Origin of the sequence: Akkermansia muciniphila (genome assembly GCF_900184965.1) — a bacterium.
Taxonomy (GTDB): Bacteria; Verrucomicrobiota; Verrucomicrobiia; order Verrucomicrobiales; family Akkermansiaceae; genus Akkermansia; species Akkermansia muciniphila_A.
In genome coordinates, this window is record NZ_FXYA01000214.1 from 1 (window position 1) to 57,671 (window position 57,671).

General features: G+C 57.2%; 47 protein-coding genes and 2 tRNA genes (1 of these 49 running past the window's edge). 21 read left to right on the plus strand and 28 right to left on the minus strand.

Annotated elements, in window-relative coordinates:
- The coding region (locus tag CI070_RS09890; protein WP_143245528.1) for a hypothetical protein at window positions 1-241 on the plus strand (241 nt) is incomplete at its 5' end.
- Window positions 242-525: 284 nt separating this feature from the next.
- Here the strand turns inward: CI070_RS09890 and CI070_RS09895 are convergent.
- The 15 genes from CI070_RS09895 to CI070_RS09965 form a co-directional block, all read right to left on the minus strand.
- On the minus strand, window positions 526-2,088 hold the full coding sequence (locus CI070_RS09895; protein WP_094135589.1) for a sodium:solute symporter: 1,563 nt from the start codon (window positions 2,086-2,088) through the stop codon (window positions 526-528).
- 66 nt (window positions 2,089-2,154) lie between these two features.
- Window positions 2,155-3,762, minus strand: coding sequence for a CTP synthase (locus tag CI070_RS09900; protein WP_094135591.1), 1,608 nt, complete (start codon window positions 3,760-3,762; stop codon window positions 2,155-2,157).
- Window positions 3,763-3,772: 10 nt separating this feature from the next.
- Window positions 3,773-4,522, minus strand: a complete 750-nt coding sequence (kdsB, locus tag CI070_RS09905) for a 3-deoxy-manno-octulosonate cytidylyltransferase (RefSeq protein ID WP_094135593.1) — start codon at window positions 4,520-4,522, stop codon at window positions 3,773-3,775.
- Between the two features lie 98 nt (window positions 4,523-4,620).
- Complete coding sequence (locus CI070_RS09910; RefSeq protein ID WP_094135595.1) at window positions 4,621-6,168, minus strand: O-antigen ligase family protein; 1,548 nt, start codon at window positions 6,166-6,168, stop codon at window positions 4,621-4,623.
- 52 nt (window positions 6,169-6,220) lie between these two features.
- Window positions 6,221-6,296 (minus strand) — tRNA-Ala (locus tag CI070_RS09915).
- 233 nt (window positions 6,297-6,529) lie between these two features.
- Window positions 6,530-7,603, minus strand: a complete 1,074-nt coding sequence (locus CI070_RS09920; protein WP_094135597.1) for a peptidylprolyl isomerase — start codon at window positions 7,601-7,603, stop codon at window positions 6,530-6,532.
- A 24-nt stretch (window positions 7,604-7,627) separates the two neighbouring features.
- Entirely contained in the window at window positions 7,628-8,722 is a 1,095-nt protein-coding gene (locus CI070_RS09925; RefSeq protein ID WP_094135599.1) for a type IV pilus twitching motility protein PilT, read from the minus strand.
- 25 nt (window positions 8,723-8,747) lie between these two features.
- Complete coding sequence (locus tag CI070_RS09930; RefSeq protein ID WP_012419224.1) at window positions 8,748-9,830, minus strand: type IV pilus twitching motility protein PilT; 1,083 nt, start codon at window positions 9,828-9,830, stop codon at window positions 8,748-8,750.
- Between the two features lie 382 nt (window positions 9,831-10,212).
- A complete protein-coding gene (locus CI070_RS09935; RefSeq protein WP_143245529.1) occupies window positions 10,213-10,599 on the minus strand; it encodes a hypothetical protein in 387 nt (128 codons plus the stop codon).
- Entirely contained in the window at window positions 10,560-11,006 is a 447-nt protein-coding gene (locus tag CI070_RS09940) for a phage holin family protein (RefSeq protein WP_094135602.1), read from the minus strand. Before CI070_RS09940 ends, CI070_RS09935 begins: the two co-directional genes overlap by 40 nt.
- Window positions 11,007-11,072: 66 nt before the next feature.
- Window positions 11,073-11,399 (minus strand): DUF883 family protein, encoded by a 327-nt coding sequence (locus CI070_RS09945; protein WP_012419221.1) that lies wholly within the window; start codon window positions 11,397-11,399, stop codon window positions 11,073-11,075.
- A 143-nt stretch (window positions 11,400-11,542) separates the two neighbouring features.
- Window positions 11,543-12,547, minus strand: a complete 1,005-nt coding sequence (locus CI070_RS09950; RefSeq protein WP_094135604.1) for an MlaD family protein — start codon at window positions 12,545-12,547, stop codon at window positions 11,543-11,545.
- An 18-nt stretch (window positions 12,548-12,565) separates the two neighbouring features.
- Window positions 12,566-13,384 carry an ABC transporter ATP-binding protein gene (locus CI070_RS09955; protein WP_094135606.1) on the minus strand — a complete coding sequence of 273 codons (819 nt, stop codon included), beginning with the start codon at window positions 13,382-13,384 and terminating at the stop codon, window positions 12,566-12,568.
- Window positions 13,385-13,399: 15 nt separating this feature from the next.
- Complete coding sequence (locus CI070_RS09960; RefSeq protein ID WP_094135608.1) at window positions 13,400-14,200, minus strand: MlaE family ABC transporter permease; 801 nt, start codon at window positions 14,198-14,200, stop codon at window positions 13,400-13,402.
- Window positions 14,201-14,275: 75 nt separating this feature from the next.
- Window positions 14,276-15,682 (minus strand): hypothetical protein, encoded by a 1,407-nt coding sequence (locus CI070_RS09965; protein WP_094135610.1) that lies wholly within the window; start codon window positions 15,680-15,682, stop codon window positions 14,276-14,278.
- Between the two features lie 177 nt (window positions 15,683-15,859).
- On the opposite strand from CI070_RS09965, the gene CI070_RS09970 reads away from it, so the two are divergent.
- The 8 genes from CI070_RS09970 to CI070_RS10005 all read left to right on the plus strand — a co-directional run bounded on the left by CI070_RS09970 (window position 15,860) and on the right by CI070_RS10005 (window position 27,024).
- A complete protein-coding gene (locus tag CI070_RS09970) occupies window positions 15,860-17,710 on the plus strand; it encodes an ABC transporter ATP-binding protein (RefSeq protein WP_179218311.1) in 1,851 nt (616 codons plus the stop codon).
- Window positions 17,704-19,488 carry an ABC transporter ATP-binding protein gene (locus tag CI070_RS09975; protein WP_094135614.1) on the plus strand — a complete coding sequence of 595 codons (1,785 nt, stop codon included), beginning with the start codon at window positions 17,704-17,706 and terminating at the stop codon, window positions 19,486-19,488. The genes CI070_RS09970 and CI070_RS09975 overlap by 7 nt, the downstream gene beginning before the upstream one ends.
- Before the next feature lie 124 nt (window positions 19,489-19,612).
- A complete protein-coding gene (locus CI070_RS09980; protein ID WP_256943704.1) occupies window positions 19,613-21,553 on the plus strand; it encodes a phospho-sugar mutase in 1,941 nt (646 codons plus the stop codon).
- A 127-nt stretch (window positions 21,554-21,680) separates the two neighbouring features.
- Complete coding sequence (locus CI070_RS09985) at window positions 21,681-22,193, plus strand: hypothetical protein (RefSeq protein WP_046436133.1); 513 nt, start codon at window positions 21,681-21,683, stop codon at window positions 22,191-22,193.
- A gap of 115 nt (window positions 22,194-22,308) precedes the next feature.
- Entirely contained in the window at window positions 22,309-23,520 is a 1,212-nt protein-coding gene (gene ftsA, locus CI070_RS09990) for a cell division protein FtsA (RefSeq protein WP_128154263.1), read from the plus strand.
- Window positions 23,521-23,545: 25 nt separating this feature from the next.
- Window positions 23,546-24,991 (plus strand): cell division protein FtsZ, encoded by a 1,446-nt coding sequence (locus tag CI070_RS09995; protein WP_179218312.1) that lies wholly within the window; start codon window positions 23,546-23,548, stop codon window positions 24,989-24,991.
- The gene (locus CI070_RS10000) at window positions 24,991-26,379 is read left to right on the plus strand and encodes a DUF6056 family protein (protein ID WP_143245530.1); all 1,389 of its coding nucleotides are present in this window, start codon (window positions 24,991-24,993) and stop codon (window positions 26,377-26,379) included. Before CI070_RS09995 ends, CI070_RS10000 begins: the two co-directional genes overlap by 1 nt.
- A 270-nt stretch (window positions 26,380-26,649) precedes the next feature.
- Complete coding sequence (locus CI070_RS10005) at window positions 26,650-27,024, plus strand: hypothetical protein (RefSeq protein ID WP_094153293.1); 375 nt, start codon at window positions 26,650-26,652, stop codon at window positions 27,022-27,024.
- 126 nt (window positions 27,025-27,150) lie between these two features.
- On the opposite strand, the gene CI070_RS10010 is transcribed toward CI070_RS10005, so the two are convergent.
- Window positions 27,151-28,134, minus strand: coding sequence for a metallophosphoesterase family protein (locus CI070_RS10010; protein ID WP_094135628.1), 984 nt, complete (start codon window positions 28,132-28,134; stop codon window positions 27,151-27,153).
- A gap of 206 nt (window positions 28,135-28,340) precedes the next feature.
- The gene (locus CI070_RS10015; RefSeq protein WP_094135630.1) at window positions 28,341-29,570 is read right to left on the minus strand and encodes a saccharopine dehydrogenase family protein; all 1,230 of its coding nucleotides are present in this window, start codon (window positions 29,568-29,570) and stop codon (window positions 28,341-28,343) included.
- A 210-nt stretch (window positions 29,571-29,780) separates the two neighbouring features.
- Here CI070_RS10015 and CI070_RS10020 point away from each other — a divergent pair, with 210 nt between their 5' ends.
- Entirely contained in the window at window positions 29,781-30,746 is a 966-nt protein-coding gene (locus CI070_RS10020) for a thioredoxin family protein (protein ID WP_179218314.1), read from the plus strand.
- A 326-nt stretch (window positions 30,747-31,072) separates the two neighbouring features.
- Here CI070_RS10020 and CI070_RS10030 read toward each other — a convergent pair whose 3' ends face one another.
- Window positions 31,073-33,208, minus strand: a complete 2,136-nt coding sequence (locus CI070_RS10030) for an alpha-L-fucosidase (protein WP_094135636.1) — start codon at window positions 33,206-33,208, stop codon at window positions 31,073-31,075.
- Between the two features lie 285 nt (window positions 33,209-33,493).
- Between CI070_RS10030 and CI070_RS10035 the strand changes: the two genes are divergently transcribed.
- From CI070_RS10035 to CI070_RS10070, 7 genes are all read left to right on the plus strand, one after another.
- Window positions 33,494-35,353, plus strand: coding sequence for a peptide ABC transporter substrate-binding protein (locus tag CI070_RS10035; RefSeq protein WP_094135638.1), 1,860 nt, complete (start codon window positions 33,494-33,496; stop codon window positions 35,351-35,353).
- A gap of 5 nt (window positions 35,354-35,358) precedes the next feature.
- Window positions 35,359-36,273, plus strand: coding sequence for an ABC transporter permease (locus tag CI070_RS10040; protein ID WP_094135640.1), 915 nt, complete (start codon window positions 35,359-35,361; stop codon window positions 36,271-36,273).
- The gene (locus CI070_RS10045) at window positions 36,270-37,226 is read left to right on the plus strand and encodes an ABC transporter permease (protein ID WP_094135641.1); all 957 of its coding nucleotides are present in this window, start codon (window positions 36,270-36,272) and stop codon (window positions 37,224-37,226) included. Before CI070_RS10040 ends, CI070_RS10045 begins: the two co-directional genes overlap by 4 nt.
- A 15-nt stretch (window positions 37,227-37,241) precedes the next feature.
- Window positions 37,242-37,607: a DMT family protein gene (locus CI070_RS10050; RefSeq protein ID WP_164917489.1), complete on the plus strand. Its 366-nt coding sequence runs from the start codon at window positions 37,242-37,244 to the stop codon at window positions 37,605-37,607.
- Between the two features lie 59 nt (window positions 37,608-37,666).
- Window positions 37,667-37,891 carry a hypothetical protein gene (locus CI070_RS10055; RefSeq protein ID WP_128804681.1) on the plus strand — a complete coding sequence of 75 codons (225 nt, stop codon included), beginning with the start codon at window positions 37,667-37,669 and terminating at the stop codon, window positions 37,889-37,891.
- A 264-nt stretch (window positions 37,892-38,155) separates the two neighbouring features.
- Window positions 38,156-39,337, plus strand: coding sequence for a tyrosine--tRNA ligase (tyrS, locus tag CI070_RS10065; RefSeq protein ID WP_094135647.1), 1,182 nt, complete (start codon window positions 38,156-38,158; stop codon window positions 39,335-39,337).
- Window positions 39,338-39,373: 36 nt separating this feature from the next.
- Complete coding sequence (locus CI070_RS10070; RefSeq protein ID WP_094135649.1) at window positions 39,374-40,354, plus strand: bile acid:sodium symporter family protein; 981 nt, start codon at window positions 39,374-39,376, stop codon at window positions 40,352-40,354.
- A 24-nt stretch (window positions 40,355-40,378) separates the two neighbouring features.
- Here the strand turns inward: CI070_RS10070 and CI070_RS10075 are convergent, their stop codons facing one another.
- Entirely contained in the window at window positions 40,379-40,735 is a 357-nt protein-coding gene (locus CI070_RS10075) for a hypothetical protein (protein WP_094135651.1), read from the minus strand.
- A gap of 187 nt (window positions 40,736-40,922) precedes the next feature.
- Between CI070_RS10075 and CI070_RS10080 the strand changes: the two genes are divergently transcribed.
- A complete protein-coding gene (locus tag CI070_RS10080; RefSeq protein WP_143245531.1) occupies window positions 40,923-42,137 on the plus strand; it encodes a hypothetical protein in 1,215 nt (404 codons plus the stop codon).
- A 50-nt stretch (window positions 42,138-42,187) separates the two neighbouring features.
- Here CI070_RS10080 and CI070_RS10085 read toward each other — a convergent pair whose 3' ends face one another.
- The 4 genes from CI070_RS10085 to CI070_RS10100 are packed head-to-tail and all read right to left on the minus strand — an operon-like array spanning window position 42,188 to window position 48,253.
- On the minus strand, window positions 42,188-44,386 hold the full coding sequence (locus CI070_RS10085; protein ID WP_094135655.1) for a hypothetical protein: 2,199 nt from the start codon (window positions 44,384-44,386) through the stop codon (window positions 42,188-42,190).
- A complete protein-coding gene (locus tag CI070_RS10090; protein WP_094135657.1) occupies window positions 44,383-46,365 on the minus strand; it encodes a vWA domain-containing protein in 1,983 nt (660 codons plus the stop codon). Before CI070_RS10090 ends, CI070_RS10085 begins: the two co-directional genes overlap by 4 nt.
- A gap of 38 nt (window positions 46,366-46,403) precedes the next feature.
- Complete coding sequence (locus tag CI070_RS10095) at window positions 46,404-47,348, minus strand: M28 family peptidase (protein WP_094135659.1); 945 nt, start codon at window positions 47,346-47,348, stop codon at window positions 46,404-46,406.
- A 20-nt stretch (window positions 47,349-47,368) separates the two neighbouring features.
- Window positions 47,369-48,253: a ParB/RepB/Spo0J family partition protein gene (locus tag CI070_RS10100; RefSeq protein WP_094135660.1), complete on the minus strand. Its 885-nt coding sequence runs from the start codon at window positions 48,251-48,253 to the stop codon at window positions 47,369-47,371.
- A 345-nt stretch (window positions 48,254-48,598) separates the two neighbouring features.
- On the opposite strand from CI070_RS10100, the gene CI070_RS10110 reads away from it, so the two are divergent.
- Together CI070_RS10110 and CI070_RS10115 are read left to right on the plus strand one after the other, a co-directional pair.
- Window positions 48,599-48,925: a hypothetical protein gene (locus tag CI070_RS10110; RefSeq protein ID WP_094135663.1), complete on the plus strand. Its 327-nt coding sequence runs from the start codon at window positions 48,599-48,601 to the stop codon at window positions 48,923-48,925.
- 115 nt (window positions 48,926-49,040) lie between these two features.
- A complete protein-coding gene (locus tag CI070_RS10115) occupies window positions 49,041-49,424 on the plus strand; it encodes a hypothetical protein (protein WP_094135665.1) in 384 nt (127 codons plus the stop codon).
- 141 nt (window positions 49,425-49,565) lie between these two features.
- Here CI070_RS10115 and CI070_RS10120 read toward each other — a convergent pair whose 3' ends face one another.
- The 4 genes from CI070_RS10120 to CI070_RS10135 form a co-directional block, all read right to left on the minus strand.
- A complete protein-coding gene (locus tag CI070_RS10120; protein WP_256943519.1) occupies window positions 49,566-50,147 on the minus strand; it encodes a putative peptidoglycan-binding domain-containing protein in 582 nt (193 codons plus the stop codon).
- Window positions 50,148-50,487: 340 nt separating this feature from the next.
- Window positions 50,488-50,562 (minus strand) — tRNA-Thr (locus CI070_RS10125).
- A gap of 101 nt (window positions 50,563-50,663) precedes the next feature.
- On the minus strand, window positions 50,664-52,799 hold the full coding sequence (locus tag CI070_RS10130; RefSeq protein ID WP_256943520.1) for a DNA gyrase/topoisomerase IV subunit A: 2,136 nt from the start codon (window positions 52,797-52,799) through the stop codon (window positions 50,664-50,666).
- A 118-nt stretch (window positions 52,800-52,917) separates the two neighbouring features.
- On the minus strand, window positions 52,918-53,298 hold the full coding sequence (locus CI070_RS10135) for a hypothetical protein (RefSeq protein ID WP_094135669.1): 381 nt from the start codon (window positions 53,296-53,298) through the stop codon (window positions 52,918-52,920).
- 368 nt (window positions 53,299-53,666) lie between these two features.
- Here CI070_RS10135 and CI070_RS10140 point away from each other — a divergent pair, with 368 nt between their 5' ends.
- Window positions 53,667-55,979 (plus strand): hypothetical protein, encoded by a 2,313-nt coding sequence (locus CI070_RS10140; protein WP_143245532.1) that lies wholly within the window; start codon window positions 53,667-53,669, stop codon window positions 55,977-55,979.
- A gap of 481 nt (window positions 55,980-56,460) precedes the next feature.
- Here CI070_RS10140 and CI070_RS10145 read toward each other — a convergent pair whose 3' ends face one another.
- Window positions 56,461-57,671 carry the 3' portion of a ferrous iron transporter B gene (locus CI070_RS10145; protein ID WP_094135673.1) on the minus strand. Its footprint extends 40 nt past the window's final position, so 1,211 of the gene's 1,251 nt are visible here — the last part of the coding sequence; its start codon lies beyond the right edge, outside the window — the gene reads right to left on this strand; its stop codon occupies window positions 56,461-56,463.

The window sequence follows — 57,671 nt, forward strand, 5'->3', positions numbered from 1 at the left end:
GCGCGCCTACGGGGAGCTGACCAACCGCGAAGGGGTGGTGCTGTCGCGCGCGTGGTGCGAAGCGGTGGTGCAGAGGGGGATCAACTACGTGGATCCGGTGAACAGCCCGGAAACTCCTGCCCGGAAGGTCAACATGAAGAGCGGAGCGCTGGAGGATACGGAGCTGAGCGCCGTGAACAAGGCGTTTGGAAGAAAGTTCAATATCGTCTCCTTCCGCTGGCTGTCCCCGGAAGAAGTGTAGCAAAGGGAGCGCGTTCCCATTCCGTTTCACGCCGCTTTTCCTTTCCCGGGAAAGCGGCGCTTTTGCGTCCGGAGAGCGGGGGAAGATATCAGGGCTGGATGAACGAAAGACGATTTTTCTCTGTTCCGGGGATAGTGGAGATACTCCCGTTTAACAAAGATGCCTCCTTAGGGATTTTTATCTCCGACTTCCCTGTTTTTCGCTTGCTCCTTCACTTCCTTTCACAGGAGGTTTGAAGGGAAACTGCGGCTTATAAATCAGGCGGGGCGACGGCAGTCCCCCGTTCAGCGCACGGAGAGGCGGCGATTCCTGAAACAGAACCCGACGATAAAAGTAACCAGCGTTCCGATGGTCACGCGCCACGGAAAGGCTATTTCCGGGATATATTGTTGCCAGCCTGAGGGCAGGGGGATGAGTCCCGTCAGTAAAGCGATGACAAGACATCCTGCCGCCATGGCAATGATGTTTCCCGAATCGTTTCCTCTGGTGCGGGTCAGCATTCCCAACAGGAAGATGCCAAGCAGGGAGCCATAGGTGTAGCCGAAGATGCCCAGGGCTATTTGGATGATGCGGATTTCCGGGTGATGAACCACATACCATGCCGTGACGGAGCCCACGAGGATGAGCAGCAGGGAGAACCCGGCCGTCCCCCAGCGCACGCACCGGAGCAGCTGCCGTTCCGTGGCTTCCGGTTTGAATATTCCCTGGTACCAGTCCCTGGTGGCGGTAGTAGCCAGGGAGTTTAGAGCCGTGGAAAGGGACCCCATGGCCGTAGCCAGCAGGCCGGCGATCAGCAGCCCGCGGATGCCGTTGGGCAGTTCATGGATGATGAAGTAGGGGAACACATGCAGCTGCGGCGTGTCTGCGGGGAGGTTTGACGGGTTGTATTGGTAGAAGACATAGAGAAGAATGCCCGTGAAGAGGAAAACGATGACGATGGGGAAGTCCAGCAAGCCGGATACGATGACTGCACGCGTTCCCGCCCTGCTGTTTTTTGCCGCCAGCATGCGCTGCACCATGTCCTGGTCCGTGCCGTGCGTAGCCATGGTGATGAAGGTTGCTCCCAGGAAGGCTGCCCACACCGTGTATTCCTGGCCCAGCACGTGGGCGCATTGCTGGAGGAAGTCCAGCCCTTCTCCGGTTCCCCAGGAGAAGAATTTCCAGTCGTCCCCACCATTCATGGCGGCGGAGATGGAGCTCCACCCTCCGGGGATATGGGAAAACAGTACCCACAGGGCGGAGAGCATGGAGACTCCCAGCACGACGGCCTGAAGGACGTCCGTCCAGACGACGGCTTTCAATCCGCCGATCGCGGTGTAAATGGTCGTGGCGATGGAGATGGCAACCAGGGCGGCAATGTAGAGCAGGACAGTCTGGCTGGCGTCCGCCGTGGCGCCTGTCAGGAACTGGTAGGCGATGACCAGCAGAATGCCCGCGAAATAGAGCCTGGTTCCGCTGGCGAGCACCCGGCTGACCAGGAAGACCATGGAGGCCGTCCGCCGCGTCAGGAGCCCGAATCTTTTTTCCAGGTATTCATAGATGGAAACGACCTTGTAGTCATAGTAGGGCTTGAGAAAGAGCCTGCCGACGATGATGCGGCCCAGGATGGTGCCGATGCAGAGCTGGGCGTACGTGAAGTTGCGGGTATGGTATCCTTCCCCGGGAGCTCCCAGGAAGGTGGCCGCGCTGATTTCCGCCGCCAGGATAGAGGCCAGAATAGCCCACCAGGGCAGGGAACGGTTGCCCAGGGCATAGTCTGTCAGGGAGTTTTGCCTTCGTCCCGCATAGATGCCTATGCAGAAGATAGCCAGAAAGTAGATGACGATGACGAAAAGGTCCGTGAGCATGCCTGGAAAGAGAAGGCCTTTTCCGGAATGGAGATTCCGGAAAAGGCCCCGGGCTTGATGAAGGGATCAAGAGTGGCTCTTGTGTTCCAGCGCGGCTGAAACCAGACCGGAAAAGAGCGGGTGGGCCCGGTTGGGAGCAGACTGGAATTCCGGATGATACTGGCAGGCGATGAAGAAGGGATGTTCGGGAAGTTCCACGACTTCCACCAGTCCGTGTTCGTCATTGACGGCGCTGATGACCAGCCCTGCGTTTTCCAGTTCGTCGCGGTAGGCCGGGTTGAATTCGTACCGGTGGCGGTGGCGTTCCGTGACGCTGTCCTTGCCGTAGAGCTTGTGCGCCAGCGTTCCGGGCCGGATCAGGGCCTTGTAGGCGCCCAGGCGCATGGTGGCTCCCATGGCTTGGATGCCTTTTTGTTCTTCCTGGAGGCTGATGACGGGGTGGGTGGTTTTCTGGTCGAATTCCGTGGAGTTGGCGTCATCCATGCCGCAGATGTGGCGCGCGTATTCAATGACGGCCACCTGCATGCCCAGGCAAATGCCCAGGAACGGGATTCCTTTGGCGCGCGCGTATTCCACCGTCTGGATTTTCCCTTCAATGCCGCGGTCGCCAAAGCCGCCCGGCACCAGAATGCCGTCCACGGAGCCGATCATGGCCTCCGCGCCCTTTTCCTCAATTTCTTCCGCGTCTATCCGGAGAATTTCCACACGGGCGTCATTTTCCGCTCCGGCGTGAGTGAAGGATTCATAGATGGATTTGTAGGCGTCCTGGAGGGCGATGTATTTGCCTACCACGGCAATTTTTATGGAGTGGCTGGGGCTGATGACCCGGCCGACGTAACGCTGCCAGTCCGCCAGATTGGGCGCCGGAACGTCCAGCCCCAGGCGCCTGGTGACAATGCGGTCTATTTTATCCTGGCTGAGATCCAGGGGGCATTCGTAGATAGTGTTTTTGACGTCGCGGAAGGCAATGACGTTTTTGGCCTCCACGTTGCAGAACATGGCGATTTTGCGGCGTTCGTCTTCACTCATGTCGTATTCCGTCCGGCAGATAATCACGTCCGGCTGGATGCCGATTTCCCGGAGCTTGGCGACGGATTGCTGGGTGGGCTTCGTCTTCATTTCCCCGGCGGCCTTGATATAGGGGAGCAGGGTGACATGGATGAAGCAGACGTTGTCACGGCCCACTTCCAGAGCGAATTGGCGCAGGGCTTCCAGGAAGATGTGGCCTTCCATGTCCCCAACCGTGCCTCCGATTTCCGTGATGATGATGTCCACGTCTGATTTTTCCGTGACTTCATAGAGGCGGTTTTTGATTTCATCCGTAACATGCGGAATGTACTGAACCGTTTTTCCCAGATAGTCTCCCCGGCGTTCTTTCCGCAGCACGCTTTCAAAGACCTGGCCGGAGGTGAGGTTGTTGAGCCGGGAGAGGCTGCAATGAACGAAACGTTCGTAATGGCCCAGGTCCAGGTCCGTTTCCGCCCCGTCGTTCAGGACGTACACTTCCCCGTGCTGGAACGGGCTCATCGTTCCGGGGTCCACATTCAGGTAAGGGTCGAATTTTTGAAGGGTTACCTTGAGGCCGCAGCGTTCCAGCAGCGTGCCGATGGATGCCGCTGCCAGCCCTTTGCCGAGAGAGGAGACAACACCGCCTGTGACGAAGATGTATTTCATGATTTGGTTCCTAGTGTATGTTTAGTAAGATTTGTTCCACCTGTTGCGCCTGTTCCGGCGTATCCACGCCCACACTGACGTGGTCCGTCAGGATGACCCGGATTCTGGCCCCGTTTTCCAGTGCGCGCAGCTGTTCCAGGGATTCCGTTTGTTCCAGGGGAGTTGGTTCCCAGCGGACATAGTTTTCAAGGAAGTCGCGGCGGTAGGCGTAAATACCCAGATGGCGCAAGGGGGGCGCTACGCGGGGATGGCGGGCGTAGGGAATGACGGAACGGGAGAAGTACAGGGCGTCTCCGTTACAGGCCAGGGCTACTTTGACGATGTTCGGGTTGTCCAGGTCCTCCTGAGCGCTGATGGGGCAGGCGACGGTGGCCATGGAGAGGGCTTCGTCCGAGACCAGGGCATCCGCCAGCCTGTCAATCAGGGACGGGTCAATGAGAGGTTCGTCCCCCTGGATATTGACGACATGCGTGGCGGCAGGGAAGGAACGTACCGCTTCCGCCAGGCGGTCGCTGCCGCTGGGATGGTCCGGAGAGGTCATGATGGCCCTGGCCCCAAAGGATTCGGCGGCGTCAAAAATGCGCTGGTCGTCCGTGGCGATGGCGACGGCGTCCAGGCGGGAACAGCGGCAGACGCGTTCCCATACATGCTGAACAAGAGGTTTTCCTGCAATGAGGTGGAGGGGCTTGCCCGGAAATCTGGAGGAACCCCAGCGTGACGGAATGAGACCGATGATATGGTGGGAAGTATCTGCTGACATGGGAAAAGGAACCGCACCGAAAGGTAGCAACTCCCTTTGAATTAGTCCAGCCTCAAGCATCAGGAACGCCTGTTTTTCCCGGGGAAGGAAAGGGGAGGTCAGGCGGAAATGGATGCCGTTGCGGCGGCCTGCCGTTTTTCCTGCGTTCTCCGGATCATGAGCGGCATGTATTCCTTGCGGACATGGAGGGATACGTAGAGCCCCTCCCTCTTGGCGCAGGAGTAGAGTACTTTAATGATGCCCAGGGATATGATGTCCATCGCAATGGTGATGCTTTCACCAAAGATCAGGAAAAAAAAGATCGGTTTGGTGAAATAGACGGCGGAAACATACAGGATGCCGAGTTTGTATTGATGATTGCGGTAGATTTTACTGACGATCCATGCGTAGGTCATGCCAACGACGGACAGGATGAGGTACAGGGAAATCCCGATGTAGCCGAGCGTTTGAATCGTGGAAATGGGGCCGCTGTGCCACTGACCGTTCCATGCAAAGGCGCTTTGGTCTTTGCTCAGGTTGTAGGCTTCTTCATAGACATTGGCTTTCACGATGCTGATATCCCGTGAAAAGCCGTCTCCGAATATTTTGTCCTGAATAAAGTGTTCACGGTCATCCAGAGCCCAGCTCCACATCTCAAAACGCCAGTTGACGGAGTCTTCGGCGTTTGCCTTGGCTTGCGCGCTGACGTCCAGGAAAGGAACGGCTGAAAGCGTACGTTGGATGCCGAAAGGCAGGGAATGAAGCATTCCCGCAGAGGAGAGCAGCAAAAGCAGAAGCGCTCCGAAGAAGGGAACCAGAAGGCAGAAGAACCATCTTTTGTAGATCAGGGAGATGGTGAAGAACAGCAACACAACCTGGGCCATGGCGGAGCGGAATCCGCTTAACAGGATGCCGACGGTTCCAAGAAGAAGCAGCGCCCCCCACCAGGGACGCTTGATCATCTGCCACACGGAGTAGTTGATGATGAGCAGTTGCAGCGCCAGGATAGAAATTCTGAGGAAAGATGAGTTCCGGGAATCTTCGGAGAGCGTGTCTGGAGAGCCCGCGTTTGCGGCAAGATCCGCCCCGGCGCTGTCCGGTGAAAGGAGATTCCGGGCAGTTGAGATGAGGGTAAAAACGATGGTCAGGAAAACGGCCCATTGAAGCACTTTGCCCAGTTCATGGCTGGTTGTTTTTAGCGAGGACAGGCAGAGATAGGCCAGGAGGGCCTGGAGGAAAAGGATATATCCCTTGCCTCCGTAGTAGTCTTCCAGCACATCCAGCCCCAGAGCAAAGGGGTGGCTCAGGAAGATGTAGCCCACGTGCATGAACAGCACGAGAACGACAGCGTCCAGAACAGGAGCGGAATTCCACGTCAAATTTGAACGCCTGAGCATGGCGTTCCACAAGTAAAAAGGAAGGGTTATTCCGTAAGCAAGGAGAGGGGCGTAGTCCCTTAAAGAGGGGATGGGCAGGAAAAGAATGGGTATCAACATCCACAGATACCACACTTTCCCTTTCATCAGGAATAAGGCGGCCAGAACAAAAGGGGAGACAGCCAGAACGATGGAAAGGGGATCCCCGTCCGCCGACATGATGCCGCCTATGATGGCCAGAAGAATGGCAACGACTGAAACCAGTACAATTTTAAATAAGTTACCATTCATAGGGCTACCCGTTATTCCCGAATGAAAAACAGTGGCGGGAAAAAGAGATGGATGGTGGAGTATAGGGGATTCGAACCCCTGACCTTCTCATTGCGAACGAGACGCTCTACCAACTGAGCTAATACCCCGTGGGAAATACCGGAAAGAATTTAATTCATCCCGCGTTTGAAAGCAAGCGGAATTCGTCAGGAAAGGCAAATAAGAGGGATGTTGCCGCCTTTCCCCGTTGCATGCGGACGTTTCATGCCTGCCGGAAGCCGGCCGCTGGGAAGCCGTGTGCCCCCGGGAAATGTTCCGGATTAAGGGAAGGCGGGGGAGGGGGGCCGGTTTTTACGAAGGTCCGTTTGCCGGAATTGGAGCGTCAGCGGACCTGCTTGTTTTTGATGCGGTTTCTGAGATGGGCTTCTTCAAAAAGACCGTCCATGTACAATTCCACGGCTTGAGCTTTTCTGAGGCTCCGGGCTGCATTCCTAAGAGCCGGGAGCGCTTCTTCATAGGATGGCGTTTTCCCTTTTTTGACAGGGGATGCTTCCACAAGATGCCACCCCCACCGGCTTTTGAGAAGCGCCGGCTTGTTGTCCGGAACGTCTGCCAAAGCCAGACCCAGGGTTTCCTTTGCGCGGGCGGGGTTGATCCAGCCGAGTTCCCCGCCTGCGGGAGCGGAACGTTCGTCTTCACTGAATTCCCTGGCGAGCCGGGAGAAGGATTCTCCCGCCTCCAGCCGCGCCAGCAGCGTTTCCGCAGTTTGCCTGACCTGGGCTTCATCCCTGTGCAAGGTAGCCAGGAAGATGTGCCTGGTTTTCCGCAAATCAGGCGGGGTGAGCTGGTCCCGGATCAGATTGTAGCAGGTTTTCAGGTCTTCGCCGGACGGTTCCGCCGCCTGGGCGGTTGCCCGGTAGAGCTGTTCCGTCTGTTTGAGCCTGGCTGCTATTTTTTTTTGAAATTGTTCCTGCGTCAGTTTCTGGTCATGCAGGGTTTTCAGGTATTGTTCCGTGTTTCCGTCAAAACGGGACCGGATTTGTTCCACGGCGCGCGCCGCTTCCGCGTTGCGGTTGGGAAGCTGGAGGTCATTGACGCTGGTTTTCAGGCGCAGAAGGGAGGAGCCGATCAGGTCATATCTGGCCCGCGGAGCCAGATCGCCGGGGATGTCCGGTTCATGGGTAAGTTTGATCCCTCCGCCCATATCCAGCACGGGAGGCTGGCGCAGCAGTTTCAGTTCCGTAATCCTCCGGGAAAGCTGGTTGGCGGTGACAGGTTCTCCATACACTTCCGCTATCCGGGCGGAGGTGTCTCCTGGCGGCCCCGGCATCGGTTTCAGGTACGCGTCCATTCTGCCGGCCAAAAAGCCGTGCCAGACAAACAGGTCCCCCACCAGATAGAGCAGGAATGCTCCATAAATCACAAGCCTGAGCGTGAATTTTCCAGTGGGGGACATGGCAGGAGAAAGAGGGCAAAGAGCTTAGTTCCCGCCGCCGGCGTCTGCCAGACGGGCGGATTCCGGAGGAAGGAAGTTGCGGAATCTCTTCTTTTCAATGCACTTCATGTAGGCTTCTTCCGGGGAGACGATGCCCTGCTGGAGTTTCTGCCAGATGGCGTCATCCATGAATTGCATGCCCATGGCCTTGCCGCCGACGATGACGTCAGGGATTTTCTGCGTGGCGCCTTCACGGATGATGGCCGCCACGGCCGGCGTGGCAAAGAGAATTTCGTTGACGGCTACGCGTCCCGGTTTGTCGCTGCGCTTCATCAGGAGCTGCGCCACAACGCCGCGGAGGGAGCCCGCAAGCATGGTGCGCACCTGGGATTGCTGGTCAGACGGGAAGACGTCAATGATACGGTCAATGGTTTTGCTGGCGTTGTTCGTGTGCAGGGTGCCGAATACCAGAAGACCGGTTTCAGCCGCCGTGAGCGCCAGGGAGATGGTTTCCAGGTCACGCATTTCACCCACCAGCACGATGTCGGAGTCTTCACGAAGGGAAGCCCGGAGGCCGTCTGCGAAGGAAGGCGTCTGGAGAGGCACTTCCCTCTGGGTGACGATGGATTTTTTATTGGGATGGACGAATTCAATAGGTTCTTCCACGGTGATGATGTGCCGCGCCTGGTTGCTATTGATGTAGTCGATGATGGCGGCCAGCGTGGTGGATTTACCGGAGCCGGTGGGGCCCGTGACCAGCACAAGGCCGGATCTCATGTGGGCGAATTCCTTGACGACCGTAGGCACGCCCAGTTCTTCCAGCGTGGCTATTTTGGTGGGAATAAGACGGAAAACAGCCCCCAGGCCGTGCTGCTGCTTGAAATAGTTGCAGCGGAAACGGGATGTTTCATCCATTTCATAGGCAAAGTCCAGGTCCCCTTCTTCCAGATATTTCTGAAAGGCCTGGGGATCGCATATTTCCGCAAGGAGGTTTTTGAACGCCTGGCCTTCCAGGTTTTCGTCGGAAATGGCGGAGATGGTCCCGTTGACGCGGATTTTAGGAGGCTGGCCTTCGCTGAGGTGAAGGTCGGAGCCGCCCGCTTCTACGAGATATTTGAAGTATTGGTCGATGACTGCCATAACAGGAGTGTTTCAAAATTAAAGGTTACTTGATTCCCAGGAAGGATTTCATGATGGTTTTGTCTTCCGCGCGGAAGATGCAGTCTTCCGTGGTGATGAGGCCCGCCTGGTGCAGGGCCCGGAGCGAGTCGTCCATCAGGATCATGCCCTGGGCTTTCCCGGTCTGAATGCAGCCGGGAATCATGAATGTCTTGCCTTCGCGGATGCAGTTGGCGATGGCGGGCGTATTAACCAGCATTTCAATGGCCAGAGCGCGGCCGTTGCCGTCCGCTCTGGGAACCAGCTGCTGGGAGATGATGCCGCGCAGAGATTCGCTGACCATGATGCGGATCTGGTCGCGTTGCTCCACCGGGAAGACGTCCAGCACGCGGTCCACCGTACGGGCAGCGGAGCCCGTGTGCAGGGTGCCGAGCACCAGGTGGCCGGTTTCAGCCGCCGTGAGCGCCAGGGAGATGGTTTCCAGGTCGCGCATTTCCCCCACCATGATGACGTCAGGGTCTTCACGGAGGGCGCCGCGGAGCGCCCGGGCGAAGGATTCCGTGTGTTTATGCACTTCACGCTGGTTGACGTGGCAATTTTTGGAGGGAATCAGGTATTCGATGGGGTCTTCAAGCGTGATGATGTGGTCGTGGCGGTCCTGGTTGATGAAATCCACGATGGAGGCCAGCGTGGTGGATTTACCGGAACCTACGGAACCCGTGACTAAAATGAGGCCGTTGGTGTAGCGGGTGAGGGGCACCACGTATTCCGTCGGCAGGCCTATTTCCTCCATGGTGCGCACCCGCGTGTTGATGATGCGGAAGCAGATGTCATAACCCAGGCGCTGTTTAACCACGGATGCGCGGTAACGGCCAAAGTCATTGGCGTAGGCGAAGTCCACGTCCCCCCGTTGCTGAAGGCGGTTCCATTCCGGGTCTTCCAGAAAGCCCCTCGCCAGCACTTCCGTGTCCTGGGGCGTGAGATTGGGCGCTTCCTCCCAGATGGGGAGAAGCTGGCCGAACCGGCGCCAGGTGGGACGGCTGTTGACGGCAAGGTGGATATCGGAACAGTCGTAATCCTGTCCAAGTTTGAGATATCCGTCGACGTGGGGCAAAATGTATTCGCTCATGTTGTGAATGCAGCAAACTGATAAAGCTGCATACTAACGAAAACAGAGCTTTTTTGACCAGCAAAAAATATTCGGGAACCGATTTCTGTAAAAGCGGCTTCGCGCCGTTCCGCGACAGATGCAGAATTTTGAGAAAGGGGGCGTTGCGGAAGATCCGCGGACGTTTGTTTCCGGGTAAAAGGAAGGAGGATGACACAGGGGAGCGGCGCGGGAGATTGGCTTTTCCCTCCGGGCCTGGTTTGGCGTTCCCTGGAAGACAGGGAGGGGGGGACGGTTTTTCTTTAACGCCGCAGGGGAATGCCTCTGTTTTTTTGCGACGACGGCATTCCCGAACCTTTTTCAAGAGGCGGCAAAAAGCCGCTGTCTTAGCCGGAAAATCCTGTTATTTAAACAGGCTGAGGAATTTTTTGCCGGCCAGGCCGAGCCCCATTTTTTTCAGGGAAGGAAAAGCCAGGGTGATCAGGATTTCAACGATGAAACGGAAGATGGAGGAATGAACCCAGCTTCCGGAAGCGGGCGGCTGTGGGGAAGGGACCGGATTTCTTCTTTTTTTTCCCGTAAACATGCGGATAAGAAGAACGCCACCCACCGTACCGACAATAGAGCCGATCACAGGCAGGGACATGGCCTTTTTTTTCAATTTACGGAAGTGGTCGGCCTGCTGCTGCGTCTTTTGCACCAGGCTGTCCGCTTCATTAACGATATCCAGCCGGGAGGAAGCCACCCGCATCAGGAGTGCGAGCTTTTCTTGAGAGCCATTTGCAGACATGATAAATCCGTTTTAAGTTCTTCCGCCGTCGCAGGAGCGATAGGCGTTACATGGGTTCGGCTGAAAAGGATGAACGCCGCGGCGGCCGCCAGGAGATGAAGCCCCGTGGTGACGGCAAGCCCGGCGATGAATCCCCAGAAGTACGCCATGACCACGGTCAGCAGGCACCACAGAAAAAGATAGCCGAAGAAGGCCATGAAAGCCCCCATCAGGAGAAGGGCCGTTTTTTTGCCCAGCCGTTTGGACGCTTCCTTCAGTTCCAGTTTGAGCAGTGCGGCCAGGGCTTCCGCATGGGCCAGGGCTGCCGTCCCGGTTTCCCGGAGGGACCGGACCATGGCCATTCCTTCTTCCTTTTCCTCCACAAGGGGGGTGACGAAGGTTCGCTTGAGTTTGTCAATCAGTCCCATGGTTCGGTTTGATGAGGGGAGGACGCCATGCGCGCGGCGCGCATGGCGCGGAATGAAAGGAGAGGGTTAGCGACGGCGGATAAGCAGGCCGATGAGAAGGCCCACGCCCATGGCAATCAGCACGGACTGGGTGGGTTTTTCCTTCACGTATTCTTCACCCGCTTCGTGAAACTTCTTGGCCTTGTCACGGATGACTTCTCCCTTTTCCTGGGCGTAGTCGCAGATGGTGCTGGCCTGTTCCGTAGCCGCCTTGCGGATTTGATTTACTTTAGCCGCGGCGAAAGCCCTGGCCTGCTGGAATCTGGTGACGGCAAGCTCGCGGGCGGAAGGGCAGGAGCAGGAGGTGTCATTTGCTGCTGCGGTCGTTTCAAGTTCGGTTTGGTTGTCTTGCATGGTTGATTAGAGTATTAAGGGTTGGTTTCTGTTGAAAAACATGTCGGCTTACATGTTTTCGCCTCTCACATTGGAAATTATTTAGCACGCTTCCCACTATTGGCAAGTGTGTAAAGCGGCTTCACCCGGAATTGTGCGGCCTGTCAGCGGCGGCTTCCTGAAAAACCGCCGCGGGGGTCCGGTTTGACTTGGGGTTCGTTAGGATTCCGGTACCGCAGAATGCCGTAATCCCTTAGGTTACGGATGAATTCCTGAGCGTTGGCCCGGAAGCGCGCGTCGTACATGAGCAATCCCAGAAAGCCCTGGTTTTTACGTGCGTCAGCCGTGATGGAGGAGATTTGTTCAGATGCTTTCCTCAGAGCGGCCAGCGTAGGGGGGATTGCCTTGACGGCGGGATCCAGAGTGTTGAGTTTTTCTTCAGCTCCGGCAATGAGTTTGCGGGCATCCCGGACGGTGTCTTTCATGGCCGCGACCGAGGAGCGCGTTTCTTCCATGAGGCCGGGGAGCTGTTCTCCCGTCCGGTTTATTTGAGACAGTACGCTGCCGAGGTTTTGGAGGTTCTCCCGGTTCAGGATGCCCTCATTGATCAGCCTGGTCGTCTGGGCCAGCCCTTTGGCCGCCTCTCCGATATTGAGGATGGCGTCGTCAATGTTGTCCGAATTTTTCTCGATTTGCTTGAGGATTTTCAGGATTTCCTCTGTGGCGCCCACGGCATTGTTTTTGATTTTGCTGAAATCGCTCTCCGGCTGACCGATGATGGTGGCATGGGGAAGGATGTATTCATGCGTGGGCTGGGCCGGAGGGACGATATCAATGTATTTGTCGCCCAGGATGTTCTGCATGTCCACCCGGAAGACGGACCCTTGCTGGATTTTCACGTCGCTCTGGATGCTGGCTTCTAGCATGACTTCATTGCCGGAAGGCAGGAGTTCAGGGGCTTTGGTGACTTTCCCCACCGTGACGCCGCCCAGGCGGATTTGGGAATCCTTGATGAGCCCCGCCGCATCTTTGAAAATGATGTTGATGGGGTAGGTTTGCTCTTTGGATGTTTTGATGTTGCCGAATCCCAGGATGACTCCGATAATCATCAGGATTCCGGCGATCAGAAAGAGGCCTACCCATGTTTCCGGTTTAAGTTTCTGTTTCATGGCTCTGTGGCAAGATGGTTATTGTTTGCGTTCCCGTTCCGCCCGTTCCAGCAGAACCCGTTGGAAATTTTCATTTTTGCCGGACAGGGCAGCCCAGTTTTCCCCGGAGTCCCCATACAGGAACTTTTGCAGGATTTCGTCTTTGGAGTGCAGCAGTTCTTCCGGAGTTCCCGTCCAGTAAACCTCACCGTTTCTGAGATAGACGATTTTGTCCGCGATGCGGATCACGCTGGGCATGTCATGGGAGACAATGACGGTGGTGATGCCTTTGTCCTTGCAGATCCGCCGGATGAGGAAGCTGATGCTGTCCGTGACGATGGGGTCCAGGCCCGCGGTGGGTTCGTCATAGAGCAGGCATTCCGGAGTGGTAATGATTGCCCTGGCTACGGCGACGCGCTTGATCATGCCGCCGGAGAGGCTGGCCGGCATTTTTTCCTGCTGTCCCAGCAGCCCTACGGAGTCCAAAGCGGCTGAGATGCGGGTGTCCAGTTCGTTTTCATCCCTGATCCCCGCCTCCTGCAGAGGGAAAGCTACGTTTTCTCCCACGCTTAGGGAGTCGAATAAGGCCCCCTGCTGGAACATGAATCCGATTTTGCTGCGGATTTGCTTTTTGATTTTTTCCGGCGCGCCGCTGATGCGCCTGCCGTCTATTTCCACATAACCGTCCAAGGGTTCCATCAGGCCGTCCAGATGTTTCAGAATGACGCTTTTCCCGGCTCCGGAGCCCCCTATTAAAGCCATCAGTTCTCCTTTGCCCACGTCAAAGCTTACGCCTTTCAGCACTTCCTGGGTGCCGAAGCTTTGTCTGAGCTGGTGGACGCGGATGAATGGCTGCATGGCGGCGGGGAAAGGCTATCTCATGAATCCCATGGGGAAGAACGAGTTGAGGATCATGGTCAGGATAAAGTTGGCGATGAGCAGGGCCACGGAAGCGTACACCATGGCCTGCATGGTGGATTTGCCTACGCCCACGGCGCCGTTTGTAGTGTTCAGCCCCTCCCGGCAGGAGATGGTGGAAATGATGAGGCCGAAAGCAAGAGCCTTGACCAGGGCGACGATAATGTCCCCCATAGTGACAAATTTGCTCATGAAGTGCATCCAGTAGGCCTGGTCTACGTTAAAAGCGGTGACGCTGACGATGTATGCGGAGGCGATGCCCACCAGAACGGCTTCCATCATCAGAATGGGCATGGAAATAAGCATGGCCTGTATCCGCGGCTTCACCAGGTAGTCTACCGGATCCACATTCATGGAGTTGAGGGCATCCACCTGTTCCGTGACTTTCATGGTGCCGATTTCCGCGGCCATGGCGGACCCGACGCGCCCCGCAAGCATCAGCCCGGTGATGACGGGCCCCAGCTCCCGGAACATGCCCACGGCGACGACGGCCCCGCCCATGGTTTCCATTCTCACCGTTTGAAGCTGGAACAGTGTCTGGGCTTCCAGCACCGCTCCGGTGAACGCGCCGGTGATGATGACCACCGGCTGGGATTGCACCCCGATTTTTGCAATTTGCTCCACAAGCACGCGCATCCGGAACTGACCGGACCACATGCATGAAGCCACTTGGTAAAGCAGCAATCCGATTGACCCCAACCGGTCAACCAGCCTTAAAGCGGCGCGGCCGATCATGGTTGCTACATGGAATTGCATGGCTTCTACTAATCATTTCTTCCGCTTCAAGAGCAAGCGCAATGTATGCCACGGGAGGAAAAGGAAGGTTCCGCGTCAGTCTGCCAGCCGATGGATATAAGGCGTTTCCTGCGTTCCGGGGATGGAGCGCAGCATGAGGCGGGGCGGCAGTTTCAGGCGCGTCCATTCGGATGCGCGGGCCTGCCGCTGCAAACGGCGTATTTCCCTTTCCGATTCCGGGAACCGGTTCGCCAGCTCCGTGGCGGATTCATGTTTCCGGTGCAGACGGATGAGAAATCCGTCACGCATGGCGGCCTCCGGAGCCGGGGAAATGAAACCGGGGAACAGGTTTGCCAGTTCCGTCTCGTATAAATCCCCCAGCGGCATGAAATCCGCGGCTAAAGCGGCAGGAAGGAAGCGGGGCTCCGTCATGATATCCGTTCCCGTCAGAGAAGAGAGCGGCAGGGCTCCTTCTTCTTCCGCCCATTGGCGCATGAGCCATGCGGCCGTGGCTCTTTCGTCCAGCCCTTCGGTTTTGTTAGGGAGAGAAACCGTCCGTACGCCAATGCCAGCCGCGCCGGCGAAGGCTTGAACCTTTTCCCTTGTCTCTTCCGGAATGCCGGGCAGGGCGGGGATAAACCCCGTTATTGCCAGAGAGGGCCGCATTTCCTTCAATAGTTCCGCTAACAGAAGGGAAGCGGAATTTTCCAGCAAATTCAGGCAGACGGCCCCATACCCGCTTTTCAAAATGAAGTCTTCCATCCCTTTGCGGAGGGCGTGCCGGAGCTGTTTTTCCGGGGAGGGCAGGGGGGAGTCCGTTTCTGTGGAGTTTTCCGGTGAAATGACGGCGAAGTCCCGTTCAAAAAGACGCAGCCGTTTGAGAAGATGTCCGTTGCCGGACCATACGGAAGATGCGCCGGGCAGCAGAAACGGACCTTCTCCCCCGGCCAGGCGGGCCGTCAATACGGGGAGACCTGTTTTCCGCGCCGTACGGCGGGCTTCTGCCTCATCCTGTTCCAGCAGCCCCTCATGCCATGCATGGGCGGGCGTGCGGAGCAGCAGGCATGTGGAGGAAACGTGCGGCGGCGGAATTTCTTCCCGCGGGGCGATGGAGAAAACGGCTTCATCCTCCGTTCTCCGGATGCCAAAGACGGGGACGCGTTCGTTTCCATGCGGGGAGGGAGGGATAACGGCCTGCCGGGGAAAGGAAAGTCCGTTCCTCAACAGGTGGAATCGGATTCCTTCCGCGTCCGCCGCTCCCAGTAGCAGGGGGACGTCCGCTATTTCCCGTGCCAGGTAGGCCAGGGCCGCCCGGTGCTGGGCCCGGAAGCCGCTGCGCAAAGCCAGTTCACCGGTATGTACGCCGCTGAGGGCCAGCGGCGGACAGAGGACGAGCTCCGCGCCTGCGTCCAGGCAGGAGCGGTACAGTTCCACGATGGCTCTGAGGTTTCGGGGAAAGTGGCCGGGAATGGTTTCCGGTTGGATGAATCCTGTTTTCAGCATGCGACGGAAAGGTAGACTATTACGGGGCGGCGGGCAAGCCGGGATGACCGGAGGTCCGCCCCCATGCCTTTACTCATGCAGTTTTTATTTCAAGGAGCTTGTCATTCACGGTCTTCATGGTATGATCCCTGCCGATTGCGCGCCGTCCGTTCCCGGGCGCGGCTATTCGGAATACTTATGAGGAAACAGTCAACAGAGGGGCAGGAATCCTCCATCCAGCGCGCCAGGGCATTGTGGCGCGAGTATCTTCTTCCTTATAGGGGCACGCTGGCGTGGGCTGTGGTCGGAGGCGTGGTGGCCGCTGTTGCCAGCGGTTTCGGCATTCCGGTGATTTTACAGGAGATGTTTCCCGTGATTTTTGACGGGAAACCGCTGCCCCCCTGGGCGGAACGCGTGCTCTTGTGGTATGTGAGCCCGGAAAACCTGCCCCTGGTGACGGTGTGGGCCACGGCGGCCATGCTCCCGCTGGTGGTGGTGGTGCGCGGCCTGTCATCTTTTGTCAATGTCTATTTGCTTTCCAAAATAGGGCTGGGAGTGCTGGAAACGTTGCGGCTCAAGGTTTACCGAAAGTATCAGGATTTGTCCCTGGCTTTTCACGACCGGCAGCAGAAGGGGGACCTGTTGAGCCGCCTGATGCAGGATACCCAGTTTCTCCAGGGAGGCCTGGTGCAGATTGCCAATGACCTCATTATCCAGCCCCTGACTCTTTTGGCCGCGTTAGGGTTTCTGATTTACAGGGCTTCCGTCAGCCAGCAGTTTCTTATTCTGCTGGCGAATATGCTCCTGGTAGGCGTTTGCGTGATTCCCATTCGGTACATCGGCAAGAAAATGCTTGCCCGCGCCCGGGTGGTGCAATCCAGCCAGGGGGATCTTTCCTCCACGCTTCAGGAGAATTTTTCTTCCCAGCGGGATATCCGGGCCTTTGAACTGGAACAGCAGCAGATAGGGCTGTTCAGAGACAGAATCCGCCGTTATATCCAGGCGTCTATCGGCGCGGTTAGGTGGCAGAGCTTGCTGACCCCCTTGATTGAGTTCGTCAGCGCCATAGCCATGGCCGCCACCCTGCTGGTTGGCAATATGAACGGCATGAACATGGGGGATTTTGCCGCGCTGGCCACGGCCATGTATCTTTGCTATGAGCCGGTCAAGAAGCTGGGTTCCGTCCATAACAAGGCGGAAACCCTTAATGCCGGTCTGGAACGCATCAACCACGTGCTGAATGCTCCGGATGACGTGCCCGAACCGGAAAATCCAAGAAGCCCGGAGGCATGGAAGGGGGAAGTGGAGTTCCGCAACGTTTGCTTCGGTTATCAGCAGGACTCCCCCGTCATGAGGAACATTGATCTCCGCATTCCGGCCGGACAGGTGGTGGCCCTGGTCGGGCCCAGCGGAGCAGGGAAGACGACATTCATTAATTTGCTGTGCCGTTTTTATGATGTCCTTTCCGGCAGCGTGAAGGTGGACGGCATCGACGTGCGGGAGATGGGTAAAAAGGATCTTCTTTCCCACATAGCGCTGGTTTCCCAGTATCCCGTTCTGTTCCGCGGCTCCGTGGCGGACAATATTCGCATCGGCCGTCCGGACGCTTCCGACGCGGAAGTGGAAGAAGCCGGGCGCATGTCCGCCGTGGACAGTTTTATCCATGAGACGGGGGAAGGGTATTCCCGCATGATCGGGGAAATGGGGGAAGGGCTTTCCGGCGGCCAGCGGCAGCGCGTTTCCCTGGCGAGGGCCTTTCTGAAAAACGCTCCCATCCTGGTGCTGGATGAAGCCACGGCTTCCCTGGATATGAAGAGCGAGGAACAGATTCAGAAGGAGATTGAGAAACTGGCTTCCGGCCGCACGACGTTCATTATTGCCCACCGTTTCAGCACCATCCGGATGGCGGACCGCATTCTGGTGCTGGAGAAGGGAAGCGTGGTTGCGGACGGCACGCATGAAGAGCTGATGGCTTCTTCTCCCCTGTACCGGGAACTTTACAATAAGCAGCAGATGATTGCGGAGGAGGAAGGAGGCGCCTCATGTTAAGACAGTTTTTTGAATATGCGCGGTATTTGAAGCCCGTGATGAAGCTGTTCATCGCCGCTCTGGCTGCCGGGGCCCTGGCAGCCGCCGCCAGCGGTTTCGGTTTTCCGCTGATGATTGCCAAAGTATTTCCGGTGGTATTCGACAATACACAGATTCCCCCGGAGCTCCAGGACATGATCGCCCGGCTGGTGGCCCCGGAACACATGCGCATGGCGGTGCTGCTGGCCGTATGCTCCCTGCTGCCTCTGGTCTTCGCCGTCCGGGGCATAGGCACGTTCTTCAACGTGTACTGGATCAGCATCGTCAGCATGAAAGTGCTGGAGGCAATCCGGCTGGACGCCTTTTCCAAATTGCAGACGCTGCCCCTTTCCTTCATTGACCGTCAGAAACGGGGGGACCTGATCAGCCGGCTTATCAATGACGCCGCCAACGTGCAGGGGGGGCTGGTGGTTGCGGCCAATGACATCATCAAGCAGCCCCTGACTCTGCTGACCGCCCTTGCCTTCCTGGTGTACAAGGTATTTGTTGATCCGAATACGGCTTTGGTCCTGATGAATCTGGGGCTGATTGCGCTGGCCATATGGCCCATCCGCTTTTTCGGCCGCCGCGTGATGAAGAAGTCCAAACAGGCTCAGGACGAACTGGGCAATATTACGGCCGCCGCCCAGGAGAATTTGGCCTCCCAGCGTGAAATCCGTTCCTACGGAATGCAGGAACAACAGGTAAAACTTTTCCTGGGGCTGATTCAGCGTTTTTTCAAAATCAATCTCAGAACGGTGAAGTACAGGCACTTCCTGGTTCCCGTGCTGGAAATGGTGACGGCGCTGGGCCTGGGCGTTTTGCTGGTAAGGGGGCATGAAATGGGCATCACCAAGGCTGATTTCACTGCTTTGGCCGCCGCCCTGTTCATGTGTTACGACCCTCTCAAACGGCTGGGCGTGACGCTCACCAATTTGAAGAGCGCTTATGCCTCCCTGGAGCGCATCAATTACCTCCTGAAAGAACCGGATACCATGCCGGAGGCCGTTGATCCCGTTCCTATGGGACGCGCCGCCGGCCGCCTGGATTATGACGGCGTTTCCTTTTCCTATGATGGCGCCCGCAAGGTGCTGGACGGTATCAACGTGCATATCCGCCCCGGGGAAGTAGTGGGGCTGGTAGGGCCCAGCGGCGCCGGAAAGACGACATTTGCCAGCCTCCTTCCCAGGTTTTATGACGTTAGTTCCGGAGCCCTGCGCGTGGATGGCGTGGATGTGAGGGACGCTTCCCTGCATGATGTGCGTAAGAATATCGCCTTCGTCTCCCAGCACCCCGTCCTGTTCCACGGCACCATTATGGAAAATATCCGTCTGGGACGTCAGGACGCTACGGATGATGAGGTGGTGGCCGCGGCGCGCGCCGCGGCTGCGGACGGTTTCATCATGGGTATGCCGGACGGCTATCAAACCATGCTTGGCGACGGAGGCAGCGGATTGTCCGGCGGCCAGCGGCAGCGCGTAGCGATTGCCCGCGCTTTCCTGAAGGATGCTCCCATCCTGATTCTGGATGAAGCCACCGCGTCCCTGGACGCGGAAAGCGAGGCCCTGATCCAGCAGGAACTGGACCGGCTGGTGGAGGGAAGGACGGCGCTTATTGTGGCCCACCGTTTCAGTTCCATCCGCGTGGCGACGCGCATTCTGGTGTTTGAGGGCGGGCGCATCGTCGGGGACGGTTCCCATGCAGAGCTTTATGCCTCTTGCCCGTTGTACCGGGAGCTGTATGACCGCCAGTCCCTCTAAATAGGAGGGGATGGGGAGGAAAGCGTTTCCCGCGTCCGCGCCGGAATGAATATGGCGTTTTTTCTCAGGCCATGATGGAAAGAGCTATTGTCAAACAAGGGGCATGATGTACTATTTCGCCAGCATGAATATACTGGACGAATCCCTGATGAATGCCGTTAAAGAAGGGAAGCTTTTGGAGTCTTCCCGGACCAATATCCGCCTTCTGCTGGATGGTACCAAATCCCCCATAGCGCGCGAGGCCGTAGAAGAATTGGCCGCCGCCGGGGAATGGCAGGAGTTGAACGACCGTTTTTACAAAACACTGGCCTTCGGAACGGGGGGGCTGCGGGGACGCACCATCGGCAGCATCGTCACCCGGGCGGAGCAGGGGAACGGCGGCGTGAACGGCCGCCCGGAATATCCCTGCGTGGGGACCGCCTGCATGAACTACTTCAATGTGGGGCGGGCCATGCGTGGTCTGATCATTTATGTGAACAAGCATGTGGAGGCTACGGACCCGGGCAGGAAGCCCCGCCTGGTCATCGGACACGACACGCGCCACTTTTCCCGTGACTTTGCCGAATTCTGCGCAAAAATCGGCACGGACCTGGGATGTGACATTTACCTGTTCGACAGCCCCCGCGCCACTCCTGAAATTTCCTTTGCCATCCGGGAGCTTCATGCGGATTCCGGCGTGGTGCTGACCGCCAGCCACAACCCCTCCCATGACAACGGTTTCAAGGCTTACTTCAATGATGGAGCCCAGCTGGTGCCTCCGCATGACAAGGCCGTGATCAAGGAGGTCAATTCCCTGACTTCCGAAGAATATGAGCCGTTGCCGGAAGACCGACGCGGAACCCTTCATGTGCTGGATTCCTCCTTTGACCGCATTTACATGGACCGCTTGAAAACCGTGCTGCTCCGTCCGGAACTTTTCAACAAGGGGGGAGCTAAAATCGTTTACTCCAACCTCCACGGGACGGGCGGCCATATCATCGTGCCTCTGTTGAAGGAACTGGGCTGCAACGTGCAGACCGTGGCGGCGCAGGATGTGCAGGACGGACGTTTCCCGACGGTTGCTTCCCCCAACCCGGAAAATCCGCCGGCTCTGGCCCTGGCTATTGAACAGGCGGATGCTTCCGGAGCAGACATCGTCATCGCCACGGACCCGGATGCGGACCGCATGGGGGTGGCCGTGCGCGGGGAAGACGGAAAGATGCACCTGCTGACTGGCAACCAGATCGGCTCCCTGCTGGCGTGGTACCGCTGCATGAGCATGTCCGATCTTGGCATCATCAATGACTCCAACCGTTCCCGCGCCGTGATGGTGAAAACCTTTGTGACGACGGGGCTTCAGGACGCCATCGGCCACCACTTCGGTTATGAAGTGGTCAACGTCCTCACGGGGTTCAAGTATATTGCCCAGAAACTCGGTAAATATGAACAGGCCATTCCGGCGGAAAAACGGGAGGGCTACCGCAAGATGAGTGAAGAACAGACACACGCCCTGCGTCTGGAATACAGCCGTTACTTTGTCTTCGGCGGGGAGGAAAGCTACGGCTACCTGGCCCAGGACTTTGTGCGGGACAAGGACGCCAACTCCGCCGCCATCATCTTTGCGGAACTGGCCGCGTATGCGGAAAGCATAGGCAAGAGCCTTCTGGAACTGCTGCATGAACTCTTTGAGCAGTTCGGTGTATATTTGGAAATGGGAAAATCGCTGGTTATGGAAGGCGCGGACGGCGCGGCCAGAATCGCCGCCCTCGCCGCTTCCTATTCCTCCAATCCTCCCACGGAAGTGGACGGCGTAGCCGTCAGCGGCATCCGGGACTTTTCCAAGGGCGACATGGTGGATGCGGAAGGCGATCCCATTCCGGCGGAAAAAATGATTTTCGTAGATCTGGCGGACGGCCGCAGTTTTGCGGTGCGCCCCTCCGGAACGGAACCCAAGATTAAATACTACCTCTTCGGGCACGGGAAACCGGGCGCTCCTGTGAAGGAAGCATTGGCGAAAGTCCAGGCTTCCCTGGATTCCCTGTGGACGGCCGTGGAAAAAGATGCCCACAGCCGTTCCAATGGCTAAATATTGCTGATTTCTTTCCCCCGTCTACCATGTAATGTGGACGGGGGAAATTTATTTTCTTGCCAAGGAGGCGGGAATTCCGCAGTTTATAATTCTCATGACATTTGCGGCCCACAAAACTCTCTCTGTGGCTGGCGCCCTTTTGGCCGGCCTTTTTCTCTCTTCCTGCTCCTCCCAGCAACAAGTTGAAGCTCCTGCGCGTCTTCCCGCCTACCACTTTGTGCCCGGCAAGACGGCCGTGCTTCATAACGGGAAAGCCATTCCCCCCAGAAATGCCCCTTCGCAGGTCAAGCGCGCCATTGCGGCGGCCAATTCCCTGGTCAACAAGCCGTACCGGCTGGGCGGGGGGCACAGGAGGCATCATGATACCCATTATGACTGTTCCGGCAGCACTTCCTTTGTGCTGAAGGAAGCCGGTCTGCTTACGTCCACCCGCCATTCCAGGCTTTTCCTGAATTACGGGCAGAAAGGCGCCGGGGACTGGATTTCCATTTATGCCAAGAATGGACACGTCTTCATGGTCATCTGCGGCCTCCGGTTTGACACTACGGGAAGCGGGCGCCGCGGCGAAGGCCCCCGCTGGAGAGTGGACGGCCGCAATACCAGGCACTTCCTGGTGCGCCATCCCACAGGCCTTTGAACCGGGGCGGCGCGGAGGAAAACCGCGTTTTCTGCGTATGTTCGCGCAGGCTTTCTTGAATAATGGAAAGTAATGTGCTATCAGGTGCGAGGACGTTGATAGTTCCTTGATTTTCATGGCTAAGACAAAAATTCACGTAGGGCTTGAGATAGGGACAAGCAAGACTTGCATGGTCGTGGGCGAAGTGAAGCCCGATGCGACCGTGACAATCATCGGCGTGGGTGAGGTTCCTAGCGAGGGCGTGGTTCGCGGAGAGATTGAAGACACTTCCAAGGTCATCCAGTGCATTTACGATGCCTGGAATATGGCCCAGGACCATGCGGACGTGGATATCATGACCGTCTATCTGTCCGTGACGGGGGCTCATATTGTGGGGCAGAACAACCGGGGAACGTTCCGTCTTCCCCCGGATGAAAGCATTATTTCCCAGGAGCATATGGACGAGGTGACGGAAATCGCCCGGGACGTCGCCCTGGGGCCGGAACAATTCGTTCTGCACCGAGTGCCCGGTCTCTTTTCCGTGGACGGGCAGGAAAACCTGACCAATCCCGCCGGCTTGACAGGAAGAACCCTGGACATTGACTGCCATATCATCCACGGAATCAAATCCCGCATTACCAACTCTTTCCGTTGCGTGCGGGAAGTCCCGCTGGATATTGCGGATGTGGTTTTCGCCCCCATTGCCACGGCCCAGTTTGTGCTTAACAGGCAGGTCAAGCAGGCAGGCGCCCTGCTTATTGACATGGGTGCGGGCACGACGGACTATGTGCTTTACCTGGACGGCCAGCTTGTGGCCTCCGGATGCGTGCCGCTGGGCGGAGACCACATTTCCAACGACATCACGCTGATGACCGGCATCCCTCTGGCCCAGGCGGAACTGCTCAAGAAGACGGAAGGGGACGCCAACAGCTTTTCCGGGAAAACCAACGAGATGGTGCGCGTGCGTGGAGACGGGCATATGAAGGATGCCGCCATCGAACGCAACGTGCTGAATGAAATCATCCGTTCCCGACTGCTGGAAATTTTCAATCTGGTCAAATCCTCCCTGCCCAAGGACACCTTCAAGGGCAACCGCTGCCACGGCGTTTACCTGTGCGGGGGCGCCAGCCTGATGCGCGGCGTGGGGGAACTGGCCTCCCACGTGTTCGGCGTGGCCATCAGCCGGCCTACGCTGGTTAAAAACGGAGCGCCTTCCTACCTGGATGATCCGCGCTACTGCACGGCCATAGGCCTGATACGGTATGCCCAGATTCTGGATGCCGAGCTGCCGCAGCAGCGCAGCTGGCTGGGACGGATGCTGGGCTTCTTCGGAAAGAAGAACTCCTGATCAACCTTTATCCAAATTAACAACCATGCTGGAAATTTCTCCCCAGGGGCCGTCCGGCCTGCCCGGAAAAATCTGCCTGTGCGGCATTGGGGCCGCGGGAACCAAGGTAATGGAGGAAGTGCTGCTGCTGGCTCCCCAGCCAGTTTCCGTTTGCGCCATGAATCTTGATGCCCGGCTATTGAACGCCTCAGCCGTTCCGTGCAAGGTCCATTTGGGCGCCAGGCTTACCAGGGGGCTCGGTTCCGGCGGAGACGCCTCCGTAGGAACCCAGGCAGCCTGTGAAAGCGAATCTTCCATTCTCCGTGCTTTGGAAGGCAGCGCGTTGACTGTTCTTGTCGCCGGGCTGGGAGGGGGAACGGGGTCCGGCGTAGCTCCGGAAGCGGCCCGCCTGGCCAAAGAACAGGGGGCTTATGTCGTCAGCGTTGTCATCCGTCCCTTCAGGTTTGAAGGGGAACGGCGCGCTGCCCAGGCGGATGAAGCTTTGGCCCGGCTTGCCCTGTATTCCGACATGGTGCTGCGGTTTGATAATGACGCCATGGAAAGCCTCATAGACCCTGACAAGGGGGTGCTGGAAGCCTTTTCCGTGGTTAATGCCCTTATTGCCCGCGCCGTGCTTATTGTGCCGTCTCTGTTGAATTCTTCCGGAACCCTGCTTCGGGTGGGGCTGGACGACCTGCTCAGCGTAGCCGGAACGGGAAAAGGGATTTGCTCTTTTGGCGTGGGTGAAGCGTCTGCGGATGCGTCCGTGGCGGATATATTGGACCAGGTCCGTCATTCACCGCTTTTTCTGGAAAAACGTTTGGGAGAAGTGGACGATGTCCTGGTTCTGGTGCGCGGCGGGGGGGCCCTGACGCTGCAGCGTCTGGAAGACCTGGTGGACGGTGTGGCGGAAATCCTGGGAAGGGGAGTGCGCCTCCACATCGGCGCTTCCGTGGCGCAGCAGCCGGAAGACCGCCTGTCCCTGACCGTGCTGGGCGTCGTGCCTGTGGTAGAGCCGTCTGTTTCCCCGTCTGTTGCGTTTCAGCGGGAGGCGGAGCCGCAGACAGTGCTTGTGCCGGAGGAAAAATCTTTCCTCGGAGAGGGAAAAACTATTATTCAGCCCGCGCCTCCTGCCCCGGTTGACGAACCGGAACGGCATCCGGAGCCGGACCTTTCCGTCCCCGTCCCCAGGAGGGATGAACGTGAATTGGAAGAGGAACTGGTGCCTGTAAGGCCTGTCTCCGATATGCCGGATGCGCAGGAAACGCTTCTGGAATCCGCGCCTGTTGCGCAAAGTTCTGAAATGGAGGCGGAGTTGGAATCAGACATGATGCCTGATATTAAGGAACTGGAAGAGGGCTTGCCTCCGGAGGAAGGGGAAGAAGAGCGTGCGGGCCACGGCCTTTTTGCCCGTGTGCGTCCTCTCATTCTGGACGGGGAAGACCTGGATCTGCCTCCCGCTCTGCGGAAAAGGAAACCGGATCCGAGCTGATGATGTCCCCCCGCACGTCCAGGGTGTGGTTTTGGGCGCTGACCGCAGCCGCCTTATTATATACGGTGCTGCTCAGCTGGTGGAGTCCTCTCACTTCTGACACGTATCATCATGCCCTGACGGGCATGGAGCACTGCTTCTCTTCCAGCATGGTTTGGGAACGCTGCGTAGCCTCCTACATGACCTGGAATCCCAGAATCGGGGAATACCTGGCCTTTGCCGTAGCGACGGCGGGGAAATGGCTCTTCATGCTGATCAACCCCTTTGTGCAGGTCGGCCTTGCGCTGATGATGTTTTATCTGGCTTCCGGGCGCAGGGTGGATCCCCGTTCCTGGCCGGACGTGCGGCTGTTCGGATTGGGGCTTCTCCTGCTGTTCACGTGCACGGCCCGGCCCGGCGTCACGATTTACTGGCTCTCCGGCGCCACCAACTATTCCTGGGGCGCCGCCGTCTGGCTGGGCTTTCTGTGTCTGTACCGCGGTTTGCTGGAAGACGCGGAATCCGGGAGAAAAGGGGATGCCGGAAAGAACAATGGCTGGGGAAAGTTTGCCGCTGCGGCTGTTCTGGGATTTCCGGCGGGCATGACCAATGAAAACAATATTCCGGGAACCTGGCTGTTGCTGGGAGCCTTGTTCGTCTTTGTCCGCCTGGTGCGGAAAGAAAAACTTCCCCTGTGGTTTTATGCGGGCCTTGCGTCTCAGGTGGCAGGTTCCCTGTGCATGCTGCTTGCGCCCGGCATTTCCGCGCGGATGCATTCCGCCACTCCTGGCTGCGCGGAGCCCCTTTCCGGTTTTTGGAGCAGATGGGAAGCTCTGCCTTCGCTCCTGCTCCGGATGCATGAATACCTGGCTCTTCCGGCAGTGCTGGGTGTGGCGGCTGCCTGGGTTCTCTGGAAAAATTTCCGCAGAGACCGGAACTCTTTCCAGACATGGAAAATTTCCCTTGGAATAGCGGCGGCATATATTCTGGCGTCTTATGCCATGGCTCTTTCTTTCGCCGCCGCCGTCATTCCGGCGGATCATGCCATGTTCTCCGCCACCTTGCTGTTCGGCATTGGCGTGCTGGTCCTTCTTCGTATGTGGTACGGCATTCCCAATGCCGTGCCCCGGCCGCAGATAACTGTGGCCGTTTTTCTGGCGTTGTCCGGAATATGCGTTTTTTCAACTCTTCATGATCATCTGCTTTTGTTCCGGCAGCATGAAAAGCGCGTCCGCCTGATTCTGGAGCAGAAAATGGCCGGCATGCAGGAAATCATTGTTCCTCCCCTCTCTCCTCCCTCCCCGTGGTGCTCTTTCATTTTCTGGGTGGACCTGTCTCAAAACCCGGAAGACTACGTCAACAGGGGCGCGGCAATGTATTATGGCGTGAAGAGCATCAGAATCTTGTAGCAGGCAAAGGCTGCGGGATGTTAGAGCTTTTTGCTATGAAATAATGGGAAATGGCAATGGGATATCATCTGCGTCTGATGATGACTGTTGTTAACAATATAAAAAATCCTTTTAATAGGTTGCATGGTTTTCCTGTGCGGTTGTTGTCGCAGACGTGGAACATGCCCGTTTTCCTCAGTCGTGGGACTGGATATGTTTATGGCGCATCCATGATGGAGAAGGGGGAGAGGGAACGGAACGTCTTGACGGCCGCGAAATCATGGAAGTTCGGTGCCATTTCAGTTTTTCGGCATTTTACAGGCAGGACATCTGGGGGCCGCAGCGATGCCATCTCGTGACGATTTCCAAATTCGGCTGCTGTGTGGATCGGGATACCGTAATGAAGACAGCAATGACAATGGTAAGTATTATTTGGAAAAGAGATTGGAGCCTGCGCTTGTGGAGATGCTGGTTCGTTTTTCTCCAAGGCAGGCTGGTGAAGTGGTCAAATATCTTAAAAAGGCCGGGTACGCTGATCAGGAAATCGGAGACCTGATTGACCGGACTGTAGGCCGCGATGGAAAAACGGAGTTTTTATATAAGGGCGGCCGGGGGCGCCAGCACGATAGAAAGATCAAGTCCCGTGGCTCCGGGCATATGAAATAACATGGAGGATTGGGAACTTCCCGGAAATTTCATTGTTTCGCCAGGGACGCCAGGGGGGCATGGCAGACGGGAACAGGCAGATTCCGGGATGCCGCGTTATGGAAGAAACAGGGGAAGCTGTATGTTCTAATCCATGGGAATTGCGTAGGAGTTCAATTTGTGGAACTCTCCGCTTTGGGGGCCTTCGTCGGTAATGCCGTTGTTGGGGGCGGCGTAGGTGTCCAGGGTCATGGAATCCGGGTAAATGGTCAGGATATAGTAGGCCGTAATGCCGGAGCGGTATTGCAGGGTTTTTACTCGGGATTTTGCCGGAGGCAAAAAGGGAATGGGGAGCACCTTGTTTCCCGCGGGGGCGCAGATCAGGGAGGTAAGGGTGTTTTTTCCGTCTGGGGAGGTAATTATATACAGGTCATGGGCGTGCAGGTGCCCGGTGACGACGAAGCGCACTCCGGCATCCCGGAGATTGCAGTAAAAGATATTTTGCTGTTCCGCCGCGCTGTCATTGTAACGGCCCCACAGGCATTCCCGGAATTGCATGGGCGTCTGCAGGGTGCGGTGGGTGAAAACCAGGCAGTGCCGCGGAACGGTGTTGGCCTTGCTTCTGTTGCGTTTGACCCATGCGCTGAAGTCCACGAGCTGGTCAGGAGTAAGGTCAATATCCATGAAATACAGGGAAGCGTTTTTATGGCGGATGCCGTAGTTCAGTTTTCTGGTGGCCAGCCCTTGGACGCCCTGCCTCCGCGTAGGCAGGAAGAGTTCCCGGAATTGTTCCGCCCGGAAAGGAAGGGAGTCATGATTGCCGCGCACGGCGTAAAAGGGGATGCCTTTTTCCCTCAGAATGTTGTTGAGTTCCTTGCGTTTGGACAGACCCTTGACGGGGGCGCTTCCTTCAATATCCGCCATGTCCCCTACCTGGACGACCATGTCCACGTTGTGTTTCAGGATTTCCCCATAGAGGGTTTTGATGAAGTTGACTGCTACTCCCTCGCTTCCTTCCATGCGCTTGGGGGAGTCGTGCGTATCGCCGATGATCGCGATTTTCCATGGGGCTGTATCTTCCGCCAGTGCCGGCTGAAGCAGGAACATGAGAAATAACGCAAGATATTTCATGGCACTGGATTTTTACAACCTGCCTGCTCTTCCCGCCAGAAAATTATGACTAAGGCGGAAAGATGCCGTCCGGGGCTTTTTCTTTTGCCCGGAGGCAGGCGTTGACGTGCTGTCCTGGGGAATTCTGTTCCCCGCTGAAAACGGAAAAGCCGGACATTGGAAATTCAATGTCCGGCTTTGATGATGCCTATAACGCTGGCTGAAATTTATTGCTGGTTGACCTTCAGTATTTTGGCCTGTTCTTCCGTGAGCTCAACGCAGTGCCAGGGGAGGCCGCGCTTGTTAAGTTCGTCCATGAAGGGGTCCGGATCATTTTGTTCCATATTGAAGACTCCCGCGCCAGTCCATTTGCCCGTAAGGATCATTTCCGCGCCGATCATGGCCGGAACCCCGGTGGTATAGGAAATGGCCTGGGAACCTACTTCTTCAAAACATTGTTCATGGTCGCAAATGTTGTAAATGTACACAGCCTTGAATTGGCCGTCCTTGATTCCGGTGATGACGTTGCCGATGCAGGTTTTTCCCCTGGTCGTCTTGCCCAGGTCCCCGGGGTCCGGCAGTACGGCCTTGAGGAATTGCAGCGGGATGATTTCAACTCCGTTGTACATGACCGGGTCAATGCGGGTCATGCCCACGTTCTGAAGCACTTCCAGGTGCTTGAGGTAGTTCGGTGAGAAGGACATCCAGAATTGAGCCCGGCGGATGGTGGGGATGTGCTTGACCAGGCTTTCCATTTCTTCATGGTACATGCGGTAGATTTCATAGGTGCCCACTTCCTGCGGACAGGCGAAACTCCGGTGCATGCTCATGGGGGCGGTTTCCCGGAAGGCTCCGTCTTCCCAGTGGCGGCAGGGCGCCGTTACTTCCCGGATGTTGATTTCCGGGTTGAAGTTGGTGGCGAAAGCCTTGCCATGATTGCCGCCATTGACGTCAATGATGTCCAGCGTATGGATTTCGTCAAAGTGATGCTTGAGGGCCCATGCCGTAAAGACATTGGTGACGCCGGGGTCAAAGCCGGAACCCAGCAGGGCGAAAAGCCCGGCGTTGCGGAATTGCTCCTGGTACGCCCATTGCCAGGAGTATTCGAATTTGGCTACGTCACGGGGTTCATAGTTGGCGGTATCCAGGTAGTTGACTCCGGTTTCCAGGCAGGCTTCCATCAGGGTGAGGTCCTGGTAGGGCAGGGCCACGTTGATCAGCAGCTGCGGCTTGATTTCCCGGATGAGGGCCACGGTGGCGGGCACGTCGTCCGCATCTACGGAATGGGTAGTGATGCTGACGCCCGTTCTGGAGCGTACGTCCTCCGCAACGGCATCGCATTTGCTTTTCGTGCGGGAGGCCAGATGAATGCTTTGAAAAATGTCCGGCAGCTGGGCGCATTTATTGGCTACTACATGTCCAACGCCGCCTGCTCCAATGATTAAAACCGTATTCATGATAGGTTCAGTACATAAGTGAAAACAGGCTGAAAGGCAACCCCTGATTTTGTGCGACAATACCCTTTTCCCTTCGGTTCGGCCCGGCTGTGACTTTGGTTTCCGGAAAGCATTTTTCCCCGGGAAATGCTTTCCGTCTGGAATTTTCCAAAAATTATTGAACAAGGGATTGACGCGAGCTGTCCGATTTTACAATATCAAATTGTAGATATGATTAGACAAATTCTGCCAGTAGTTGTTGCCGCCTGCGTCGCTCCCTGTTTTGCCGCGGAAGGGTGGATTACCGATATGGATGCCGCCAAAAAACAGGCCGCCGAACAGAAAAAGGATTTAATGATCGAGTTCACCGGTTCCGACTGGTGCCCTCCCTGCATGCAGCTCCGCGCCAACGTATTCAGCAAGCCGGACTTCCAGAAGGAAGCGCAGAAAAATTTCGTTCTGGTGGAGCTGGATTATCCGCGCGGCAAGGAACAGTCCAAGGAAATGAAAGCCGCCAATGAAAAACTTGCCCAGCAGTACGGCGTGCGGGGATTCCCGACCGTTGTGTTTGCGGACGCTTCCGGCAAGCCTTTTGGGGGATTTGTCGGGGGGCGTTCCGGGGATGATGTGATGAAAGCCATGCAGGATGCCCTGAAGAACAAGGAAGCGCTGAGCGCCGCGGAAGCGAATGTCGCCAAGGCTGCTACGGATGAAGCGAAGGTTGCCGCTCTGATGGAAGTGCTCAAGCTGGCTCCTCAGGAATATGTGGACAATTTTTATGGTGACGTGAAAGCGGAAATCAAGAAGCTGGACAAAGAGGACAAGTCCGGCTTGAAAGCCGCAGACGCCCATGCTGACCTGCTTAAAAAGGAACAGAAGGACGTGCAGAATTATCTTGCCGGCAAGCTGACGGACAAGACGACGCCTGCGGAAGCTCTTCAGGTGGTTAAGGCGTATCCCGACCGTGACAAGCTTCTGCCGGAAACACAGCAGCAGTTGCTGATGATGGAGTTCGGAACCTATCTGAATTCCACCGGTGATGTGGACGGCGCCGTTTTGATTCTGGATAAGGTGGCCGAATTGAAGCCGGGAACGGAAGTCGGGATGCAGGCCCCTCGCATCAAGGCCGGCGTTCTTGCCAACAAGGATAAGATCAAGGCCCAGATTGACGCCGCCAAAAAAGCGCAGAGCAAATAATTAAAGCTGCTTTTTCCTTTCCCCTGATTTGGGAATCGGCCCCGCAACGGTTTTCTGCCGTTGCGGGGTTTTTGCTTTCCCTCTGTTTCTCCGGTTACTCAAAAGGGATGACGGAAAGGAGGCATGGTGGCTTATGAAGGCCGCTGTTTTCCTGCGGCGCGTGTTGCCGGCGCATCCTGCTGCGGGAGTGATGAAAGGCAGGATTCGCTGCCGCTTCCGTCAGGTCGGGTATATGGGCTAAGCAAGAGTGTCGTGTGGCGGCAACACTCTTCTCCGGCATTAAAAATCCGGTCCAGGAGAGAGTGCGGGAATAGCATGCTGTTGGGTTATTGAAGTTTGATGACGGTGTCCAACCTGTCCCAGGTGACACCCTCGGGCAAAGTGATTTTGTACTGGTTTCCTTCCTTTTCAAGCCTGACGGCTTTTCCGTTTCCGATGCCGTCCACAATGAGGGTCGCTCTCGTGAATTTTTCCCCGATATCTTTGATGAACAGGGGGGTATTTCCCTTTAGCTCTTTTCCTTGTCGGGCAATCAGCGGGCTGACGTGAAGATAAACGGTTTTTTTGCCGTTGTGATCCGCCCTGTAGCAGCTGCCTCCCCATGGCTGGTCCCTGTAGGGGCCTCCGCGGGTGTTGTAAATAGCCTCCCTGTAGAGAGCAATCCATTTTCCCATGGACAGGAAAGTCTCAGCCTGTTTCGGATCAAATGTTCCCAGTGGAGTGGGGCCGATGTTGTAAAGCAGGTTGCCGTCCTTGACAATGTTATTGATCAGGAATCTGATAGAGGTTTCGACGGGCTTGGGTATTGCCTTGGATGTGTAGGACCAGTTGCCCGTCCAGCGGGTGCCGGGGATATCCGCTACGGTCATGCAGCTTTCCCAGGGCGTTTGGGTATTGAAGGGGCCTAGCTTGCATTCCGGCGTCAGGAAATCCCCTTTCAGGTCGTCGGGCAGCGGTTCCTTATTGCCTCCGCGGGTGCTGTTCATGCGGTTGTTGATCAGAATGTCCGGCTGGTACTGCTTGATGCGGCGCATCATGGTGCGGGGATCCCACTGGTTGAGGGAGCTATTGCCCAGGCTGTCGAACCAGAGCACATCCACCTGGCCGTAGCGGGTGAGCAGTTCGCTGACCTGGCCGAAGTAGTATTCCAGATAGCGGTAGTGCTGGTCGGTCAGGTAGTAGGGATTGTACCAGTCTCGTCCAGAATAATAAAATCCCAGTCTGAGCCCGGCCGCATGAACTGCCGCCGCGAATTGTTCCACGATGTCTTTGCCGTAGGGAGTGGCGGCAATGGTGAACGTGTCGTAGTCGGAGGGGAAGTTAGAGAAGCCGTCGTGGTGCTTGGTGGTCAGCACGGCATATTCCATACCGCTTTTTTTGGCGACGGACATCCATTTTCTGGGGTCATATTGCTTGGGGGTGAAGCGGCGGTGGGCGGAGTCGTACTCAAAGTCTACAGTATTTTTATAGCCGCTGGCGCTGTCTTTGGGACGCGCAGCATTGCGTTCCCAGCTTATTTCCCGTTCCAGCAGGGAAGAAGGGTTCCAGTGAACAAACAAGCCGAATTTGGCATCCCGAAACCATTTTAACTGTTTATTATCGGCCTTGAAATCGAAGAGTCCGTTGACGGCTTCATTAATCAGGTCACGGTCTTCTACTGGAGAGAAGATGTCTTTTTCAGGAGAGAGAATCACCAGCCCTTCCGCCATGGGCTGCATGCGAAAGTTTGGTACGGGAGATTTTACCTTGTCTCCCAGCCAGAGGTTGAGTTGCAGAACCCTGGCCACATTATTTATTTCATAAGCTTTCTGTCCGGCAGCTTCTTCCATGATTTCATCGGGCAGTTCCCTGTTGAAAACGGCCTGTACAAAGGGTTGGCTGATATAGATTTTCCCGTTTTCCCGGAAAGGTCTGATATCTTCGGGCAGAGGGATTCGTTTATTTCCGGCCATCGCGCAGGGAGCTCCATGCAGCTTGTCCGTATTTACGGTAAAGTATACGGCGTTTCGGAGTTTTTCAGATAGTTCTTTTTGAAGCTCGTCCACATTTTCCCGGTAGCTCCTGCCGGGATGGAAACGGTTATTGATGCTTTCCGCCTGTTTTTCCGTGATGACCGGGCCGATCCACTGGCTGGCAGCCGCGTCTTTGGTTCCGCAGCCCACAATAATCCGGAAATATTTTCCTGCATCCTTGTCCGTCAGGGTGTAGGATTCCGCATCACGGCCCTGCTGAACCACTACGGTTTTTCCGTCCCGGACATCTGCTTTTTCCCACCGGATTACGGGATTGGCGGATTCTCCGTCAGGCGCGCTGTAACGGCTTTCCAGCGTAGTTCCGACTATTTCTTCACCATTAATATAAGGTCTGAGCCACGAGGCGGTGACGGCATTTCCTGCCTGAATGGAGATTATCCCCACGAGTACGGTCAAGATACGGGATGTTCGGTGTTTGAATTTAAACATGGGAAAGATTTAGAGGAGGAATAACCGGGGGAACAGGATAAACCCCCCCCGTTTTATAAAAGACCAACAAGGAAGAGGGGCTTCTTTCTTTCCGTGAAATTTTATGTGTATGATGATCGTACGAAAGAAAATATATTGTTAAGCCGCAGAACTGAGAGCCGGGCGGGATAAAGGTTCCGGGGGACCTTCCGCTCCTGGTCGGGCGCTCCGGCCGTTGTGGATTTGCCGCCGTATTTCTTGACGTGAAGCCTTGCGCATGGGAAGGAAACCTGACAGAATCCCGCCATGCGCCTGTTCATGATGTTCTGTGTGATGCTTTTGCTCGCCGGATGCGATACGCGCTCCAGCGTGGAACGGGCGCAGGAGGCTGGGGTGCTCATCGTGGGCAATAATGCGGAGCCCCAGAGTTTTGACCCTCACATCGCCACTTCCGTTTCCGATTTCAAGATGATCAATGCCGTCATGGAGGGGCTGCTGCGCGGGGATTCCAGGGATGACTCCGTTTTTCATCCCGCTGTGGCGGAGTCGTGGACGCACAGTCCGGAGGCGGACAAGTGGCGTTTTGCCCTGCGGAAGGGAACCGTGTGGAGCGACGGCGTTCCTGTGACGGCTCATGATTTCGTGTATGCCTATCATCGCCTGCTTCATCCGGGGTTTGGCGGGAGGTACGCGGACATGCTTTATCCGCTGAAGAATGCGGAAGCCTATAACCGGAACAGGCGCAGCTTGCTGCTGTGCGGTCCCGGTTCCCGGCTGGCCGGGGAAGAGGGGTTGGATGAGAAAGTGTTGGCCGGGGTGGATTGGGAGAGGCTGGACGGCATGGGAGCCGGTGAGCTGGAGGCTCTGCGGGATGCTCCTTCCCTGATGGAGTGGCCGGCCGGGATGCCGGAGGAAGGAGCGCGGAAGATTGCGGCGCGGATGTTGGAGGATGTCCGGGCCGGAAAGCCGGATTTATGGGAGGAAGCCCGCGTGGGCGTGCGCGCCGCGGATGATTATACCCTGGAGATGGAGCTGCGTTCCCCGATGCCCCAGCTTCCCCTGCTGCTGCTTCACTGCACCTGGTTCCCGGTTCCCCGCCATGCCGTGGAAGCCCGCGGAGGCATGCTGGACAGGACGGGGGGATGGACGCGGCCCGGAGCGGCCGTAGGGAACGGCCCTTTTCTCATGGCGGAGCACCGGTTCAATGATTATGTGGAGGTGCGCCGCAATCCCCGATACCGGAACGCTTCCGCCGTCCGGCTGAATGGAGTCCGTTTTCTTCCTACCGTGAACGGCTTTACGGAAACCCGCATGTTTTTCAACGGCAAGCTTCATGTCACCAACAACGTGCCTCCGGAGATGACGGCTTACGCCCGGGAGCGCGGAGGGGATGATTTTTGCCAGGATGATTATTACGTGACTATTTTTTACCGTCTGAATACGTCGCGTGCGCCTCTGGATGACGCCCGGGTCAGGCGGGCCCTTTCCCTGGCGGTAGACCGGGAGGCCCTGGTGCGGGATGTGGTGTGCGGCGGCGGCCAGCCGTGCTTCGGCTTTACGCCGGACGGCGCCGGATACAAGACGCCGCATGGGGTGGAGTTCAATCCGGAGAAAGCGCGTTCCCTGCTGGCCCAGGCCGGTTTTCCCGGCGGGAAGGGGTTTCCCCGGCTGGAGCTGATGACTACATCCCGCGAAGTTCAGAAGACGATGGCGGAAGCCATCCAGGGCATGTGGAAAAAGCATCTGGGGATTCATGTGGATATCCGTTCCTGTGAGTGGACGGCCTACAAGTTCGCGCAGAATTCCATGCAGTATGATTTTAGTTCCTCCTCATGGTCCGGGGATTATCTGGACCCTTCCAGTTTTCTGGATTTGTGGGGTTCCGCCTCCGGGAACAATAATACGGGCTGGTTTCATCCGGAGTATGAACGCCTGCTGGCGGAGAGCCGCGCTACGGGAGACCAGGAGAAGCGCATGGCCCTGCTGGCCCGTGCGGAAGCGCTGATGCTTTCCGAATCCCCGGTGATTCCCCTGTATTGGGCCAAACGGTCCTATTTGAAGAGGCCGGAGGTGCGTGGGTGGCGTCCCCTGCTGCTGGACAACCATTTGTTTGAGGATATCAGCCTGGACGCCGACCGGGAACATGGGAAGGAGGCCGCGCCTTGACCAGGATGATTCTGAAACGCCTGGGGCAGGGGCTTCTGGTCCTGCTGGTGCTGGAGACCGTGACGTTTTTCCTGATACGCCTGTTGCCGGGGCACCCCTTCATGGGGGAAAAGAAGCTGCCGGAGCATGTCCTCCAGCAGCTTCAGGCCAGTTACGGGCTGGATCAGCCCTCCCTGGTTCAATACGGGCGTTACTGGTGGAACATGCTGGCGCATGGCGACCTGGGACCGTCTTTGGTGAAGGAAGGCGTCAGCGTGGCGGATATGATCGGCCAGTCATTTCCTGTTTCCCTCCAGCTTGGCGTCATAGGCATGGCTATTTCCATTCTGGCGGGGATTCCCGCCGGAATCGTGGCGGCTCTGTACAAGAACCGGTGGATGGACTGGTGGGTGATGCTGGTTTCCATGGCCGGCATCTGCATTCCCGCCTTTGTCGTGGCTCCGGTGCTGGGCGTGGCTCTGGGCATGCATGTGCCCGGCTTGAGTGTAGCCGGATGGGATTCTCCCGGTTGCGTGGTGCTCCCGGCTTTGACGCTGGGTCTGGTGAATGCCGCATATCTGGCGCGCCTGACGCGCGGCGGCATGCTTGAAGTGCTGGGGCAGGATTTCATCCGGACGGCTCGGGCCAAGGGGGCGGGGCCTTTCCGTACGGTTTGGAAGCACGCTTTGCGAGGCGGCCTGATTCCGGCCCTTTCCTATCTGGGGCCTGCTTTTGCCGCCATGATTACCGGTTCCTTTGTGGTGGAGACCTGCTTCCAGGTTCCCGGCATGGGCCAGCATTTCGTGAACGCGACAACGGACCGGGATTATTTTCTCATCCAGGGCCTTGTTTTGTTTTACGGTATTCTGATCGTCGCGGCCAATCTGGGTGTGGACCTGGTGCAAATGGCCGTCAACCCGAGATTGAGAAAGGAATCATGAGAAAAAGAGGATGGAACAGGACGGAGGAACAGGGTTCCTCCCTGTGGAAGGACGCCTTTCTGCGTCTTTCCCGCAACCGGGCGGCCATGTTTTCCCTGCTGGCGCTGGCGCTGATTGCGGCGGCCTGTTTTCTGGGGCCCCTGCTGCCGTGGCTTCCGCATCCTAATGTGCAGGATTTGTCCCGGATTGCGGAAAGTCCTTCCTGGGGGCATTGGTTCGGCACGGACCAGCTTGGGCGGGACCTGCTGGCGCGCGTGTTGTACGGCGGCCGCATTTCCCTGCTGGTGGGCGTGGTCGCCACGGGCGTTTCCCTGGTGATCGGCGTGGCGTACGGACTGGTTTCCGGTTATGCCGGAGGTAGGCTGGACGCCCTGATGATGCGCCTGGTGGATGTGCTTTTTGCCCTGCCGTTCATTGTGCTGGTGATTATTTTTTCCCTGTCCGTGGAGGAGCCGGCCCGGAGGCTGACGCAGTGGGTTTCCGGCATGACGGGCTGGTCTGTGGAAATGGTGAGCCCCATGACCGGGCTGATTCCCCTGTTCATCGCCATCGGCGCTTTGGGCTGGCTGACGCTGGCGCGCATTGTCCGCACGCAGACGATGGAGCTGAAAGGGCAGGAGTTCGTGGAAGCCGCCCGCTCCCTGGGCATTGGTCACATGAAAATTCTGTTCCGCCATATTGCTCCGAATTTGTTCGGAACCGTCATCGTGTACACGACGCTGGCCGTTCCCGGCATCATGCTGCTGGAAGCCGTTCTGTCCTTTCTGGGGCTGGGCGTGAAGGCTCCCAATTCCTCATGGGGAACGCTGATTAAGGAAGGTGCGGACCGCATGGAGGTTAGTCCGGAATTGCTTCTGTTCCCGGCGCTCCTGTTTTCAGTTACCCTGCTGGCGCTGAATTTCCTGGGGGACGGACTGCGGGACGCCCTGGATCCCAAGTCCTCCAGGGATTGATATTTTTAAGTAAAAATCATGAAGATTGCGTTAACGATTTCCATGCTGGTGGTCTCCAACGTTTTTATGACGTGGGCGTGGTACGGCCATCTGAAGAAGGGTTCCGGGGCGGATGACAAGCCCCTGCTGATGATTATTTTGATGAGCTGGGGATTGGCGTTTTTTGAATATTGCTTCATGATTCCCGCCAACCGCCTGGGCAGTGCGGGCGGGCTTAACGTGGCCCAGCTCAAGATTATGCAGGAGGTGATTACCCTGTGCGTGTTTATTCCTTTCGCCCTGTTCTACATCGGAGAAAAATGGAAGTGGGATTACCTGTGGGCGTTTTTATGTGTATTGGGGGCCGTTTTCTTCGTTAACAGGGAGCGTTTGCTCGGGTGACAGACTTTTTCCGTTCGCATTCCCGTCGCCGGGCTGTCTTACCATGAAGAAAGATGAAGATGAACATAATTCCTGTTTTTGCCGCGGCGGCCTCAATCGTTCTGGCCGCAGGCTGCCACCACCGCCACCACGAGCATGATTATTACCGTTCCGGGCCGCCGCGCCATGATCATCATGATCGTGACGGATGGAATCACGGGCGGACAAGGCCGGTTCCCAAGCCGCGCCCGCATTACATAACCGCCAACCACGCTTCCTATCCCCGCCTGTACCAGCTTCTGTAGAGTTTGCGGGGAGCTTTCGCAGCAGGAAGGAGACCGGGTATCATTCTTGTGATATGGAACAGGCGGGAGGGCCGCGCGGGGAAAAATCCTTCACCGGGGTGTCGTTTATTCCGCTCTCCGGGGTGGAATCCGCTCCTGTTCTTCCGTTCCTTTTTCCTCCTGTCGGGACCGGTGGCGGGAACTCCCTGATCGCGTTCGATGAGCCGTGCACAGGATATAGGCTTGAAAAGGCGCGGCGCCCCCGGCACTCTATGCGCCAGATCAATGACTATAGATGAGCAATTAGACATATTGATGGGCGGTACCGCCGTCGTGATCAGCCGCGAAGAGCTGAAGGAGCGCCTCAAGCTGGGCCGCCCCCTGCGCGTGAAGCTGGGCGTGGACCCTACTGCTCCGGACATCCATTTGGGCCATACCGTGGCTATTGAGAAATTGCGCCAGTTCCAGGAACTTGGCCACCAGGCTGTTTTGCTCATCGGGGATTTCACCGCCACGATCGGCGACCCCTCCGGACGTTCCGTGACCCGCCCCCCCCTTTCCCGTGAACAGGTGCTGGAGAATGCGGAGACATATACCAAGCAGGCGTTCAAGATTCTGGACCGTGACAAAACGGAGATCGTGTACAATGGGGACTGGTTCCGCAAGATGACGTATGAGGAAGTGCTGAGGCTTAATTCCCGCGTGACCATGCAGCAGATGCTGGCCCGGGAGGATTTCAAGGCCCGTGTGGAGAGCGGCAGGGAGGTACGTCTGCATGAGATGCAGTATCCGATTATGCAGGGCTGGGATTCCGTGGAAATCCGCGCGGATGTGGAATTGGGCGGGACGGACCAGCTTTTCAACATTCTGGTGGGCCGCGACCTTCAGAAGGAGGAAGGCATGCTGCCGCAGATCGCCATGACGATGCCTCTTCTGGAAGGTCTGGACGGCGTGCGGAAGATGTCCAAGTCCTACGGGAATTACGTGGGCGTGGATGAGGCGCCGGAGATGATGTTCGGCAAGATGATGAGCGCCAGTGACGAACTGATGGACCGCTATTATCTGGTGCTGCTTGGCGAGAAGCGGGACATGGGATTGCATCCGATGGAAGCCAAAAAGCTCCTGGCCTGGAAAATCACGGCCCGCTATCATGATTCCGCCGCTGCGGATGCCGCGCGTTCTGACTGGGAAACCCGTTTTTCCAAGAGGGATCTGGCCGCCGCGGATTTGCCGGAAGTGGAGATTGCCGTCCTGCCTGCCGGCATGAATGCCCTGGCTCTGGTCTCCTTCCTGTTTGAAAACGTTTTCCAGGTGAAAAAATCCAATGGTGTTCTCCGCAAGGAGCATTTCGCGCCCGGCGCCATCCAGTTGAATGATGTGAAAATGACAGATCCCTCCGCCGTTTTGGAACTGGCTCCGGGCAGCGTCCTGCGCCTGAGCAAGAAGCATGCTGTGCGTTTCAAATAGAACGCCGGAGGCGGCATTTACCTTTTTCCCTTTTCCATGCCGGGATTCCTTGCCAAATTGGATCGCTTCACTATCGGCCTCATCGTCAGTGTGGGCGCGGGGATTCTGGTTCCCTGTTCCGGAGTATGGGATACAGTGTTCAGCCGCCTGAGCGATGCAGCCATCATTCTGCTTTTTTTCCTGTACGGGGCCAAGCTTTCCCGCCGTTCCGTATGGGAAGGGTTGATGCACTGGCACCTTCAGGGGCTGGTGGCTGCGAGCACCTTTGTCATTTTCCCCCTGCTGGGCATGGTCAGCATGCCCTTGTGGAGTCGTGTGCTGGGGCCGGATTTGTGCATGGGCATGCTGTACGTGTGCATGCTGCCTTCCACCGTGCAGTCCAGCATAGCGTTCACTTCCATGGCGGGCGGCAATGTGGCCGCGGCCATTTGCTCCGCCTCCGTTTCCAGCCTGCTGGGGGTGTTCCTCACCCCCTTGCTGGTGGGGCTGGTGTGGTCCCGCGGAGGGGAAAGAGGCGTGGATTTTTCCACTTTCCTGAACATCTGCTATATTATTCTGGTGCCTTTTGTGGCCGGCCAGTTCGCCCAGCGCTGGATCGGCAAATGGGTGGTCGCGCACCGGAACCTTACTTCCTGGACAGACCACAGCACCATCTGGCTGGTTATTTACACGGCGTTCAGCCATGCGATGATTAACGGCGTATGGAAAAATCTGCCCTGGCTTTCCCTGGTGGAGGTCCTGGCTTTTTGCGGCCTCCTTCTGGCCGCGGCCCTGTGGCTGACGGCTTTCCTTTCCCGCAGGCTTCATTTTTCCCGCGAGGATCGCATTGCGATTATTTTCTGCGGCTCCAAAAAGAGCCTGGCTACCGGCATTCCGATGATGAACGTGATTTTTGCCGGAGCCCCCATCGGACTGCTGGTGATTCCCATCATGGTGTTCCACCAGCTCCAGTTAATGGTCTGCTCCTTCTTGGCCCGGAAGTGGGCGAAGGATGTGGGAAAAGGGGAACAACTTTAAGAGGGCCTTTGTCTGCCCGCCTTCTCAATGTCCGGTCAGGCGCAGGACGCCGTCGTATTGCATGTCCCGGCCCGGAACAATGATGTGGCTGCCGCAGGAAGGAATTTTTGCGGTAACGGGTTTATTGCGGAACTGGGTCAAAAACCGCTGGAAGGATTCCATATCTTCCGGGATGATTGTTACTTCCGTATAGGCGGGGTTGGAAGGCGCATGCGTGATTTCCACCCGGAAGGAGCCTGCGATGTTGCCGTCCGGCGCATAGAATTCCAGTGATTCTTCCGTAGAGGCGGGATGCATGAAGAACAGGAAAAACATGATGCCCAGGGCCGCCAGGGTGACGACAGTCAACGGAATATTTTTTCTGAGGGGACTGATATGCATGCTTTCTTTTCCTTCCTTCCCTAAGATTATGGGTTTTGCCGGAGCGTGTCAACCCCTCCGGGGGACAGGCTGCGGAGGATTCCTTTCCCATATTCTTTTCAAGGAACAGGTTCCGGAAGAGAGGGGGATGGAAAAAGGGTTGCGTCTGCGGGACAATGTGATAGCTTGTGCGGGCAAAGGGAACCCTATGACCGTACCTGTAAAGATACTGTCCGTATTGGCGGGGCTGAGCCTGGCTGGAAGCGCCCGGGCGCGTATTTGGACGAATGACCGGGGCGCTACCGTCGTAGCCGTGCTGGTGGCCGTCCGTGATGCGGAGGTGGATTTGAAGCTTCAGGACGGGCGCGTGGTGGTTGTTCCCCGGAATATTTTTTCCGGAGCCGATCAGGAATATATTCTGGAATGGGCAAAGTCTGACGGGACGCTTCCGGATACGGATGCAGGGGCGGAGAACCCTCCTGCGCAGGGAGATTCCGGCAGCCGATACGTTCCTCTGGAGCCGAATTGGGATGTTCCCTGGCCGGAGAGGGTGGCCGTTCCCGGTTTCCTGCTGGTGAAAACCGTACAGGAGACGGAGGAATTGAGCGTGTATGAAACGGATCATTTCATTATAGAGTCTCCCGGAAAGCTGCCGGAAGCGGAGCGTATGGCCCTGGCCCGGCGCTTTGAAACCGTTCTGTCTGCCCTGGCGTCTGTTCCGTTGAATCTGGCGGTGGCCCGCCGGCCTTCCCGCAAGTATCTGGTGAGGGTATGTTTCCGGGAAGAGGATTTCAACGGGGCGCCGGGCTTGCGGAACGGGCATCTCAAGTTTTCCCCTACCAGTTTTACGGCCCTGTTGTTGCGCGATAAAAAGGGAAGGCTGCTGAAACCGGATGAACTGGATCCGCGCTTTGCCGTCACGCACTGGGCGGCGCAGTCCATGGATTGGGACCACTGGCTGGTGGACGGCTTTTCCGCGTACATGGCTTTTCTTCCCATGGAGAAGGAAGCGCTGGTACTCCGGAAGATTCCGGAAAGGCTGGCCACGAGGGTTCCGCGCGCCGTCCGCACGGGCAGAGAGGCTTTGCCGGCCCTGGCGGACATGCTGGACAGGGATGCCGCGCATTCCGCCGCGGAGCATGGCGTTCCCACCAGGGAAGGAAAGCTTCAGTATTGGGCCGATTTGTTATGGATGGTTTACTGGAGCCATCTGGAAGGGAACGGAAAGGCGGAGCGCCTCAGAAGCTATTTGAAGGTCCGTGATGCGGAGGGCGGCGGGAAGGCGCGTGCTGTTTTGCTGGATGGCAAAACTCCGGAAGAGGTACAGGGGGAAATGGCGGCCGCCTGGAAAAAAATGGGATTGAGGCTGAGATTTTCTCAGCCGGCTTCTGCTGCCGCGGACGGGAAGTCCGCGGAAAAATGACGGGAAAGGAAGGGAAAAAAACTGCCGGGCAGATGCGGGAAACCTGCGGTTCAAATGGTGCCGTTGAGTTTTCTCCCTATCCAGAACAGGGTAAGCAGAAGGAGAAGGGTGAAGAGCGTATACGGGCTGCACCAGAGCAGGATGCGCGTTTCCATGGGCGGCGGCACCGGGAGATCCCTGATTTCCTTAATGAGCCGCTGTATTTCCTCAGCTTTCACCATGCGCCCGCGTGTGATGGAGGCCATTTCCTCCATGAGCGCGGTATTGACGGGGCTGCCGATTTTTTCCAGCGTTTCACTCATGGTGATGACGGAAAGCGTAACGGATTTATCCGGTTCCGCAGAAGATGAAGCGGTGAGTTTCCAGGTGCCGGGGCGGTTGATTTTGACGGAGGCGGTAAAGGAGCCCCATGTATGGTCCATCGTGTCCATTTGCACGCGGCTGGAGCTCCCTTCCGGAGCCGTAATGTCCAGGAAAACCTCTCCATTCTGGAGGGGGGCCCCCAGTTTGTCGGAAACCATGGCGGTGACGGTCAGCGTGTCTCCCGGCCGGGGGCGTTCCGGGGTGGGAATCAGACGTATTCTTTCCCCGGCGGCCATGTTGCGCTGGTAACTCATCCAGCGGGCTACCTGGCTCCAGAAACGGTAATGGTACTTGTCCTCCACCCCGCGCCGCCATCGCCAGGCGGAATCCGTGCCCATGAAGAGGACTTTCCCGTGGCCGTAAGACTGGGTGACAATAAGGGGAATGCGGCCATAGGCATTCTTATCCGCCGCATGCACGGCCAGGACAGTGCTTCCCGCTTTGGGCCGTTCCACGGGGGCGTACCAGTTGAAACCCGGCAGGTTGCGCCATACTTCTTCGTTTTCATCCTCCGTATCCGCCAGCATGGTGAGCAGGGAGCCGCGGCCTTCCGGCGTCAGGATGAGAGGGGAGGGTGAGGGCTGGGTTGTCCCCTCCGGTTTGGCGTTGAGGAATGTAACGGGTATCAGGTCTCCCAGCTCGGATTTCAGGAGTTCCATTTGCCTGCCCTGATAGCCGGGAAGGAAGACGATGCCGCAGGCCTGGTTTTTTACCATGCCTTTGAGCAGGGAGGCCTGTTCTGCCGTCAAACCTTTGGAGCCCAGCCCCACATCGCCGATGAAGATGACGTCATACCGGGCCAGGTCTTCCATCTTATCCGGGAATTTGACCAGGTACCCGGGGCCTTCCCCCATTTCTTCCAGTCCCGGATGAAAGAGCAGGGTATGCACGTCCACGCCGGGATCCCGGTACAGGGCGTTCCGGATGAAGCGGTATTCCCAGCGCGGCAGGGTGTCGATGACCAGCGCTTTGATGGATTCCCTCCTGCCGGAGATGCTGAAGGAGGAGGCGTTATTATTGTGCATCCGTTCCTGGGGCTGGACGGGGAGTTTGAGTTCCAGCGTTTCCGCCCCTTCTTTTTCTATTTTCCACAGAACGGCGTCGGACACCTCCCCCTGGGCCGGAATAGTGACCGTACGGGTGACGGTTTTTCCTGTATCCCTGGAAGTCATGGCAAGCGTGGCGCGCGTTTCCTTGCCCAGCGTGCTTTTAATGGTGAAGGGTATTTGCACTGTTTCCCCGATGATGCCGTAGGTGGGGGCTTTCACGTCCTGGAGGGCCAGGTCCGGCAGGGGGGATGGGCTGCCTGCGGGAATGATGAACAGGGGGACGCCCCTGGTGCGCATGCGCTGGGCCTGCGTCAGCACGGAGGATGAGGCGTTGTGGCTGCCGTCCGTGAACATGATGACCGCCCGGAGATTGTCGGAGGATTGCATGGCGTCCTCCAGCGGTTTGGCCAGGTCTGTACCGGCCATGGCGTAATCCGGGGAGTCCGGAGAGGGAGATACGCTGAAGGTAGCGTATTCCACTACATGCGTGTCGTTAAGGGATTCCGTACTGTTGCCCTTGAGCAGTTCCTGCACGTAGGCCGTGCGTGTGACGACATGCTGGGGGGATATTTCCACATCCTGCGTTTCCATGGAGCCGGAGCGGTCCTCCAGAATGGAAACCTTGGGTTTTTCCTGCGGGGCGGAGGTGATGACCCATTCCGGCTGGAAGAGCAGGAAGCAGATGAAGCCAAGGATTGCCAGGCGAAGGATTTCCAGTTTGAATGTCAGCGGCCGGCGGTTGCGTTTGCAGGCGATATGGCTTATCCAGATGCCGGCCGCCATAACCAGGACGGTCAGGATGACGCTTGATGCGGTAGGGTGGAGGCTCAGGTTCATGGGCGGGTGGTGGGGGAGGGGCGTTTGGACGTCTGCCCGGGCAGGCACAGGAGGGCTTCCAGCAGCAGGCAGGCGAGGGAGAAGAACAGGAAGAGCTTCCATGCTTCCTGCACCAGGGAGGGGGCTCCCGCCGCACTCTGCATGGAATTGATGGAAGCTTCCGGCAGAAGGAGGCGGAGTTTTTCATCCGTAATCTGGTCAGGCATGTCTTCCGTCCAGGGGCGGTTCACGGCGTAGGTCTGCGCTCCCAGGCGGTACACGCCCGCCGTATCGGCCGGAGAGCCGGAGGGGCGGCTCCCCTGGGCATTATCCAGGCGCACGGGGGTGTCTGTGGCGGATTGCGGCAGGGAGGCGTCATTCACCCGGAGGGAAATGGAGGTGGAAAAGCGTTCCGCCCCCCGGTCCGCCATACGCTGGAGCAGGGGGAGCAGCAGGTGGCCGTCCGCCAGGTTGGACCAGGAATATCTGGGCAGCGTCCCCAGGAACAGGGCGGAACCTGTCCCGGCCCTGACCTGGGCCAGGGCGCAGGAGCCGTCATCCCAGGAGGCCAGGGAACGGTATTTGCCCAGCAGGGGCTTCCTGCGCACGGCGCGGAGCCGGTTGGCGGGGATGGGCGTTTGATCGGAACCGTCGCGGAGGAATCCCCTTTGCCGGTCCCACGTTTCCAGACGGTAGTATTGTTCGGGCGCAGCCGTCTCCGTGGCGCCCCAGGAAACGCCCAGGAAGGAATGCCGTGTTCCGTGTTCCGTGTCGTCAGGCAGGAAGAGGACTATTCCTCCTTCTTCAATGAAGGTCTGGAGTTTTTTCTCCATTTCCGCGCGCGGAGGCGGCCCATGCCAGACGACCATGGACTGGGTGGCCAGATGAGACTGAGCCTCCCGCGTATTGCCGGGCATCGTGGCTTTCCTGTTGGTAAGGCCGGGAGGGGCGGACATCAGGGAAAGGGTTTTCCCCACTTCTCCCGAAGGGCCGAAAATCAGGATGTTGGCGAGAGGCCTGGGGGCGAAGGTGAAGAAGGAAATGTCATCCCTGGTGAAGTCGTCATGAGGCAGCGCAACGAAGCCGAAGCCGGATTCCTTGCCCTGCGGCAGGGGAATCTCTTTCCGGATGGAGGCGCTTTCCCCTGCCAGTTGCAGCGTGGAGGAGGCGGATGAGTTGTCCACGGAGAGTTGCACCGGCACATTCTCCGGCTGGTTGGGGTTGAACCCCTGGCGCAGCACTTCCAGGTCCAGCACCAGTTTTCCGTTGTTCACCTGAGCCTGACGGACTCTGATGCCGCGGTTGCTTGCCGGCCTGTCGCGGAGGGCCATGATGCGGACGGAGGGGGGCAGAGGCAGAGCGGCCAGCCTCTGGCGCACACCGGGCCAGAGTGGGGAGTCCGGCTTCCAGGAAGAGGCCTGCATGTCCGAGGCAATCCAGATTTCCGTCTTTCCGGAGCCGGATTCTTCCAGGTACGGGATGGCTTTTTGCAGAAGTGCCGGAATATCTGCGCCGCCATCCGTCGTCTTGCTTACAGTCAGGTCCGTCAGGGCTTCCGGAGCGGGAATCTGGGTAACGGTTCCGGTGGCGGAATCAAGCAGGGAAAGGCGGCAGTGGCCGAGCTGCGCGAAAGTGGATTCCACCAGAGGGGGGATGGCATCCCGCAGGGAGCTGGTTTTGTCCGGACGGGCATCCATGGAGGCGGAACGATCCAGAACCAGCAGGACTTCGTTCAAGCCGGAGCTCCCCCAGCCGAAGAAGCTTCCAAGCAGGGGCCGCGCAAAAGCCGTTACCAGTGCAGCTGCGGCCATCACGCGCAGCGCCAGAATCAGGTAGTGCAGCAGTTTTTTCGTTCCGCGTGTTTCCCTGGCCGCCCGAAGCAGAAATTCCATGGCCGCCCAGGGGATAGAACGATGCCGCCACCGGTTGACCAGGTGGATGATGATGGGAATGGAGGCTGCAAAGAGAGCCCACAGCAGCCAGGGAGAGTTGAAGGACATGGCGGGATAGGGATAATTGGAGGGTCAGAGCTGTCTGGTCAGGTGGCGGGCTGGTCAGGCAGCAGTTGCCGGAGGATATGAAGGGTCATTTCCCCGGTTTGCTGGAAGGATTTTTCTCCCAGAATGCCGATGTTGTCTTTGGAAGTGTGCCACCAGTTGCCGTCCTGGAAGTCGTCAATCAGGTTCAGCGTATCCACGCCGCGTTCCATGAAGGGAACGTGGTCATCCAGGATGGCATAGCCGGATACCCCCCATTCCTCCGTGGAATAACCCAGGTCACGGATGGCGCGGGAATAAACCCGGTACATGGATTGGGGCGTCATGGCCGGGATGCGTATCTTTTTACCCTGCCGCCCCACCATGTCCAGATTAATCATCCATTTGGGGAGCGGCTGTTGCATGGCGGAGGCGTAATGCCTGGAACCGTACAGCCCGTCGTCGCTGTCCATATGTTCCGCAAAACTTTCTTCCCCGTCAAAAAACACAAGCTCCAAATTTCCGGCGCGTGCGGGTTCTCCGGACAGAATGCGGGCTGTTTCCAGAATGGCCGCAGCTCCCGAGGCCCCGTCATTGGCTCCGGTGAATCCGTCAATGCCCTGCTTGGTGTCAATGTGGCAGGTCAGCAGACCCCGCACCGGATCCAGGAAATTGGGCGTCTTGCCAAAACGGGCCCTCAGGTTGACGAAGCGGACGGGACCCTGGGGCGTTTCCTTCTCAAAAGCCTGTTCCCGGCAGGTCCAGCCGTATTTGGCCAGTTCCTCCTTCAGGTAGTCCATCTGCCTGCGGTAGCCGGGGGTGCCTGAAGCGCGGTTCCCCATTTCCGTTATCCGCGCGGCGTGGAACAGAGCATTTCCTCCATTGAAACAGTCCGTCTGCCGGATCTGCGCGGGAATGGTTTCCGCGCCGGGCAGGGGCGTTTTTACGGGATTTTCGCACTGCATCAGCAGGGCCGTAAACAGGATAAGTCCGATGCGGGGCGTCATGAAAAAAGGGGGAAGGAAATTTACTTGAAATCAGGCCATTCGTCCTGGCCCAGAAGCTCAAGAATGCGGATGAATTCCGCTTTGCTGGAGAAGGTGATTTCGATGGAACCTCGGCTACCCTGGCCGGAGATGTTCACCGGAGTTCCGAATTGTTTGGCGAGAATGCCGGAAATTTTTTTGTACTGAGGGGAGGACGGCTTTTTAGCGGGAGCCGGCTCCGGCGGGTTGAGCATCTTCTGAATGGCTTTTTCCGTCTGGCGGACGGTGTAGCCCTTGTTGACGATGTCGCGCCCAAGCTGGATTTGCTGATCCTTGTTTTTAAGAGAGAGAAGCACCTTGGCATGCCCTACGCTGATAAAGGTATTGCCCAGCATGTCCTGAACCGGCTGGGGCAAATCGAGCAGCCGCATGCTGTTGGCCACGGCGGCGCGGGATTTGCCTACGCGTTTGGCGATGTCTCCCTGTTTCATGCGGAACTCCGTTTTCAGGCGCATGTAGCCGGCGGCTTCTTCCAGCGGGCTGAGGTTTTCCCGCTGGAGGTTTTCAATCAGGGCCAGTTCCAGCACGTCCTTGTCGGAAGCCTCCCGGATGATGGCGGGCACGGTGGACAGCCCCAGGATGCCGGAGGCGCGCCAGCGCCTTTCTCCGGCAATCAGTTCATATTTGCCGCTTTGCGTTTCACGGACGATCAGAGGCTGGATAATGCCGTGTTCCTTGATGGAATCTACAAGTTCCGCCAGCTGCTCCGGCGTGAAGATGGCGCGCGGCTGCAGGGAGCTGGGAATAATGGCGGCATGGGATAGCTGATGCACAACGTCTCCCGCCTGGGGAGCCGCCAAGGATTCACGAGACAGATTTTGATTGATAAGGGCGTCAAAGCCTTTCCCCAGAGCCGGTTTTGCCATAGCAGGGAAGAGACTAGCATGAACCGGTTCCGTTTTCAACAGGGTATTTTATTATCCGCGGCGGAAATTCCGGCGTTTGCATCTGGCGGAATATTTCCTGTTCCCGGACGTGTCAGGCGTGTTGCTCCCGTCCCTGGGGGAGGGCAAGGATGGTTTGTGTCCGGGAGCGGCCTGATGCCGTTGGGCCGGCCCCATTCCGGCAAAGGCCCGTTTCCGGGAAATGAACAAAAAAATGAACAAAATGAATAGCAATCAACAGTCCGGCCGTGACGCCGTTTTCTCCCGCGGAGTCGTTGCGGCGCAATACGCGCGAGAATTCCTGGAACCTCTCACCCCCTCTTTCAAATGAAACTCAATTTGACGGAAGAACAAAAGAAAGCAGCTCTGGAAGCAGGAAAACAGGGCATGAAAGACGCTTATGAAAAAAGCGGAACCCGCCCCGGACTGACCTGGTGGGAACGGCTCTTGTGGGTGGTTCTGGCCGGAGCGGCTTATGCGGCGTCCTCCCTCCTCTCCGGCTGCGGGCATACCGTAGACGTGACTGCGGAGCGGGCACGGATATGCGGGGACGGCTCCTGCCTGGTGCTGGAACCGGGGTATCTGTCCTACTTCCAGAAACAGCCGAAAACGGAGATCCCTCCGGTTATCTGGAAAGTCCGGCAGGGCAAGTGACTAGGCGCCGTCCAATCTTTTGCCCCGGCGTTTTCAGGAAAAACGGCTTTTCAGGAGCCGTTCCGGGGGGATCAATTCAGCGCCCAGGGCGGATGTGATGGCATAAAATCTGGTTATGAACGCTTTATTTGCCGCCGCCTCCTATTATTTGGCTGCAGGCCGGAAGGTGGAGGAAATGGAGGAGGACGGACGCTTCCAGGATGTCTATATCCGTACTCCCAAACTTGTCCTGATGGCGCGCAGGGTGGATTCCTCCGCGCCTTTCGGAAAGATTGTCGATGTCCGATTCCGGTTTGAACCGGGCCGGTGTGATGCCTGGCATCTCCATTTCCTGGCGGGAGATGTACGGGAGTTGCTGGCTTATGAACGGGAGATTCTTTCCCTGCCCTGGATTCTGACCCAGCATGGCAAGCGGGGGGACGGTAGATTGGTAAAATTGCCTGCTTCCCGGTTCTGCCGTCTGCTGGGAGCGTTTGTGGGAGGCGGGGCGTTTTCCTGATCCTGTTGATGAAAAGGAAGCCTCCGTGCGGATGTCCGCACGGAGGCTTTTCCTTGCCCGGATGTCATGGAAGCAGGTTGCCGCAACGATGGTTGAATTCTCCTGCCCTCCTTTTCCGTGAGTTTTTTTTGCAGGTTCCCCCTAAACCAGGGATTGTGCGAACCGGTACGCCTCATTGCTGCGGTTCATCCAGCCTGTGCCGAACACGGGAAACTGTTTGCAAGAATGGTAAAATGACTTGCGCTGTTCATGGAGAGTGGAAAGAAACGCGGACTCTCCAGTCCGGGCGAGAACGGTTTGCAGCATCTGACGGGTTTGTTTTCCCGGAATCCCGTCCACCGTGAGACCGGCTCCGTGGACATTCAGAGCGCGCTGCAAAATCTTCCCGGTATTCCTGCTCCCGGAATTGAAAAAATGATCCCGCAGGATGAATTCAACGCCAGGATAAGCGTCGGAACCCAGCCAGGAACGCACGGCGGCGGTGTTATCCAGGACATACTGGAGACAACCTTCCCAGGCCTCTTCACGTTTCCCGGCATCCAGCAGGGCCTTCAATCTGTTAAACGCGGCCGGTTCAATGCCGTCGCAAATGCCGCAAATCTCCCACTTGCCGCCCCTGTCGGCGGCGGGAAGGCGGGAAACGCGCAGGGAATCCGGCCCGGTGACGCGGGCGTCTTCCAGGCGCAGGGTGGCCGCAGCCATGGTTCTTTCTGTAGTGTTCATTGGGTCGAATCATGGTTTCAGTTGGGCGGAACGACAATAAAGGCGTATTCAAGGGGGAAAACGGCTTCCTGAGGCAGCGTTGTTGCCAACGGAACCTCCTTACCGCTCCAAAAGTGGAGTGACCCTTCGCTGCTGGAAGCTGACGGATATGGCCGTGAGTGGAATGGTTCTCTTGCCAGATGTTGCATCTGCTTTATTTCCGTCGGCTGCTGCATTCCGCTGGAAATATTAACGAATAATGAACGTTAAAAAGCGGCACGCCGGAATTCGCGGGAACGGGCAATGACGCCCGCCTGACAACAAGCAACCCGCTCAAGGGTTGACCTTGAGCGGGTTATGATGGAGCCGCTTGTCAGATTTGAACTGACGACCGTCCGCTTACAAGGCGGGTGCTCTACCACTGAGCTAAAGCGGCATGGTAATGAGGTGCCCATATCTACAGAAGATGGCCCGTTGTGGCAAGCCGAAAATGGATCGGCAGGCATGGATGCCTCCATTTTAGCGATTCACAATGCTTCAGGAGTCAAACAGGGAGCCCTGTTCCAGCGGCGGATCGGCTGGCGGTTCCTCCAAATGGGGGGCTGTTTCCGTATGCAGCGTTTCCGTGGAGGGGGGGCTTTCCGGGCGTTCCGCTGTTGCGGAAGGAGCGGTTGTTTGTTCCTCCGTTTCCTCATTTCCGGATCTGGGCGGAGGCATGATGCGGGAGACGCGTTCCACAGGATGCCTGGTAATGATATTTCCCTGGGCTCCGCGGTTCTTGATTCTCAGGTCCGCGAAGTGGAAGGGCCTGATCAGGTTACGGAGTTTCAGAACGGCTTTCAGGTAAACGTTTACGCTTATCTGGGAACTGTTTTCTTCCGTTTCATGCACGGAGAAATGGAAGATGCGCGTTCCCTTCGCGCCCCGGGTGAGCGGATATTCCTTGTCCCTGGTGAACCCTCCTATGCGGAAGCGCTTGGCGTACACGGGGCCGTCTTTTCCGTCCCGGTAGATCAGGTTGAACACGGGGTCATCCCCTTTTTTGATGACGGAAATATAAAGGGGATTTTTACCGGCGAAAAATTTGTCCTGAATCCGCACGATTTTGAGCACCCCTGCATTGTCAATGATCAACACGTCATCCAGCGTAGAGCATTTGCAGACGGGATTCCCCTTCTTGACGCCGTAGCCGGCGAAGCCTTCTTCATCAATATACAACGTTTCATTGGCCACGGCCACCTGCGCGCGGTTTACGGAACCGAAGGAGGAAATTTCCGTTTTCCGCGGATAGGCGGCGCCGTATTTTTTACGCAGGGCTTCAAACCAGCGGATAGTGAATTTGGTAAGCTGGTTGAGGTTCTTCTGCGTTTGTTCGATGTCATCTTCAAGCTGGCGGATGTGCTGGTCCGCCTTGAAGGCGTCAAATTTGGAAATGCGCTTGATTTTAATTTCCGTCAGCCTCACCAGGTCATCCCTGGTAATGGGCGCGCGCAGTTGGGATGCAAACGGCTGCAATTCCCGGTCAATGGTGCCGAGCACGTCTTCCCACGTTTCAGAATCTTCAATGGAGAGGTAGATGCGGTTTTCAATGAATATTTTTTCCAGGCTTGCCTGGTGCCACGCCTCGTTCAGTTCCCTGAGGCGTATTTCCTGCTCCTGGCGCAGGATTTCCTTGGTGGAGTCCGTGTTGTAGCGCAGGATGTCGCTGACGCACATGAACCTGGGTTTTTCCTCCACAATGACGCAGGCATTCGGGGAGATGCTGACTTCACAGGCGGAGAAGGCGAACAGGGCTTTCCTCGTCTGCTCCGGGTCCGTCCCGGCCGGGAGATGGACCAGAATGTCCACATGCTGGGCCGTATTGTCCTCAATGCGGGCGATTTTAATTTTTCCCTTTTCCGCAGCGGAGACAATGGAATCAATTAAAATTTCCGTGGTGACGCCGAACGGGATTTCCGTGATGCGGAGAAGTTTTTTCGATTCCGTAAGGATGCGCGCCCTGATGCGGACGCGGCCCGTACCGCGTTCCCCGTCACGGTAATTGGTGGCGTCCATCACGCCTCCGGTCGGGAAGTCCGGCAGAAGCTGGAAGGGCTGGCCGCGCAGGTAGGCGATGGAGGCTTCAATCAGTTCATTGAAATTGTGGGGGAGAATTTTACTGGAAAGACCCACAGCGATGCCTTCCGCCCCTTGAGCGAGAAGGAGGGGGAATTTGACGGGGAGGCTGACCGGTTCCTTGTTCCTGCCGTCGTAGGAAAGCTGCCATTCCGTGACTTTGGGGCTGAATACTACGTCACGCGCAAAGGAGGTGAAGCGGGCTTCAATATAGCGGGAGGCCGCTGCGGGGTCGCCTGTCAGAATATTGCCCCAGTTTCCCTGCGTGTCGATAAGCAGCCCTTTTTGTCCCAGACCCACCAGCGCGTCTGCAATGGAACGGTCGCCGTGCGGGTGGAATTTCATCGTGTCTCCCACGATGTTAGCCACTTTATTATAACGCCCGTCGTCCAGGCGGTCCATGGCGTGCAGAATACGGCGCTGCACAGGTTTAAACCCGTCATTAATCTTGGGTACGGCCCGTTCCAGAATGACGTACGAGGCGTAATCCAGAAAGTAGTCGGCATACATGCCTTCCACAGACTGACTCGCGGGAACGATGTGGGCGGGTTGAGTCACAACGGCGGATATTAAAGGAATTGTTCCGGGGGGGCAAGCGCGATCTCCATAAAGAAAATAACCGGCTTCCCGTTTTGGGGAAAGCCGGTTTTCCGGAGAAAGAAAGCGGTAAAAGCAATCAGGCCTGCTTGGCAGTCAGCCTGTTTCTGAGTTCCTCCGCTTCAGCGCGCAGGGTGTCGAGTTTGGCTGTCTGGGCTTCAAGTTCGGCGATTTCTTCCAGAACGGCCGCCAGGCGGCGCAGGTCGGCGGGCTGGGCGGCTGCGAGAGGCTGCGCTTTGGGAGCGGCTGTATTTTTGGTGCCGGGTTTACGGCCGCGCTTGACCTTGGATGCCTTCATCCAGCTTGAGATGGTCACCGTGCTGATGCCGAACCGTTCGGAGGCTTCTTTCTGGGCGCCCCTTTTGTTTTGAGTCTTCCGTTCAGCAATGAAATCAAGAACGGATTGTTTTTCTTCGGGCGTGTAGCGCCTCCTGTTTTTGGTACTGTCGTTGGAATTCATGATGTTGACGAGTGATTATTTACTTAACCAATTATTTTTGGTCTGGCAAGAAAAAAGTATATATATTTTAATATCTTTTAAGAGGATGTTTAAATGACGGGCGCATGTTGTTGAAGTTCTGTCGCGTTCTCTTTACTTTATCCATGATTTTTATTGCTAACGGATTGATTTTTTGATGATTTTGCAGGAAAAATTGAGGGATATTTAAACGCATTTCCATGTTATATCCCGGGTGAAGCCTTTTCCGCAATTTTCCTGTTGATCCGGATGCGGCCGCTGTTCACGCGCCCGTTCTCCAGCCGGGATTTTGAGGTTGCAGGGAGAAGCGGAATCGTATAAAATCATCCCAATTTCCCAGCCATTTTATCATGATGACCGATCAGACAGGAACTCCGTCTTCGCCAGAACCTCCCAAGCTGCGGCGCCGTTTGGTAACGGCAGCCCCCGCAGCTGGGCCCAAGGTAAAATTTGTTTCTCCCGCCGCGGAAGGCGTGGAGGTTGTCAAGCCGCGTTTTCTCACTCCTGAGTTGCAGGCCAAGCTGGCTCAGGAACAGGAGGAAGCCGCCCGCCGTGCAGCGGAACAGGCGGAGGCGGACAGGATTGCTGCGGAAAAAGCGGCCGCCGAGCAGGAGGCCGCCCGTATCGCCGCAGAAAAGGAGGCGGCAAGAATAGCTGCCGAGGAGGAAGCCGCCAGAATCAGGGCGGAACAGGAGGCTGCCGAAGCCGCGCGCATTGCCGCGGAAAAGGAAGCAGCCCGTATAGCCGCTGAAGAGGAAAGAGCGCGCCTTGCGGCGGAACAGGAGAAAAAGGAAGCCGCTTCCGCCCCCTTGCCTGATCCGTCCGTGGATGCCCAGATTCAGGATGCCCTCGCCAAGGTGGCGGAGGCCCAGAAAGCCCTGGCAGAGGCCCAGGCCGCTGCCCTGGCCCAGGCCGCAGGGGTAGCGCCCGCAGCTGTGCAGACTCCGGAACCGTCTGTTCCGGAACCCGCTCCAGCGGGCACCGCTCCCAAACTGAAAGTTTTCAAAACGGCCGCCGCTCCCGCTGCGGCGGAGAAACCGCCAGTAGCCGCTCCGGAAAGCACCGTTCCCAAGCTGAAAGTGTTGAAAACCCCTGTGGGGGCCGCTCCCGCTTCTTCCGTGTCTCCCGCCGCGATTCCCCAGCCTGTCAATACCGCAGAAGTTTCCCCAGCCGCCGACGCCCCTCTGGCGGGCGACGGCGGTATTCAGCCTCCCGCCGGAACGGAATCCGCACGGGATATGGCCGATTCCGTGGATAAATCCAGATCCCTGCTGCGGGGTGTTATTTATGGGGTATGCGCCCTGGTTGTCATCGCTGCCGGCGTAGGAATTTATGCATGGAGCACCAACAGCAAGAAAGAAAAGGTGGAAGGAGAGAACGCCCGACTGAATGCGCTGGTAGTGGAAGGCGGGAAACTGGGCCGCAGCCGTCTGTTTGATTCCAAGAATCTCAGCCGCGTTCCGGATGTGAAAGTCGTTCCCGATGCCGAGGATGCCGCTTTGCTGCTCGCCAATGTGAGGGGAGTCAAGGGCAACAGGGAAAACTGGCCCGGAGCCGCCCACCTGGTTTCCATCATGGCCCAGATGGATGACAATATTGCCCGTCAGGTGGTGGAAGACATGAAAAAAAATGTCGGCAGGTACAGCAAGGAAAAATATTCCATGATGGTGACCCTCTTGGCCAAGTCTTCCAGCCCCGCCATGCGCGATATGCTGAAAGACCTGTACGCTTCCATCAGCAACAGCAAGAACAAGAAGATCCAGGACAAGCAGGCCGTAGTGCTCAAGTACATGCGCTTTGCCATGAAGCTGGACGACCTTGACGACGTTATGGAAATCCTTCAGAAGAAGGATGCTTCCCCGGATTTGATTTCCTCCGCTTTCCGTACGGCCCGCTACCTGATTGACGGAGCTCCTCCGGCCAAGCGCAAGGCTCTTTCCTCCAAACTGCTCCAGCATCAGAAAAACATGCCGGAGGAAAATGTTAAAATGCTCTACAAGCTGCTGGCCCGCACCGGGGATCCCAAGGTGCTGGACATGATGGAACAGAGCTATAAGGAGGATCCCAAAAAGGCGCTTGCCATCATTACGGCCTGGGGGGACTGGAATACGGATGACGCCGTGCCGTACCTGTTCAAGGCATGGAAAGACGAATCCCTGCATGAACGGGTGCGTTCTCAGGCTCATGATTCCATTCTCCGCGTACTTTCCGTGGACCGTGACCGGGATGACAACGCCACGCTCAAGTTGTTTGATCCCCTTATTGCGGATGCCAAAACGAGCGAACGCCGCCAGTTTCTGGTTTCCGCATTCAAGAGGCTCAGCAACCGCCCGTACGTGATTCGCCTGCTGGGCCGCATCAAGCAGACGGCGGAAGACCAGAGAAACGCGGTGGAACCAAAATTCCAGGCTGCGGAGGAAGCTTTGTTCAAGGCGGAGGACAAGTTCAAGGCCAACCCCGGCGATGCTGCCGCCAAGGCTGATTATGAGGCCAAGGAAAAGATTTATAATGAGTTGTCCAGCCAGAAAACCGGGGAAGACAAGGTGATTACGGCGGTGGAAAAGGCTCTGGAAAAGGTCAAGAAGACGCCTGTTCCCGCCAAGAAGGCCGCTTCTGTCGAGGACAGGGAAGATGACGAGTCTTCCGTGATTAAGACCATTTAAGAGGTTTTATCAATCGCATCCGCAAACCGGAGGGAAAATAATCCCTCCGGTTTTTTTATGTGTGGAAGTGATAACCGTGATGATGAAAGAGGGCAGTATGGTTGAAATAGGGTGAATTAGGGGTTAAAGAGTCTGAAAGCTGGCAGCGGCAGGAGATGACGAGGCCAACCATCAACAGGACAGGGGGGGAGGCAAGCCTCCAATGTCAATCCAGCCCCCAAAGGCGGCCACGTTATCTTCCACATTGAGGACGCTGCCACGGACAGGAAAGAATACGGTACGGTGATTGACGGAGAAGGACCCGGGGAAAGGCCGGCTATGCTATGGGATGAAATGAATACCGTCCTTCCGGCCCGCGGAGGAGTGCGGGGGGCTGCCTGAGGGATTCCCGGGGAGAAACGGAAAAGGATACCCGGGCGACTTGTAAAAACAGGGAAGGTTCCAGCGGCGCGTCCTGCTCCCGGTTTTTTATGGCTGGCCCTTACAGAAGGAGCCCTGTCTGGTAGATCAGCGTGGCCGTTGCAAAACCCAGGAGGGTCAATCCGCCGAATTGCGCCAGAGCGAACCACCAGGTGCCCGCTTCCCTTTTGGCGACGGTAACGGTGCCGATGCAGGGCAGGGCGATCAGGCAGAATATCATGATGCTGATGCCCTGGAGAGGGGTGTAGCTGGCTTTAAGGCGGGCGTTCAATGTCTGCTGGGCCGCCGGGCCCGAATTTCCGTCTTCCACCGCATAGAGGATGCCCATCTGGGTGACGAAGATTTCCTTGGCGGCAAAGGCTCCCACCAGGGCGGAATTGATTTTCCAGTCAAATCCGGCCACCTGCGTGACGGGTTCCATCCAATGGCCTATTTGTCCGGCGTAGGAACGTTCCATGGCCGCTGCGTTTGTCGGCGCCGTGTCTTCTTCCGGTCTGGGGTAGGTGTTCAGGAACCACAGGATGATGGAGGCCCCAAGGATGAAGGTGCCCGCTTTCCGGACATACATGAAGGCCCGCGACCACATCAGGATGCCCACCTTCCGCAGGGAGGGGAGGCGCAGGCGTTTCATGTGGTGGAGGGAATCCCTCTGGGGCGCCTTGAAAAGCGTGTTTTTCAGAAGCCGGGCGCAGCACAGCGCCAGCAGGACGCCGCTGGCGTAAATCCCGAACAGAACGGGGGCCTGCAGGCGGGAGGGAAACAGGGCGGAGACGAACATCATGTAGATCGGCAGGCGGCCCGCACAGCTCATCATGGGCAGCACGGCGATGGTGACCAGACGGTCGCTGCGCGTTTCAATTCTCCTGGTGGACAGGATGGCGGGAACCGAACAGCCGAATCCCAGCAGGAGGGGGGCAAAGCTGCTGCCGTTCAATCCCATGATTTTCATGATGCGGCTCATCAGGCGGGAAACCCTCATCATATATCCGCTGTTTTCCAACACAGTAATGGCCCCGAAGAGGAGAACCACGTTGGGCAGAAAGGCCAGTACTCCGCCCACGCCGCCTACCACGCCTTCCCCCAGCAGGGATTGCAGGCGGGGCCACGGTTCCAGCATGCGGCAGGCCCAGACGCTGAACAGCTGGGTGCCCGTCTGGATGAGCCTGACCAGCGGATCCCCGATAGCGAAGCTCAGAAAGAAAATAATATAAACAATGCCCAGGAAAATAAGGGACCCCCATATTCTGTGCATCAGGACGGCATCCAGTCTGG

Excerpts from the sequence above, each read along its gene's own strand:
- CI070_RS09895 (WP_094135589.1), bottom strand. The coding sequence starts at position 2,088 with ATGCTCACGGACCTTTTCGTCATCGTCATCTACTTTCTGGCTATCTTC.
- CI070_RS09900 (WP_094135591.1), bottom strand. The coding sequence starts at position 3,762 with ATGAAATACATCTTCGTCACAGGCGGTGTTGTCTCCTCTCTCGGCAAA.
- kdsB (WP_094135593.1), bottom strand. The coding sequence starts at position 4,522 with ATGTCAGCAGATACTTCCCACCATATCATCGGTCTCATTCCGTCACGC.
- CI070_RS09910 (WP_094135595.1), bottom strand. The coding sequence starts at position 6,168 with ATGAATGGTAACTTATTTAAAATTGTACTGGTTTCAGTCGTTGCCATT.
- CI070_RS09920 (WP_094135597.1), bottom strand. The coding sequence starts at position 7,603 with ATGTCCCCCACTGGAAAATTCACGCTCAGGCTTGTGATTTATGGAGCA.
- CI070_RS09925 (WP_094135599.1), bottom strand. The coding sequence starts at position 8,722 with ATGGCAGTCATCGACCAATACTTCAAATATCTCGTAGAAGCGGGCGGC.
- CI070_RS09930 (WP_012419224.1), bottom strand. The coding sequence starts at position 9,830 with ATGAGCGAATACATTTTGCCCCACGTCGACGGATATCTCAAACTTGGA.
- CI070_RS09935 (WP_143245529.1), bottom strand. The coding sequence starts at position 10,599 with ATGTCTGCAAATGGCTCTCAAGAAAAGCTCGCACTCCTGATGCGGGTG.
- CI070_RS09940 (WP_094135602.1), bottom strand. The coding sequence starts at position 11,006 with ATGGGACTGATTGACAAACTCAAGCGAACCTTCGTCACCCCCCTTGTG.
- CI070_RS09945 (WP_012419221.1), bottom strand. The coding sequence starts at position 11,399 with ATGCAAGACAACCAAACCGAACTTGAAACGACCGCAGCAGCAAATGAC.
- CI070_RS09950 (WP_094135604.1), bottom strand. The coding sequence starts at position 12,547 with ATGAAACAGAAACTTAAACCGGAAACATGGGTAGGCCTCTTTCTGATC.
- CI070_RS09955 (WP_094135606.1), bottom strand. The coding sequence starts at position 13,384 with ATGCAGCCATTCATCCGCGTCCACCAGCTCAGACAAAGCTTCGGCACC.
- CI070_RS09960 (WP_094135608.1), bottom strand. The coding sequence starts at position 14,200 with ATGCAATTCCATGTAGCAACCATGATCGGCCGCGCCGCTTTAAGGCTG.
- CI070_RS09965 (WP_094135610.1), bottom strand. The coding sequence starts at position 15,682 with ATGCTGAAAACAGGATTCATCCAACCGGAAACCATTCCCGGCCACTTT.
- CI070_RS09970 (WP_179218311.1), top strand. The coding sequence starts at position 15,860 with ATGAGGAAACAGTCAACAGAGGGGCAGGAATCCTCCATCCAGCGCGCC.
- CI070_RS09975 (WP_094135614.1), top strand. The coding sequence starts at position 17,704 with ATGTTAAGACAGTTTTTTGAATATGCGCGGTATTTGAAGCCCGTGATG.
- CI070_RS09980 (WP_256943704.1), top strand. The coding sequence starts at position 19,613 with ATGAATATACTGGACGAATCCCTGATGAATGCCGTTAAAGAAGGGAAG.
- ftsA (WP_128154263.1), top strand. The coding sequence starts at position 22,309 with ATGGCTAAGACAAAAATTCACGTAGGGCTTGAGATAGGGACAAGCAAG.
- CI070_RS09995 (WP_179218312.1), top strand. The coding sequence starts at position 23,546 with ATGCTGGAAATTTCTCCCCAGGGGCCGTCCGGCCTGCCCGGAAAAATC.
- CI070_RS10000 (WP_143245530.1), top strand. The coding sequence starts at position 24,991 with ATGATGTCCCCCCGCACGTCCAGGGTGTGGTTTTGGGCGCTGACCGCA.
- CI070_RS10010 (WP_094135628.1), bottom strand. The coding sequence starts at position 28,134 with ATGAAATATCTTGCGTTATTTCTCATGTTCCTGCTTCAGCCGGCACTG.
- CI070_RS10015 (WP_094135630.1), bottom strand. The coding sequence starts at position 29,570 with ATGAATACGGTTTTAATCATTGGAGCAGGCGGCGTTGGACATGTAGTA.
- CI070_RS10020 (WP_179218314.1), top strand. The coding sequence starts at position 29,781 with ATGATTAGACAAATTCTGCCAGTAGTTGTTGCCGCCTGCGTCGCTCCC.
- CI070_RS10030 (WP_094135636.1), bottom strand. The coding sequence starts at position 33,208 with ATGTTTAAATTCAAACACCGAACATCCCGTATCTTGACCGTACTCGTG.
- CI070_RS10035 (WP_094135638.1), top strand. The coding sequence starts at position 33,494 with ATGCGCCTGTTCATGATGTTCTGTGTGATGCTTTTGCTCGCCGGATGC.
- CI070_RS10040 (WP_094135640.1), top strand. The coding sequence starts at position 35,359 with ATGATTCTGAAACGCCTGGGGCAGGGGCTTCTGGTCCTGCTGGTGCTG.
- CI070_RS10045 (WP_094135641.1), top strand. The coding sequence starts at position 36,270 with ATGAGAAAAAGAGGATGGAACAGGACGGAGGAACAGGGTTCCTCCCTG.
- CI070_RS10055 (WP_128804681.1), top strand. The coding sequence starts at position 37,667 with ATGAACATAATTCCTGTTTTTGCCGCGGCGGCCTCAATCGTTCTGGCC.
- tyrS (WP_094135647.1), top strand. The coding sequence starts at position 38,156 with ATGACTATAGATGAGCAATTAGACATATTGATGGGCGGTACCGCCGTC.
- CI070_RS10070 (WP_094135649.1), top strand. The coding sequence starts at position 39,374 with ATGCCGGGATTCCTTGCCAAATTGGATCGCTTCACTATCGGCCTCATC.
- CI070_RS10075 (WP_094135651.1), bottom strand. The coding sequence starts at position 40,735 with ATGCATATCAGTCCCCTCAGAAAAAATATTCCGTTGACTGTCGTCACC.
- CI070_RS10080 (WP_143245531.1), top strand. The coding sequence starts at position 40,923 with ATGACCGTACCTGTAAAGATACTGTCCGTATTGGCGGGGCTGAGCCTG.
- CI070_RS10085 (WP_094135655.1), bottom strand. The coding sequence starts at position 44,386 with ATGAACCTGAGCCTCCACCCTACCGCATCAAGCGTCATCCTGACCGTC.
- CI070_RS10090 (WP_094135657.1), bottom strand. The coding sequence starts at position 46,365 with ATGTCCTTCAACTCTCCCTGGCTGCTGTGGGCTCTCTTTGCAGCCTCC.
- CI070_RS10095 (WP_094135659.1), bottom strand. The coding sequence starts at position 47,348 with ATGACGCCCCGCATCGGACTTATCCTGTTTACGGCCCTGCTGATGCAG.
- CI070_RS10100 (WP_094135660.1), bottom strand. The coding sequence starts at position 48,253 with ATGGCAAAACCGGCTCTGGGGAAAGGCTTTGACGCCCTTATCAATCAA.
- CI070_RS10110 (WP_094135663.1), top strand. The coding sequence starts at position 48,599 with ATGAAACTCAATTTGACGGAAGAACAAAAGAAAGCAGCTCTGGAAGCA.
- CI070_RS10115 (WP_094135665.1), top strand. The coding sequence starts at position 49,041 with ATGAACGCTTTATTTGCCGCCGCCTCCTATTATTTGGCTGCAGGCCGG.
- CI070_RS10120 (WP_256943519.1), bottom strand. The coding sequence starts at position 50,147 with ATGAACACTACAGAAAGAACCATGGCTGCGGCCACCCTGCGCCTGGAA.
- CI070_RS10135 (WP_094135669.1), bottom strand. The coding sequence starts at position 53,298 with ATGAATTCCAACGACAGTACCAAAAACAGGAGGCGCTACACGCCCGAA.
- CI070_RS10140 (WP_143245532.1), top strand. The coding sequence starts at position 53,667 with ATGATGACCGATCAGACAGGAACTCCGTCTTCGCCAGAACCTCCCAAG.